This window comes from Coleofasciculus sp. F4-SAH-05 (genome assembly GCF_040222985.1).
In the GTDB taxonomy this organism is placed as follows: Bacteria; Cyanobacteriota; Cyanobacteriia; order Cyanobacteriales; family Coleofasciculaceae; genus Coleofasciculus; species Coleofasciculus chthonoplastes.
Genome location: NZ_JAVKBY010000098.1, coordinates 1 through 57,671, shown reverse-complemented (window position 1 = coordinate 57,671; position 57,671 = coordinate 1). Strand labels below are relative to the sequence as shown.

General features: G+C 45.4%; 56 protein-coding genes and 3 pseudogenes (1 of these 59 running past the window's edge). 23 read left to right on the top strand and 36 right to left on the bottom strand.

What is annotated here, in order from left to right; translation table 11 throughout:
• From RIG27_RS12940 to RIG27_RS12920, 5 genes are all read right to left on the bottom strand, one after another.
• Window positions 1-2,143, bottom strand: partial view of a GAF domain-containing protein gene (locus RIG27_RS12940; protein WP_446343475.1) — the 5' portion only. 722 nt of this gene lie to the left of the window's left edge; 2,143 of the gene's 2,865 nt are visible here — the first part of the coding sequence; its start codon is at window positions 2,141-2,143; its stop codon lies off the left edge, out of view.
• Between the two features lie 322 nt (window positions 2,144-2,465).
• On the bottom strand, window positions 2,466-3,410 hold the full coding sequence (locus tag RIG27_RS12935) for a glutathione S-transferase family protein (protein ID WP_446345681.1): 945 nt from the start codon (window positions 3,408-3,410) through the stop codon (window positions 2,466-2,468).
• A 412-nt stretch (window positions 3,411-3,822) separates the two neighbouring features.
• On the bottom strand, window positions 3,823-4,116 hold the full coding sequence (gene gatC, locus RIG27_RS12930) for an Asp-tRNA(Asn)/Glu-tRNA(Gln) amidotransferase subunit GatC (RefSeq protein WP_446343471.1): 294 nt from the start codon (window positions 4,114-4,116) through the stop codon (window positions 3,823-3,825).
• A gap of 66 nt (window positions 4,117-4,182) precedes the next feature.
• A complete protein-coding gene (locus tag RIG27_RS12925; RefSeq protein ID WP_446345679.1) occupies window positions 4,183-4,704 on the bottom strand; it encodes a photosystem I assembly protein Ycf3 in 522 nt (173 codons plus the stop codon).
• A gap of 642 nt (window positions 4,705-5,346) precedes the next feature.
• Window positions 5,347-6,183: a pentapeptide repeat-containing protein gene (locus RIG27_RS12920; protein ID WP_446345677.1), complete on the bottom strand. Its 837-nt coding sequence runs from the start codon at window positions 6,181-6,183 to the stop codon at window positions 5,347-5,349.
• Window positions 6,184-6,577: 394 nt separating this feature from the next.
• Between RIG27_RS12920 and RIG27_RS12915 the strand changes: the two genes are divergently transcribed.
• Window positions 6,578-7,219, top strand: a complete 642-nt coding sequence (locus tag RIG27_RS12915; protein WP_446345675.1) for a type I restriction endonuclease subunit R — start codon at window positions 6,578-6,580, stop codon at window positions 7,217-7,219.
• Window positions 7,219-7,347: a hypothetical protein gene (locus RIG27_RS12910; protein ID WP_446345673.1), complete on the top strand. Its 129-nt coding sequence runs from the start codon at window positions 7,219-7,221 to the stop codon at window positions 7,345-7,347. The genes RIG27_RS12915 and RIG27_RS12910 overlap by 1 nt, the downstream gene beginning before the upstream one ends.
• 202 nt (window positions 7,348-7,549) lie before the next feature.
• Here the strand turns inward: RIG27_RS12910 and RIG27_RS12905 are convergent, their stop codons facing one another.
• Complete coding sequence (locus tag RIG27_RS12905) at window positions 7,550-8,191, bottom strand: hypothetical protein (protein ID WP_446345671.1); 642 nt, start codon at window positions 8,189-8,191, stop codon at window positions 7,550-7,552.
• Between the two features lie 331 nt (window positions 8,192-8,522).
• On the opposite strand from RIG27_RS12905, the gene RIG27_RS12900 reads away from it, so the two are divergent.
• The 3 genes from RIG27_RS12900 to RIG27_RS12890 all read left to right on the top strand — a co-directional run bounded on the left by RIG27_RS12900 (window position 8,523) and on the right by RIG27_RS12890 (window position 11,903).
• Entirely contained in the window at window positions 8,523-9,461 is a 939-nt protein-coding gene (locus RIG27_RS12900) for a type II secretion system F family protein (protein WP_446345669.1), read from the top strand.
• A gap of 163 nt (window positions 9,462-9,624) precedes the next feature.
• Window positions 9,625-10,899, top strand: coding sequence for an AAA family ATPase (locus RIG27_RS12895; protein WP_446345667.1), 1,275 nt, complete (start codon window positions 9,625-9,627; stop codon window positions 10,897-10,899).
• A 194-nt stretch (window positions 10,900-11,093) separates the two neighbouring features.
• Complete coding sequence (locus tag RIG27_RS12890) at window positions 11,094-11,903, top strand: hypothetical protein (protein WP_446345665.1); 810 nt, start codon at window positions 11,094-11,096, stop codon at window positions 11,901-11,903.
• A gap of 107 nt (window positions 11,904-12,010) precedes the next feature.
• Here the strand turns inward: RIG27_RS12890 and RIG27_RS12885 are convergent, their stop codons facing one another.
• The gene (locus tag RIG27_RS12885; RefSeq protein WP_446345663.1) at window positions 12,011-12,307 is read right to left on the bottom strand and encodes a tetratricopeptide repeat protein; all 297 of its coding nucleotides are present in this window, start codon (window positions 12,305-12,307) and stop codon (window positions 12,011-12,013) included.
• Between the two features lie 322 nt (window positions 12,308-12,629).
• Here RIG27_RS12885 and RIG27_RS12880 point away from each other — a divergent pair, with 322 nt between their 5' ends.
• Entirely contained in the window at window positions 12,630-14,171 is a 1,542-nt protein-coding gene (locus RIG27_RS12880) for a DUF3084 domain-containing protein (RefSeq protein WP_446345661.1), read from the top strand.
• Window positions 14,172-14,292: 121 nt separating this feature from the next.
• Here the strand turns inward: RIG27_RS12880 and RIG27_RS12875 are convergent, their stop codons facing one another.
• From RIG27_RS12875 to RIG27_RS12855, 5 genes are all read right to left on the bottom strand, one after another.
• Window positions 14,293-14,922, bottom strand: a complete 630-nt coding sequence (locus RIG27_RS12875) for a pentapeptide repeat-containing protein (RefSeq protein ID WP_446343451.1) — start codon at window positions 14,920-14,922, stop codon at window positions 14,293-14,295.
• A gap of 199 nt (window positions 14,923-15,121) precedes the next feature.
• Entirely contained in the window at window positions 15,122-16,414 is a 1,293-nt protein-coding gene (locus tag RIG27_RS12870) for a recombinase family protein (RefSeq protein WP_446345690.1), read from the bottom strand.
• 105 nt (window positions 16,415-16,519) lie between these two features.
• Complete coding sequence (locus RIG27_RS12865) at window positions 16,520-16,882, bottom strand: VOC family protein (RefSeq protein WP_446343449.1); 363 nt, start codon at window positions 16,880-16,882, stop codon at window positions 16,520-16,522.
• A 21-nt stretch (window positions 16,883-16,903) separates the two neighbouring features.
• On the bottom strand, window positions 16,904-18,199 hold the full coding sequence (locus tag RIG27_RS12860; RefSeq protein ID WP_446345658.1) for a serine/threonine protein kinase: 1,296 nt from the start codon (window positions 18,197-18,199) through the stop codon (window positions 16,904-16,906).
• Window positions 18,200-18,509: 310 nt separating this feature from the next.
• Window positions 18,510-20,204: a vWA domain-containing protein gene (locus tag RIG27_RS12855; protein ID WP_446345656.1), complete on the bottom strand. Its 1,695-nt coding sequence runs from the start codon at window positions 20,202-20,204 to the stop codon at window positions 18,510-18,512.
• 339 nt (window positions 20,205-20,543) lie between these two features.
• On the opposite strand from RIG27_RS12855, the gene RIG27_RS12850 reads away from it, so the two are divergent.
• Together RIG27_RS12850 and RIG27_RS12845 are read left to right on the top strand one after the other, a co-directional pair.
• Entirely contained in the window at window positions 20,544-20,726 is a 183-nt protein-coding gene (locus tag RIG27_RS12850) for a hypothetical protein (RefSeq protein WP_446345654.1), read from the top strand.
• 69 nt (window positions 20,727-20,795) lie between these two features.
• Entirely contained in the window at window positions 20,796-21,023 is a 228-nt protein-coding gene (locus tag RIG27_RS12845) for a hypothetical protein (RefSeq protein WP_446345652.1), read from the top strand.
• Between the two features lie 192 nt (window positions 21,024-21,215).
• Here RIG27_RS12845 and RIG27_RS12840 read toward each other — a convergent pair whose 3' ends face one another.
• From RIG27_RS12840 to queC, 6 genes are all read right to left on the bottom strand, one after another.
• A complete protein-coding gene (locus RIG27_RS12840) occupies window positions 21,216-22,160 on the bottom strand; it encodes an SDR family oxidoreductase (protein WP_446345651.1) in 945 nt (314 codons plus the stop codon).
• 114 nt (window positions 22,161-22,274) lie between these two features.
• Window positions 22,275-22,841: a cytosine deaminase gene (locus tag RIG27_RS12835; RefSeq protein WP_446343477.1), complete on the bottom strand. Its 567-nt coding sequence runs from the start codon at window positions 22,839-22,841 to the stop codon at window positions 22,275-22,277.
• A gap of 274 nt (window positions 22,842-23,115) precedes the next feature.
• Entirely contained in the window at window positions 23,116-23,505 is a 390-nt protein-coding gene (locus RIG27_RS12830) for a nuclear transport factor 2 family protein (protein ID WP_446345649.1), read from the bottom strand.
• A 274-nt stretch (window positions 23,506-23,779) separates the two neighbouring features.
• Entirely contained in the window at window positions 23,780-24,145 is a 366-nt protein-coding gene (locus RIG27_RS12825) for a Lin0512 family protein (RefSeq protein WP_446345647.1), read from the bottom strand.
• An 18-nt stretch (window positions 24,146-24,163) separates the two neighbouring features.
• Entirely contained in the window at window positions 24,164-25,507 is a 1,344-nt protein-coding gene (locus tag RIG27_RS12820) for an extracellular solute-binding protein (protein ID WP_446345645.1), read from the bottom strand.
• A gap of 160 nt (window positions 25,508-25,667) precedes the next feature.
• Window positions 25,668-26,366: a 7-cyano-7-deazaguanine synthase QueC gene (gene queC, locus RIG27_RS12815; protein WP_446345643.1), complete on the bottom strand. Its 699-nt coding sequence runs from the start codon at window positions 26,364-26,366 to the stop codon at window positions 25,668-25,670.
• A 389-nt stretch (window positions 26,367-26,755) separates the two neighbouring features.
• On the opposite strand from queC, the gene RIG27_RS12810 reads away from it, so the two are divergent.
• A complete protein-coding gene (locus RIG27_RS12810; protein ID WP_446345688.1) occupies window positions 26,756-27,826 on the top strand; it encodes a Gfo/Idh/MocA family oxidoreductase in 1,071 nt (356 codons plus the stop codon).
• Window positions 27,827-27,950: 124 nt separating this feature from the next.
• On the opposite strand, the gene RIG27_RS12805 is transcribed toward RIG27_RS12810, so the two are convergent.
• Window positions 27,951-28,916: an SGNH/GDSL hydrolase family protein gene (locus RIG27_RS12805; RefSeq protein ID WP_446345641.1), complete on the bottom strand. Its 966-nt coding sequence runs from the start codon at window positions 28,914-28,916 to the stop codon at window positions 27,951-27,953.
• Between the two features lie 264 nt (window positions 28,917-29,180).
• Here RIG27_RS12805 and RIG27_RS12800 point away from each other — a divergent pair, with 264 nt between their 5' ends.
• From RIG27_RS12800 to RIG27_RS12785, 4 genes and pseudogenes are all read left to right on the top strand, one after another.
• Window positions 29,181-29,321, top strand: coding sequence for a hypothetical protein (locus RIG27_RS12800; protein ID WP_044209156.1), 141 nt, complete (start codon window positions 29,181-29,183; stop codon window positions 29,319-29,321).
• Window positions 29,322-29,613: 292 nt separating this feature from the next.
• The gene (locus RIG27_RS12795) at window positions 29,614-30,702 is read left to right on the top strand and encodes a hemolysin family protein (protein WP_446345639.1); all 1,089 of its coding nucleotides are present in this window, start codon (window positions 29,614-29,616) and stop codon (window positions 30,700-30,702) included.
• 157 nt (window positions 30,703-30,859) lie between these two features.
• Window positions 30,860-31,246, top strand: a pseudogene (locus RIG27_RS12790) (element excision factor XisH family protein); the annotation flags it as partial.
• On the top strand, window positions 31,234-31,569 hold the full coding sequence (locus RIG27_RS12785; RefSeq protein WP_446345637.1) for an element excision factor XisI family protein: 336 nt from the start codon (window positions 31,234-31,236) through the stop codon (window positions 31,567-31,569). The pseudogene RIG27_RS12790 and the gene RIG27_RS12785, both read left to right, overlap by 13 nt.
• A gap of 270 nt (window positions 31,570-31,839) precedes the next feature.
• Here RIG27_RS12785 and RIG27_RS12780 read toward each other — a convergent pair whose 3' ends face one another.
• From RIG27_RS12780 to RIG27_RS12760, 5 genes and pseudogenes are all read right to left on the bottom strand, one after another.
• Window positions 31,840-32,079, bottom strand: a complete 240-nt coding sequence (locus RIG27_RS12780; RefSeq protein ID WP_446345686.1) for a CHAT domain-containing protein — start codon at window positions 32,077-32,079, stop codon at window positions 31,840-31,842.
• Window positions 32,079-33,221, bottom strand: a complete 1,143-nt coding sequence (locus RIG27_RS12775) for a tetratricopeptide repeat protein (protein ID WP_446345635.1) — start codon at window positions 33,219-33,221, stop codon at window positions 32,079-32,081. Before RIG27_RS12775 ends, RIG27_RS12780 begins: the two co-directional genes overlap by 1 nt.
• Before the next feature lie 375 nt (window positions 33,222-33,596).
• Window positions 33,597-34,949, bottom strand: coding sequence for an MFS transporter (locus RIG27_RS12770; RefSeq protein ID WP_446345633.1), 1,353 nt, complete (start codon window positions 34,947-34,949; stop codon window positions 33,597-33,599).
• An 89-nt stretch (window positions 34,950-35,038) separates the two neighbouring features.
• A complete protein-coding gene (locus RIG27_RS12765) occupies window positions 35,039-35,419 on the bottom strand; it encodes a Crp/Fnr family transcriptional regulator (RefSeq protein ID WP_446345684.1) in 381 nt (126 codons plus the stop codon).
• Window positions 35,416-35,628: pseudogene (locus RIG27_RS12760) on the bottom strand (RNA-guided endonuclease InsQ/TnpB family protein); the annotation flags it as partial. The pseudogene RIG27_RS12760 and the gene RIG27_RS12765, both read right to left, overlap by 4 nt.
• Before the next feature lie 126 nt (window positions 35,629-35,754).
• Here RIG27_RS12760 and RIG27_RS12755 point away from each other — a divergent pair.
• Both RIG27_RS12755 and RIG27_RS12750 read left to right on the top strand, forming a co-directional pair.
• Window positions 35,755-36,306: a hypothetical protein gene (locus RIG27_RS12755; protein WP_446345631.1), complete on the top strand. Its 552-nt coding sequence runs from the start codon at window positions 35,755-35,757 to the stop codon at window positions 36,304-36,306.
• A 106-nt stretch (window positions 36,307-36,412) separates the two neighbouring features.
• Window positions 36,413-37,282 carry a sugar kinase gene (locus RIG27_RS12750; RefSeq protein WP_446343407.1) on the top strand — a complete coding sequence of 290 codons (870 nt, stop codon included), beginning with the start codon at window positions 36,413-36,415 and terminating at the stop codon, window positions 37,280-37,282.
• On the opposite strand, the gene RIG27_RS12745 is transcribed toward RIG27_RS12750, so the two are convergent.
• Both RIG27_RS12745 and RIG27_RS12740 read right to left on the bottom strand, forming a co-directional pair.
• On the bottom strand, window positions 37,266-37,538 hold the full coding sequence (locus tag RIG27_RS12745) for a hypothetical protein (RefSeq protein WP_446343405.1): 273 nt from the start codon (window positions 37,536-37,538) through the stop codon (window positions 37,266-37,268). The two genes, RIG27_RS12750 and RIG27_RS12745, sit on opposite strands and share 17 nt — an antisense overlap.
• 353 nt (window positions 37,539-37,891) lie before the next feature.
• Window positions 37,892-38,188, bottom strand: coding sequence for a hypothetical protein (locus RIG27_RS12740; RefSeq protein WP_446345629.1), 297 nt, complete (start codon window positions 38,186-38,188; stop codon window positions 37,892-37,894).
• Between the two features lie 34 nt (window positions 38,189-38,222).
• Between RIG27_RS12740 and lhgO the strand changes: the two genes are divergently transcribed.
• A complete protein-coding gene (lhgO, locus tag RIG27_RS12735) occupies window positions 38,223-39,413 on the top strand; it encodes an L-2-hydroxyglutarate oxidase (RefSeq protein WP_446345627.1) in 1,191 nt (396 codons plus the stop codon).
• Between the two features lie 807 nt (window positions 39,414-40,220).
• Here lhgO and RIG27_RS12730 read toward each other — a convergent pair.
• The gene (locus RIG27_RS12730) at window positions 40,221-41,096 is read right to left on the bottom strand and encodes an SDR family oxidoreductase (RefSeq protein WP_446345625.1); all 876 of its coding nucleotides are present in this window, start codon (window positions 41,094-41,096) and stop codon (window positions 40,221-40,223) included.
• A 199-nt stretch (window positions 41,097-41,295) separates the two neighbouring features.
• Window positions 41,296-42,090: an exodeoxyribonuclease III gene (gene xth / locus RIG27_RS12725; RefSeq protein ID WP_446345623.1), complete on the bottom strand. Its 795-nt coding sequence runs from the start codon at window positions 42,088-42,090 to the stop codon at window positions 41,296-41,298.
• 77 nt (window positions 42,091-42,167) lie between these two features.
• Here xth and RIG27_RS12720 point away from each other — a divergent pair, with 77 nt between their 5' ends.
• Window positions 42,168-42,311 carry a hypothetical protein gene (locus tag RIG27_RS12720; RefSeq protein WP_446345621.1) on the top strand — a complete coding sequence of 48 codons (144 nt, stop codon included), beginning with the start codon at window positions 42,168-42,170 and terminating at the stop codon, window positions 42,309-42,311.
• Window positions 42,312-42,349: 38 nt separating this feature from the next.
• On the opposite strand, the pseudogene RIG27_RS12715 reads toward RIG27_RS12720, so the two are convergent.
• The 7 genes and pseudogenes from RIG27_RS12715 to RIG27_RS12685 form a co-directional block, all read right to left on the bottom strand.
• Window positions 42,350-43,270 (bottom strand): annotated as a pseudogene (locus RIG27_RS12715) (tetratricopeptide repeat protein); the annotation flags it as partial.
• A 109-nt stretch (window positions 43,271-43,379) separates the two neighbouring features.
• Window positions 43,380-44,012 (bottom strand): cytochrome c oxidase subunit 3, encoded by a 633-nt coding sequence (locus tag RIG27_RS12710; RefSeq protein ID WP_446345619.1) that lies wholly within the window; start codon window positions 44,010-44,012, stop codon window positions 43,380-43,382.
• Window positions 44,013-44,076: 64 nt separating this feature from the next.
• Window positions 44,077-45,762, bottom strand: a complete 1,686-nt coding sequence (gene ctaD / locus RIG27_RS12705; RefSeq protein ID WP_446345617.1) for a cytochrome c oxidase subunit I — start codon at window positions 45,760-45,762, stop codon at window positions 44,077-44,079.
• 66 nt (window positions 45,763-45,828) lie between these two features.
• Window positions 45,829-46,854 carry a cytochrome c oxidase subunit II gene (locus RIG27_RS12700; RefSeq protein WP_446345615.1) on the bottom strand — a complete coding sequence of 342 codons (1,026 nt, stop codon included), beginning with the start codon at window positions 46,852-46,854 and terminating at the stop codon, window positions 45,829-45,831.
• Window positions 46,855-47,117: 263 nt separating this feature from the next.
• Window positions 47,118-47,315 carry a hypothetical protein gene (locus RIG27_RS12695; protein WP_446345614.1) on the bottom strand — a complete coding sequence of 66 codons (198 nt, stop codon included), beginning with the start codon at window positions 47,313-47,315 and terminating at the stop codon, window positions 47,118-47,120.
• A gap of 44 nt (window positions 47,316-47,359) precedes the next feature.
• Window positions 47,360-51,160, bottom strand: a complete 3,801-nt coding sequence (locus RIG27_RS12690; protein WP_446345612.1) for a hydantoinase B/oxoprolinase family protein — start codon at window positions 51,158-51,160, stop codon at window positions 47,360-47,362.
• 139 nt (window positions 51,161-51,299) lie between these two features.
• Window positions 51,300-51,710: a hypothetical protein gene (locus tag RIG27_RS12685; protein ID WP_446345610.1), complete on the bottom strand. Its 411-nt coding sequence runs from the start codon at window positions 51,708-51,710 to the stop codon at window positions 51,300-51,302.
• Between the two features lie 247 nt (window positions 51,711-51,957).
• On the opposite strand from RIG27_RS12685, the gene RIG27_RS12680 reads away from it, so the two are divergent.
• From RIG27_RS12680 to RIG27_RS12655, 6 genes are all read left to right on the top strand, one after another.
• Complete coding sequence (locus tag RIG27_RS12680; protein ID WP_446345608.1) at window positions 51,958-52,194, top strand: helix-turn-helix transcriptional regulator; 237 nt, start codon at window positions 51,958-51,960, stop codon at window positions 52,192-52,194.
• A gap of 220 nt (window positions 52,195-52,414) precedes the next feature.
• Window positions 52,415-52,609, top strand: a complete 195-nt coding sequence (locus RIG27_RS12675; protein WP_446342746.1) for a hypothetical protein — start codon at window positions 52,415-52,417, stop codon at window positions 52,607-52,609.
• Between the two features lie 330 nt (window positions 52,610-52,939).
• Window positions 52,940-53,152: a hypothetical protein gene (locus RIG27_RS12670; RefSeq protein ID WP_446345606.1), complete on the top strand. Its 213-nt coding sequence runs from the start codon at window positions 52,940-52,942 to the stop codon at window positions 53,150-53,152.
• 12 nt (window positions 53,153-53,164) lie between these two features.
• Entirely contained in the window at window positions 53,165-53,776 is a 612-nt protein-coding gene (locus RIG27_RS12665; RefSeq protein WP_446345604.1) for a hypothetical protein, read from the top strand.
• A 342-nt stretch (window positions 53,777-54,118) separates the two neighbouring features.
• Window positions 54,119-56,800 (top strand): AAA-like domain-containing protein, encoded by a 2,682-nt coding sequence (locus RIG27_RS12660; protein ID WP_446345602.1) that lies wholly within the window; start codon window positions 54,119-54,121, stop codon window positions 56,798-56,800.
• A gap of 266 nt (window positions 56,801-57,066) precedes the next feature.
• Complete coding sequence (locus RIG27_RS12655; protein ID WP_446342754.1) at window positions 57,067-57,330, top strand: ParB N-terminal domain-containing protein; 264 nt, start codon at window positions 57,067-57,069, stop codon at window positions 57,328-57,330.
• A 156-nt stretch (window positions 57,331-57,486) separates the two neighbouring features.
• Here the strand turns inward: RIG27_RS12655 and RIG27_RS12650 are convergent.
• A partial coding sequence (locus RIG27_RS12650; protein WP_446345600.1) for a hypothetical protein occupies window positions 57,487-57,671 on the bottom strand: 185 nt, incomplete at its 5' end.

The following is a 57,671-nucleotide window of genomic DNA, read 5'->3' as shown; positions in this document are numbered from 1 at the left end:
GGAATTTGTTAAATGACCGAATAATGGCAATTACTTTCCCTTTGGAGTCTACAACCGGGAATAACAACATATTTTCCACAGTGTTGATCGCGTCGGGTTCTAACCCCATATGGACTAACAGATCATTCAGTTTACTGGGGTTTTTGCTAGCTTTGACTGAACGCGATTCAACCATTTTACTGGCGATTCCTAGAGTGGCGGACACTCGAATTTCTTGAGCATTTAGGGTTCTGGGATTCCAGACTAATGACCAAAAGATGCTTTGTTCGGCATCCAGGAGAAAAATTGTGGTCTGTTCCGCGCCCAAGAGTTTGTTAATCGAGTTGGTGACAAAGCTCAACGTATAATACAGGGCATTGTAGAGCGCTTCATCACTCTGATCAGCAACGGAATTACTGAGAATTGCTAGGGTATTATAAACGGATTCTTTTGGCTCAATTTGAGCAAGCTGTTTGAGTGTCTCATGAGTCTTGACGAATTGCAGGATTACACCCACTCGTTCGTTAAAGACTTGCATGGATTGGCGGTCATTTTTATCAAAACTCGCTTTAAAGTAGCTGGGAACATGGGGCCACTCGTCTCGGTTATACTCTGGATGATCGCCAGGTTTCCGCTTGTTGATTAGTTGGGTTACGCCCAATAATTCCCCATCGGGACTGACGACGGGCATACAGAGGAGGCTACAGGTGCGGTAGCGGGTTTGTTCGTCGGTTTTCTTGGCATTTTCCGCACTGGGATGGTCATAGATATCGAAGGGGATAATCATCGGTTTGCGGGTTTGCGCCACTTGACCCGCAAAGCCAACCCCAACATCACAACGCACCTCTCCTTTCCCTGGAAGTTCCGTCCACAAGTCGCCGCGATCGCGATCCACTAACCACAAGGTACTGCGATCGGCATTCAGCAGCTTCTTGGCGGTATTCATTACCCGTTGCAGAATTGCCTTAGTATCTAAGTTAATCTGATCGAGCGATCGCGTGGCTTCGGCTAAGGCGGCTGTCGCCCGTAGCTTCTTCATTACCTTGTAGCAGGATTGGCAACTTTCCAGAATCCGCCGCACCGGAACCACGCATTTTGCCAATCGTTCTAAGTCGAGGGTGGTGAATCCTTTGGGTCGTTTGTCGGATTGCTCATCAGCGGGTAATTTATTTAGTAACTGAATTACCGCAATCACCTCTTTGTTTTCACTTAAGATGGGAAATGCCAAGATGTTTTCGGTGCGGTAATTATATTTTTTGTCAAATTCCTTAACCAGCGCGGCGCGGGGATCTTCATAAACGTTGTCGGGAATATGGATGACTTTTTTATCCTGAGCCACATGACCCGCAATCCCTTCCCCGACTCGCACCTGAATATCCAGGAATTCACCTTCTTCATTCTCCGCCACCAATGACCAGAGTTCTGTTTTCTCGTCATTGAGTAAGAAAATGGTGGCGCGATCCGCACCCAGTAATTCGCCGACTTTCGAGGTAACATCGCGTAGCACCTCATACAAGGCTTGTGCTGAACCTTCATCCTCTGATTCCGTATCGGCTTTGGATAAGATTTCCACCTGGGAAACCAAGAGTTTGCGTTCTAATTCGGCTAAGGTTTTGAGAAATTCCGAGTCGCCTGGTTCTAAATCCGCTTGGATGGTTTTTAAAGCCTTATTGACCCACTCTTGGTTAAATACCGATTCATAGATGCGATTGTGAATCCGAACTTTCCCTTGATGCTTGAGGATTAACCCCATCATCCGCAGTTCCTTCTGTTCGGAACTGTCATTGGCGATCGCTTCTCCCTGTTGGAGGATACGATGATACAGTTGCAATAGCTTCAGACTGCGGTGCTTACGTCTGAGCAAGCGATCGCGGATCGTCTGCAAATGCATCAGTTCCGGTTGCTGTTCCCAATTCTCAATCCAGTGCGATCGCACTAAGTTTTCCACCCATTCCGCTTCCGTTCCTTTCGATGGTGCATCAGGTGCTTGGGCAATTAATCGACAAAGCTGCTGGGTAAGGAATGGTTGTCCGCCTGTCCATTTCAACACCTCAACCAGCAATCGTTTATAGTTTTGTGATTTAGCTTTTAATCCTCTGGCAATTTGTAATCCGCTACTCGCACTTTCTGGATAATGGGACTGTTCAGATAAATTTGAAATCATAGTGCAACCTGGTGTAAACGCCTTGACAGCTTGCCAACTCTGGCTAGTCGGGTGGTGATTAGGGTTCAGGAGCTGTGATCAATCTCTATGGACTATCTCAGATGCTACCTTACCGATGGCTCAAATTAGACTCTACCGATCTCAAGATCCTAAGATAAATAGTATTGACAATAATACTAAATTATGGTTGCTTCTGAATATACTTTACTCTATTGGTAGGAATTGGGGGAGCTGGGGGAGTTAGTTCAGGGCGGGTTTTGTACAAACGTGATCATCAACAGCGAACAGAAAATCCCATTACCCGCCCCTACACAGTCAAAATTTACCCCGCCACCCAATCAATCACAGGACCTTTGGGTACAATGCGAGTGGGATTAATGTGGGGATGACTCTTGTAATAATGTTGCTTGATCTGCTCAAGGTTGCAGGTATCGCTAACACCCGGTTGCTGATAGAGATTTTTGAGATACTTTCCCAGATGGGGATAATCACTAATTCTACGCAAATTGCACTTAAAATGGACGTAGTAAACGGGGTCAAAGCGAAACAGGGTAGTGAACATACACCAATCAGCTTCTGTGATCCGATCGCCACACAGATAAGCTTGCTGGGATAGAACCCTTTCCCAGTAGTCTAGTGCTTCAAAAAGTTCTGTTACTGCCTCGTCATAAGCTGTCTGAGTCGTGGCGAACCCAGCGCGGTAGACACCATTGTTGATCGGTTGGTAAATTCTGTCAATCGCGCGATCGATTTCGTCTTGCAGATGATCGGGATAGAAGCTAACTTGAGATTTCGCGATCGCCTCAAACTCGGTATCGAACATACGGATAATTTCACGGGACTCATTATTCGCGATCGTATTCTTTTGTTTATCCCAAAGCACAGGGACTGTCACTCGTCCCGTACAGTTTTGGTCAGCTTTTAGATAAACCTCTCGCAGATAACGACTTCCATGAACTGTATCCGGGATACAACCGGGAGCCTCGGAAAATTCCCATCCATCTTCATCCATAAACGGGTCAACAATGGACAGGTTAATCGCCTCCTCCAACCCCTTCAACTTCCGCATAATCAGCGTGCGGTGCGCCCACGGACAAGCCAGAGAGACATAGAGATGGTAGCGTCCCGACTCAGCTTTAAACCCTGTCGAACCGTCAGCACTCACCCAGTTACGAAATTTGGTCGGATTTCGCTTAAATCGCCCCTCAGGGTCTTGCTGGTAAGGTTCCTTCGTCCATTGTCCATTCACCAGCATTCCAGTTGCCATATTTTCTCCCTATTCCCAATGCCTTTAGTTGTCAATTATCCCTATTTTCGGTTTCTCAATTCTCTATATTGATCATTTTATTTATATTCTTCAAAAAAATTAATATTTATTCATTCATGGAAACCGCCTTCGTCCTTGGTTATTCTCAAAAAAACCTGCAAATGACCAAAGACGAAGGATAAATTCAGCGTTACTCTCGGAGCCTGTCACCGTTGTAGTGGCGTGGCACAGCTAAAATGGTGGAATAGGTTGTAGGTTGGGTGGAGGAAAGTAGGCTCTCGCCTTCTCGTTCGCCTTTGGCGTTCCCGAAGGGTAGAGTAACCCAACGCCAGCGAGTTAGCCTGTTGGATGGGAGCGATCGCAAGTACCCAACCTACTTGAACGTTTTGTGCAGTTATGCTCCAGACTCCCGTTACTCTTCCGTACTGAGGATTTGCGGCACTTTAAAAAAGTCCCCATCTTGGTCAGGAGATTCTGCCAATAAAGCATCCCGCTCCGGATACCGTTGAAGTTGATCGGATCGGGTCACATTACTAACATCAATGGCTCGTGTCGTTGGCGGAACATTTTCCGTATCTAATTCACTAAGCTGTTGAAAGTATTCCAAAATGCTATTAAGCTGCGGCAAAAATTGCTCTTCTTCTTCAGGAGTTAACTCCAAACGCGCCAGATTAGCGACTTTGCGAACTTGTTCTAGGTCAATCATGATTGATTGTTGATTGTTGATTGTTGATTGTTGATTCTTTCCTAGTCAGTGACAAATGACAAATGACTAAAAATAGATATCAATAGCTGAACGTCCACTGGTTTTTAGCCAGTTTTGGGCTTCCAAATAGTTATTAGGAGCCAAACGAATCGCTCGTTTCCAATAGTCAGCCGCTTGATCAAACAACTTTTCTGCGGCTTCATCATTTCCCGCTTCCTTTTCCTTCTCCGCTTGGAAATGGTAAATAACAGCAACATTATTCAGCGCTTGGGGAAGACGGGGATTAGAGTCGAGAGCTTTATGGTAATACTCCAATGCCGTCTCATGTTCACCATTGCTGGTGTAAATTAACCCCATATTGTACAGAATCAGGCTGCGGTCATAGGAATCTTCTTCTAACTCCAACGCTTGCTTGTAATTATCCAACGCTTCCGCATATTCGCCATCTCCCTGAGCCGACATCCCATCGCGGTAATAGACGAACGCTTCTTTCGCTCTCTTATTGGTTGGCAAAACCTTAAGAATGAGATCTGCCATTACCGTGAAGGTTTTGTCAACAAAGTTATCGTTACGCTGTGTTCGTGGCATAGTAGGTTCCCAATTATCCCGGTTTTGACACTCCCCGCCCTATAAGTGCGGGGATTCTTGGGCTGACTCTGCCTCTGGCTACCTGTTCAACAAGTGAATTGGTTTACCTTTGGTCTTACAAGGCATACTTGAGTCTTTCAACTCACTCCTCAAGCTTAAATTCCTGTGTGTCCCACAGTATTTTAATATATCGAGATTTATCGAATTCTCGCTTTAACGTCTCTCGCTTTACAAGATTTAGGATTTTTGCTTCCAGGGTTCCGGATATCAAGAGATGACAATCCGCTCGACCAACTTCGCTTTTTATGTGCGCTTTACCGCTGATATTATTCTACTACAAACATAGCAATATATCAGAATATATTTTATCACAAAGCCGTTTTAAAAGGTGTTCCTGAGCTTGTCGAAGGACGGGGTTTGAAACCCATTTTTTCGGTCAATTATCGTAACGTGTCTGGGATGCACTCGATCAGACAAATATAGCGCTACGCGCTAGGCAATATGCAATAGGCAACACCTCGGCTTACCTCGGCTTCGCTCGGTAGTGCTTTTCTAATCTTGGACAGGGTATATCACATCGAGTCTGAAAACGCTGTATAAGGGTTAACCTTGGGGGCGCTCGATGTGACTGCGTAACCTCCCCTATCCATGAATCGTCCCATCGGGCAAAATTGTCCCTTGGAAACTAACCCCCTCTAGGCTAAAATCCTCTAAAATTGCCCCAGTCAAGTTAGCTTTGTCCAGATGAGCGCCTTCCAATCTAGCACCTTTGAGATTAGCGGCTTGGAGATTTGCGCCTGTAAGATTTGTCCATCTCAAATCTGTTCCGTCTAAATCAGCTGCACCCAGATTTGCCCCAAACAGATACGCTCCCCCCAGATGAGCCTGACTCAGATTTGCCCGTTCCAAGTCAGCTTGGTAGAGGTAAGCGCCAATCAATTCTGCTTCATGGAGATTCGCATCAGCAAGATTGGCTTGGTTAAGGTGAGCATGAATCAGGCTGGCGTCACTGAGGTTGCTGCGTCTCAAATTGGCTTCATTGAGCATTGCGCCTTTTAAGTTTGCCTCTCTGAAGTCAGTGCCAATCAGATTAGCATGACTCAGATTAACGTTTATCAACTTAGCGCCTCTGAGGTCAGCCCCGATTAAGTTAGCATGGCTTAAATCAGCATAGCTGAGTTCCGCTTGCATCAGATGAGCGCTGACTAAGGAGGCTTCGATGAGATTGGCGTCAATCAGATGCGCCAGACTCAGATAAGCAAGGCTCAGGTTTGCTTTTGTCAGATTTGCCGTGATTAAATTAGCGGATTCTAACTGTGCCCCTTTCAGGTTAACCTGCTTCAGGTTAGCGCCTCTCAGGTTAGCGCCTTCGAGGTTAGCCTCGCTCAAATCGGGTTCTATGGTGTGATGTTGATTTCTCCATTTAATCCAGCCTACTGCACCTTGTTGAAGTAATTTCAGATGCTCTAAATTTGCCATTCGCGTCTCCCGCTTTACCGTTCACTCTTGTCTATTGCTTCTTTCTATATGAAAATTTCCTGTCTGATGCGAAACCTTGGTAAGGGCGCAAGGATGGTGCCCCTACATCCCCTACATTTAGGTGTATGTCATCCACTTAAGAACCGCTCTATCCTGAATTTTTGGACATTCACCTATTGTTCAATGGAAATGGGCGGATGGCAAGGTAGCGGATACTGTTTCGGCTCGACAAGGCGGGTGATTAGGTTAGAGAGTTTATACCAAATCCGATGACAGGAACCCCCTTTTACAATGGCGATTGAAATCGCGGCTACACAAACAAAGTCCGCCTACGCGGACTAAACTATAAAAAATTGACAATTTTGTCAAATATACTTTGAAGGTTTGAATTAATATGAGTCAATCTCTAGCCATTTCTCAAACGATTACTAATATGGCTCAACTTCAGGAGCGGTTTACACTGATACCCGCCGATAGTGATCTCTTTTTTCCGGAGTGGCACGATAATTTACCAGAGTTAACCGAAACAGAACGGGCATTTCTGGATAAGATTAAACGCCGCTTTGTGCGTCATCGAATGCAGGGTGAGTTGGCGGAAGCAACAGTTAATATGCTGATTATTGCTCACCTGCTGGAGTTGGCAGGATTGTATGATGAACCATTTTTTATCACGAATGAGTATTCCGTAGACGTTGTGCTTGAGGATCGAGATGAAAAGCTACGGGGTCGAATTGATACATTAGTGTTTCAACGACAGTTTTGGAGTGCGGTAGTCGAATCAAAGAAGTCGATTTCCTTTGAAGCAGGAATTCCTCAAGCATTGGCTTATATGATGACAACTCCTCAGAGTGATAAACCGCTTTATGGGATGATAACGGATGGAGGGTTGTATATGTTTATTAAGCTGGTGAACCAAGACCCAGCCATCTATGATTTTTCTGATGTCTTCTCCCTGTTGTTATTGCGACAGAATAAGCTTTATGATGTGCTACAGGTGTTAAAGCGATTGGCAAGTGTGCTGCAAGAGGAGTCGTAATGAATAACAAACGCCAACAAGCTTATCTAACGCTGATTCAAAAGCTGCTAGCTTGTTCCCATGACCAAGAGTTAGAGATTCTGATGGGAAATATCAATCTGCTCGATATGCTTTTTGGAAACGATTGAACAAATAACATCAACTATGGCTCATCTCTAGATGTATCCCAATACTGTTCGGATAAGCTCTAATTGAATTTTTTCTTCCCCTGCTCCCTCTGCTTCCCCTGCTCCCCCTGCTCCCCCTGCTCCCCCTGCTCCCCCTGCTCCCTCTGCTTCCCCTGCTCCCCCTGCTCCCCCTGCTCCCCCTGCTCCCCCTGCTCCCCCTACTCTACTCCTTCCCGCCTGCCCCTGGATGTTCTCGCCCAGGAACGTTCTCCAGTGCTGTCAGCGCCGCTTGCGAACCTGCCAGAATATCCCGTTCTTCACCGCCCAAATAGAGGCGTCCAAAACTGCCAACAGCGGAAATTTGCAAGATATTAATTAAGGCGGCTTTCTCGGCTTCATTAGCGGCTAAAGCAGCATAAGCGGCTGGTGCGACTTCTAAAACATAGAGGGTTTGCCCTGCCAAAATCATCTGTCCCCGTCGGGTGCGATTAATCAGTTGAGTTTGGTGAGGGTCAATATTGCGAATAATTTGGCTAGAGACAACTCGCGGTTTAAGACGTTCTCGTTCACCGACGCCTAGGGCGGCTAAAATCGCTTTCCCCGCTGCCCTGGTTTCACCTTGTTTATTCGCATGGACTTCCAGAACCCCATAGAGTCGTTCCACCATCTGCACGGCGGGACGTACAGAGGTCGATTTCAGCGCCACATCGGTAATCCGGTTAATTTCGATACCGGGTGAGATTTCAATCCATAGCGACGTATCCCCAGGTAATGGCAAGAATCCTAGCGCCACGGTTCCCATATATGCTGCGTGCTGCGGCTGTAAGCTATCTATATAGACGTAGGATCGCAATTCTATAGCCAAGGTTATTTCTCCGTAGATTGGGGGTCATAAGGCTGGAATAAGCAACATTTGAGTTTACCTGAAAACGAAGTGCGATCGCGATTTTTCCTGGCAAGTCGCCAAACCTAGTGCAAGAAGGCAGAAGTTTTCCAGCAGTATCCGGCAAGGGAAGGAGGAGTATGAAAGCCCCTCCAAGAAAAAATATATTCCGCTTCCCTCTCCTTGTAGGAGAGGCGTCGGGAGAGGTTCGCTCCAGGGGTGTGGGAAGGGGTCTGATATCAAATCCGGTTAAACTAATCTCACTAAAAGCGGACTGGATTATAAAGGGGGTAGTAAACCTAGATAAGGACAAATGACAAATCGCCAAAATGCTAAAATATTCTCCCAGCTTGCTAAATTACTCGATTCGGGTATAAATCTACAGCAAAGCTTAACCCTGGTGGGAAATGATTTAAACCCAGCCATTAAACGCTATTTACAAAAAGTCAGTCTCGCCGTAGGTTCGGGTCAAGATTTCGCCACCGCATTAACCTGTGAACGCCGTTATTTTAATCGTTGGACGATTAGCTTAATTCGTTTAGCTGAATATAGCGGTTCTCTCCCCCAAACCTGTCAAATGCTAGCCGAAGACGCTGAAACGCAAGCGAGACAGGAACGATTATATGGGTCGGTAAAACGTTCAGCTATAGCGATAATTTGGGGATTTTTGGTGTTAACGGCGGCTATTTTTAACCCCAATGCAACAGGAATTATTAAACCAGAGTTTTGGTTAAGAGGGTTGGCGATCGCGCTACTATTATGGGCGATGATCGTCCTAGTGTCTCGCTTTTCTAGTCCCTTGTGGCTGCAACTGGTGAGACGATTACCTATTTTCGGGCAAATCGTGCAGGCGCGATCGCTCCTCTATCTGGCTAAGTTACGATTACCGTTAAGTTGTGGGGTTTCCATCCTCACCGCCTTGGATTTACTGCGAGAACATATCCCAGATACGGTAATGAAAGGTAAACTCTCTTGGGCTAGACGGCGCGTTCGTATGGGTCAACCATTGAGTCAAAGTCTCCAGGGTAAATTACCCGCCACAGCGCTACAGATGATTAGCATGGGGGAAGAAAGCGGAACATTAGATAGAACCTTGGAAACCTTAGCCCAACACTATGTCAGTGAGTTGGAACAACGACTGCGATCGCTACAGGTTAGTTTACGAGTTTTAAGCCTGGTGGTGATGGGCTGTTTGGTGGCGGTGGTGGGTGTGCGAGGGATATCTGTGCTGATGGATTCATTCCCAGAGTGAATTCAACGCAGAGGTTCGCAGAGGGAAGCGCAGAGGTTCGCAGAGGGTTTCGGGGGATTGGTGCAAAGGCGCGATCGCATAGTTTGAGGTCAAGAACTGTATAGTCCTAGAATAGTCAGGTGTTGTTGAGTTTTTTTATTCTTAATTTTACAATGAGGGGATTATGTATATTAACAAAATCGAAATACATAATATTCGTTCAATCCAGTCTTTGTCTTGGGATATCCGTAATTTCAAACTTGCAGGATGGCATATCATTATTGGTGATAACGGTTCTGGTAAGTCATCCTTATTACGTTCTATTGCTTTAGCACTTGTCGGACCGACTGAAGCCGTTGCCCTGCGGCAAAACTGGAATGATTGGTTGACTCAAGAGAAAAAATTAGGAGTTATCCGGCTTGACTTATCCTATGACATTAATTTTGATAAATTTTCTGGAAAAGGTAGACGTATGGAAAATTACTTATTGCCAATTTTATTAATGATAAAACAACCAAAAAATGATGTCATTATACAGTCTGACAAGGTAAATAAATTTGATCCAACGCGATGTATATGGGGTGGTAAGTCCGGCTGGTTTTCGGCTGGGTTTGGTCCCTTTCGACGCTTCAGGGGTGGGGATAAAGATTATGATAAGCTTTTCTACTCTAATCCTAAATTAGCTGCACACTTATCGTTGTTTGGTGAAGATGTGGCTCTAACTGAATGTTTACAGTGGCTGCAAGATTTACAATTCAAGAAACTAGAAGGTGATCCAGAAGGAAACCTAATTGATTCAGTGAAAGAGTTTGTGAATCAAAGCGAATTTCTGCCGCATCAAGCGCGTCTGGAACACGTTTCTTCTAAAGGTGTTGAATTTGTTGATGGCAACGGTTGTCGATTGCCCGTTGAGGAATTGAGTGATGGGTATCGCTCAATTTTAAGCCTAACCTTTGAACTGATTCGCCAACTTACTCGAGTTTACGGCTATGAATCTATTTTTGATTCCAATGATAAAACAAAAATTATTCCTCCTGGTGTTATCCTCATCGATGAAATTGATGCTCATCTTCATCCTACCTGGCAACGACGAGTCGGGATTTGGTTTCGAGAACATTTTCCCAATCTTCAATTTATTGTCACAACCCATAGTCCATTAATTTGCCAAGCTGCAACCGTGGGAACAGTCTGGCGTTTACCTAAACCAGGTAGTAACGAATCAGGGGGTATGGTAACAGGAAAAGATTTAGACCGCTTACTTTATGGTAATGTCTTAGATGCTTATGGTACAGAAGCATTTGGTGCAGATGTGACCCGATCAGACGAATCCAAAAATCGGTTAAAACGGTTGGCTGAATTGAATCGGAAGGAACTACACGAACAACTGAGTGAAGATGAGCGAAATGAGCAAGAAAAACTGCGGGCAATGATGCCAACTTCACCCCATAAAGTCGGTTAATGAGATGTTCATTATTTATATAGAATAAAGTAGACAAAACTTTAGTATCTATGGCGGGTTTTCCTACCAGATGGGCATAGCACACCTAAATTTGATAGATCACACTCACACCAAAAAACCGTAGGGGCGCACCGATGTGCGCCCATCAAATCCGCTTTCTAATCCTAAATGTCACAACATAGTATAAATAAAGGATGATACGACTTCCCCAGCAAAATTTACCTAAAAATGCTCAAAATCAATTAAATACCTGGCAAAATGAAATTAACGGTCTAAAAGATTACGCCGCAAGAGTTGCTCAGGCAAAAAAAGCATTTGCCCAACGTAACAAACCAAAAAACTCCACCTTTCGCCAAGTGCGTCAAACTTTAACCCAAATGTGCTGTGCCGCTCGTCGCTGTGGCTACTGTGAAGATTCTGTCGCTGATGAAGTAGAGCATATTAAACCAAAGGATCTATATCCTGAAGCTGTTTTTGTCTGGGAAAATTATTTATATGCTTGCGGTCAATGTAATGGCGGCAAAAATAATAAGTACGCTGTTTTTTCGGATAAAACGGGTCAACTGAGGGAAGTTGCGCGAAGACGGGGCGCTCCGGTAGTGGAGCCAGAACAGGGAGAGCCAGTCCTTATCGATCCGCGAAAGGAAGATCCGATGGATTTTCTGGAAATTGACTTAATTGATACGTTCTATTTTTTGCCTAGATATTCTCTAGATTCAAAAGGTTATCAACGAGCAGACTATACGATTGATGTATTACGCTTAAATGACCGAGACTATCTAGTTGAAGCCAGAAAAGAAGCGTTCTATAACTATCGGGCTAGATTGGGTGAATATATTAAGAAAAAGGAAACAGACACCCCTTCAGAGCAACTCAATCCTATGATTACAGCATTACAAAGAATGCAACATCCCACAATTTGGAAAGAAATGCAGCGTCAGCAACAGTTGCTCCCAGAGTTGAAAAAGTTATTTGAGTTAGCGCCAGAAGCACTCACTTGGTAGAAATGAAAAAGGTTAATATGGCTTGCCAAATAACTACAAGTATAATAAGGTTATTTGGCAAGATAGAAAGGCTATTGGACAAATGACAAATGACAAATGACAAATGACTATCTGATCGCGTCTTGGGGTTGCTGCTGTACCAGTTCCTGCAATTTGTCGCGATGTTCCTTCGCCTCTGTATTGTTTGGGTTAAGGCGTAGGGCTTCATCAAAGGATGCGATCGCGTCCCGATACCGTTCCAGCAGGGCGAGGGCGATTCCTCGGTTGTACCAGCCCGCCTCACTATCAGGCTCAAGTTCTAACATCCGATCATAAGAATTCAAGGCGTCTGCGTAGCGATCTAAACGCAATAAAGCATTCCCTCGCTTAAACCAGCCATCCACATCATCCGGCATCAGTTGCACTACTCGGTCATAAGTGGCAAAAATTTCCCAATCATCCCCGTCGTGGAGACACTTGCTAAGAGGGTAACAACGGCTGTCAGCCCAATGTGCTTGAGTTGCATGGTAAATATCCTTGGTGTATCGCTTTCAATGGCATCTATCTCTGAAGACTGAGAGCTTATGCACAATTTGAGCAAAGATGCGGACGAGCAGGGGGTAGAGGAGATGAGGAAGAATTTCCCCAATCCTAATGAACCATGAACAATGAACAATGAACCATCAAAAAATATATAATCCGCCTCAGCCATAAGATAGGCTGTATCTGGACAGACGTAGCACCGTGATGACCAGCGCTTACATCCTGATCGTGGCAATATTACTGTTGGGAGGAGTCCTCGCAACTTTAGGCGATCGCATTGGTACGAAAGTCGGCAAGGCGCGGCTGAGTTTATTTAACTTACGTCCTCGTAAAACGGCGACGGTGGTCACGATTATGACGGGATGTTTGATTTCTGCCTCAACTTTGGGTATTCTCTTCGGTCTGAGTGAATCCCTGCGGGAAGGGGTGTTTCAACTGGATAACATTCTGCGACAACTTAGACATGCGCGTCGGGATGTGGCAGTTGTTAATGCCCAGAAACAAAAAGTAGAGGGCGAACTGGCTCAAACTAGAGCCGAGCAAGCCAAAGTGCAACAGCGTCTGGATGAAATGAACAGCAATTTCCAGAAGGCTCAAGCTCAACTGCGAGATATATCAAAACAGGCAAGTAATCTACGTTCAGAAATTCAGTCACTCTTGGCTGAACGTGAGCAGTTAATTGAGCAACGAAATCAACTTAATGCAGACATTAGCCAGCTTAAAGAGTTAGTGGCTCAACGGGATCAGGAACTGGAGGAAACCAGCCAGCAACTGGCGCTAAAAAACCAGCAACTCCAGCAGAGAAATGAGCAATTGAGGGAAAAAGAGCAGGAACTCGGCCAAAAAGATAACGTGATTGAAACCATGGCTGAACGGGAAGCCAGTCTCCAGGAAGCGATCGCACAACGAGAAGCCCGTCTTCAAGAACTGCAAGCCGAACTCAAACAGGCGATCGCTCAACGGGAAGTTCGCTTGGCTCAACTGGAAGAGGAACTTGCCCAACGGGAACTCCTCATCGCCCAACGCAACCAAAAACTACAAGATCAACAACAACAACTGGCGTTTTTAGAACGGCAAGTCGATATTCTGGAGCAGTATTATCAGAACTATCAAGCCTTGCGTCAGGGCAATGTGGCAATTTTGCGGGGTCAAGTGCTGGCATTTGGTGTGGTGCGTATTATTGAACCATCAGCCGCATCTGAGGCGGTTGATCAACTCCTGCGGGAAGCCAATCGAACCGCCACGGAAATTGTTTTGCCCGGATTTAAGGAACCGAAGGAACCCCTAGTTCAAATTACTCAAGCCCAAGCCGAACAGTTAATCGAACAAATTCAAGATAGTGAAGACTATGTGGTGCGAATTCTCTCCGCTGGAAACTATGTGGTTGGCGAAAAACCGATTCAAGCCTTTGCCGATGCAGCACTGAATCAAGTGGTGTTTGACGCTGGGGAAGTGTTAGCTGCTGTTTCTATCAATGCTTCAACCTTGACAAATAAGGCTCTGCAACAACGCATTGACCAGTTACTCGCCGCCTCTCAGTTTCGCGCCCGTCGCGCTGGAGTCCTCGGTCCGATTCAAGTTGCAGATGGTGATCCTTCTACTATAATTCGCTTTATCGAACAGTTAGCGGAATCTGAGCAACCTCTGGCGGTGAGAGCGATCGCCCAAGACCAAACCTCTACAGCCGGACCATTGAAAATGCAGTTAGTCGCGATTCAGAATGGACAAATTGTTTTTAGCACTTAAGTTGAATGGTTCTGGCTCAAGGCGGGTGGGCAATGCCCACCCTACGACTACGACTCTGCTAAAAGCCTTATATGATCTGTATTTCTCCCCCCTATTGCCTATTGCCCAGCGCGAAGCGCTATTACTGATGCATCTTGCCATCTGGCAAAACCGCGCCTGTGAGTATGGCGGCTTTAAAATTAGCTCCCATAACAATTGCCCCCCGCAGATCAGCAACCATCAAAATTGCCTTGGATACATCAGCGCGAATCAAACAAGCTTGACTGAGATCAGCGCCCCTCATATCCGCCCCTTGTAGGATTGCCCCAATTAAATCTGCATTCTTTAAGCTTGCCCAATGTAAAATAGCCTGGTGTAACATCGCGCCGTGTAAATCCGCTTGATAAAGACAGGCTTGGGCAAGATTGGCAAACATCAAGCTCGCTTCCCGCAGGTGCGCTCCAGTTAAATTCGCACGTTTTAAGTTACATTCAATCAACGTGGCTCTGACTAATTCAGCCGCCGTTAAATTGGCATCGTTGAGTTCAGCTTTGCTTAAATTAGCTACGCTTAAGTTGGCTTGACTCAGATTGGCTTCGCTCAGGTTCGCTCCTTTTAAACTAGCGCCACTGAGATTAGCACCACTCAAGTCGCTACGCCTAAGATTCGCTCCATTGAGAATTGCTTCAGTCAGATAGGCTCTCCGGAGTTCAACTCCCTCAAAATCTCGCTCTCCGGCAGCATAACCCTTTAGCAATTCAGCAGCATCCATAAAAATTCCCAGGTCTTAGCCTCTCGCTAACGTCCTAATTCATCAGTGATTTGAGGCAGTTGCACCTGGTTGGGATGGGATTATCTTGGATATACGCCTTATGAAGGGAATAATCAGGATAACTCACATTAATAACGATACGCACCCAAACTAGATACTATACTCTATTTGGACTCCTGTATAATACCGTTTTTGTCAACTAGAAGATAAAAACAAGTTGCAGCTGCCACTGTTGACCCTGACGAATGAGTTTGACTTGCCGAATAAATTCTCGAAAGTAAAATCGGCGCTCAGATTCCGATAAATCTGACCAGAATTGGGGAATGGATACGGTTTGCGCGATCGCGCCTAAATTTACAGGGGGCAGGGAGGAAAGCTGGGAAAGGAGTTGAGACAGTTCGGTGCGGAGTTTATAGGCGCGAAGCTGGGCTGTTTCGGTATCCAAGATACCTGTGGCGGTTAAGTGGTTAAGCTGGTCTAATACGGCTTTTTGCTCAGTAACCTGGCTGATCAGAGATTGTTTGACCTCATCTAAGTTGGGCAGGTTCATCCCAGCTACGGCACGAGGCAACTCTTGACAAATGGTTTGTATTGTGCAGTCTAAAACCTGCTGGTAGGGAATCACACGGCATTTAGGGCGCTTGGGACAGTTAACGGGGCGCAGGTAAAGATATTCCCAGGTTTGACGGGGGCGAGTGACACGGGTAACACTCATCTGAGATTGACAGTCACCACAAACGACTAAACCCGCTAAGGAACGCGGGGCACTGGCGGTTCGAGACGGGAGGCGACGGTTGCGACGCAGCAAACGGTCAATTTGGGCGGCTTCTTCGCGGTTGAGAATCGGGCTATGAGTGTCACAGATAACTTCTCCGTTGCGATAGGCGAGATCACCCCGATAGACGGGGCTGGTTAGCCAACGCTTACCTGTTGCCACGGAGATTTTTTTACTATACTTTTTTTCCAGATACCGCACCGCACCGCGTAATGAGCCATACAGCAGAAATTGGTCAAAAAAATCTTTGACTAAGGGGGCGGTACTGCGATCCAGAATATAGCGGTCTTTGCCTCGTCGGTAGCCGTAGGGGGCTTTCCCGGGTGGGGGTAGGGCGTTGAGGCGATTACGGGCATGTCCTTGACGTAGGCGGCGAGAACTGGCTTCTTGCTGGACTTCACTGAGGAGTTGGAGTAAGTTGGTCTGGGAGTTGGTGTCATGGGAGGAGTAGGATTGTTCAGTCGCCATGACAATAACGCCTAGGGCTTGGATTTGAGTGAGGCGATCGCTCACTTGGGTAATAGAGTCGCCCAGTTCCTCTAAACGGCGGATCAGCAGATAATCAGTTGGTTCAGTTTGACAATCAGCAATGAGTTGTCCCCACTGTTGACGCCCACCCAAATCTTGATAGACATGATCGACTTCCCAACCCCAGATCACCGGATCAGGAGGAGATTCTAAGAGGGGATCGCTGTAGAGGTAGGCGACGATTCGCATTTTTGACCCTTCGCAACGCTTTTCGGACATGGTTTGTAGGGGCGGGTTTGACTACTATCGTTTCTGACCTAGCCCAGATGTAACTAAACCCGCCCTGACTGAGGGCTAAACTTGATTGAGTTCAATAATGTTACCATCGGGATCTTGGGTGAACAAAGCCGCACGACCCGACGCGCTCATTTGGATCGGGCAGTTATGTTCCAATAGCTTGGTTTTGGCATCATCTAAGTTAGCAATCGAGAAGGCGACGTGAGGATTGCGCCCCCATTTTTCCGGGTTTTGCAGGTGAGTTGAGAGTGTGGTGTCAACGATGAGGTGGAGTTGAACATCGCCAATCTGATACCAGACACCAGCATATTTTAGCGATCGCTCGACTTTCGATAACCCTAAGATGTTGCCATAAAAGTGTTCGGCGTTCTCCAGGTTAGAGACGAGAATAGCTGTATGGAGACATTGGGTAATTTGCATGGCGAGATCGGGGCTTCTTTTCTATCGCCTAAAATTATCAGGCATAATCGCACCCCTGAGATCCGTACTGTCAAGGTTAGCCCCTGTCAGCTTTGCCGCCGTTAAGTCAGCATTTCTTAAGTAAGCGCCCCTAAGATCTGCATCAATTAAATTCGCCCCTTGCAGGTTGGCATTTTCTAAATTAGCACTTTGCAAATCCGCCCCCTGCAGGTTAGCTTCACTGAGATTAGCCTCTCTCAAATCAACGGTTGTCAAATTCTGTCCTCTCAAATCAGCGCCACTCAAATTACATCCAGCACATTCTCCTGTTTGCTGCAAGTGCTGTACTGCAGCGGGAGCATTTTCTACGGGTACAGGATTAGTGATTCGGGATGCGATTCCTAAACCTGTACCAATCACCGCCAATACCCCAACTTTCAATACCAACATCGGCGTAATTCCAGACTGGAGTCGCTGAAACTGATCCGAAGTTGGCGAATTTCCCACCACATCAATCGGTAACAACTCCGCCAGCGCCGTCGCCGCATTGGGGAAGCGATCGCGCAATTTAGGCGCGACCATTTTATCCAGCCAAGTGATAAACTGAGGATTCAGAACCGATACCAGAGATTTATAGTCAATTCGACAATCCTCATCCATTAAATTACCAATATCAGCGGATTTAGTCTGAGTGAGTAAACAAATCAGCGTTACCCCTAAACCATATAAATCAGACGCTTCCGTGAGTTGACGATTAAACATCTGTTCCGGTGGCATAAATCCTAGCGTTCCCTTCACTACACTACTCGCCGCCAAATCATCCCCAAACGCACGGGCTAAACCAAAATCGACTAAATACACCTTAATCTGGGGGGAACGTTCAACTAAAATATTTTCCGGCTTAATATCTCGATGAATAATTGGCGGAACTTGCTGCTGTAGGTAAACCAGCACATCCAAGAGTGCGATCGCAATTTGTTTAACGTCTTCTGGGGTAAAGGATTGATAAACGGCTAAAGAGGGCGCTTGCTTGTATTCCTGAATTAAGCAAAAGCCATCAGGGGTTTCAAATGCATCCAAGTATTTAGGAATACTTGGAGAATCCAGTTGTTGCAGCAGAGTAATTTCCCGTTCATGGGCGTCAAAATCTGACCAATTTGCACCCGTTTTAGCAAATTGAAATTGTTTAATCACCACAGGTTGTGCGGTGGATTCATGGGTAGCTAAGTAGGTTACTCGTCCACTACTCCGGTTATGTCCCAGTTCCCGCTGAATCTGATAACCTTGCGGGGAAAATTCTGGGAGGTTATTATTTGAGTTTTGAATCATAGAATTCATGATAATAATCACCGAATACGTTTGTAGGGGCGACCCGCTTGCACAAATAAACAACTGTATTTACTCAATTGTATCGGGTCGCCCTTTACTTAGGGTTTACTGCACTTAATTTTGCTTTGCCGCGAGTAGAACAAATGACAAATGACGATACCCGCCATTAACCTTAATTTGAATGTCACTGATTTAAGGTGGGTGGGCATTGCCCACCCTACTTAGGGCTTACTGCACTTAATTTTGCTTTGCCGCGAGTAGAACAAATGACAAATGACAAATGACCTCCTCACTATTAACTTTAATTTTACCCGCCGAATCATAGCGATTTTGCCCGCTTTACTAACCGAATAAACTCGGCTCGGTATCCATCTAAATCTGCCCCCTGAGATTGACTGGCAAGCTGTAAAACCTGATCAAGATTACCATTACCTTTGTACTGCGATTCTCTCAATACCATACCAAATTCAGCAACAGATGCCGAAAATTTAAAGTTATTCGAGGCTTGGGCTAAAGTTAATCCTTTATCCACCACGGGTGCGGTAATCAGTTGAGATGTATCCTGATCCGGTTGCTTATATCGTAATTTTACCTGCATTAACTCATTCCCCGAAAACGTCATCGATTCATCGGTTTTCTGTTGAGAGTCTACAATATCAACATCCGATAACGAGACATCACTTTCCACTCCCACAGGAATAATTTCATAGAGGGCGGTAACGGAATGACCTGCACCTAACTCACCCGCGTCTTTTTTATCATCCGCAAACGCTTCATTTTGCAGTCGCCGATTTTCATAACCAATTAGCCGATAGCCTTGCACTTTTTCCGGGTTAAATCCGATTTGAATTTTCACATCCTTGGCGATGGTGAATAAGGTTCCACCAATTTCATTGACCAAGACTTTATTTGCTTCTAGGATATTGTCAATATATGCATAATTGCCATTGCCTTTATTGGCGATTTTTTCCATCTTGGCATCTTGGAGATTCCCTGTGCCAAATCCTAGCACGGTAAGGAAAATGTCTTGCTCTCGTTTCTCTTCAATCAGGCTAACTAATTGCTCATCGCTAGAGATGCCGACATTGAAATCTCCATCAGTGGCGAGAATCACGCGATTATTACCGGATTCGATAAAATTATCTTGAGCTAATTTATATGCCAGTTTAATTCCCTGACCTCCAGCCGTTGATCCTCCAGCTTCGAGTTGATCAATTGCTGCTAATATAGTGTTTTTTTTGTTTCCAGGTGTTGGCGGTAGCACTGTCCCCGCCGCACCTGCATAGACAACAATACTAACCCGATCTTCGTCTCGCAATTGGTCTACGAGTAACCGGAATGCTTCTTTGAGTAAGGGGAGTTTATTGGCGTCCGACATGGAACCGGAAACATCTAACAAAAAGACTAAATTACTGGGCGGTAAATTTTCTGTGGAAATGCTTTTTCCTTGTAACCCAATGTGAACTAATTTGTGTTTCTGATTCCATGGTGCTTCGGCAACTTCTGTGGTGATAGAAAAAGGTTTATCTGCTTCTGGTTGGGGATAATCGTAAGTAAAATAATTAATTAATTCCTCAACTCGCACCGCATCAGGAGGTGGAAGCTGATTCTCATTGATAAAGCGCCGCACATTACTATAAGAAGCCGCATCAACATCGATGGAAAATGTAGAAAGGGGATTGCTGTTAGCGCTTAAAAAAGGATTTTCGGGGATAGTGCTGTAGGTTTCGCGGTTAGATTCTTCCGGAATTTGGCGATTAAGAGAATTAGAACCGGGTGACGGTTGTGCGGTTAGTGGTAGTTGAGCCGCAGAAGGAGCTTGTTTTATTTGGGCTTGAATTTGTGAATCAGGTTGCGGCGTTGTACTTTCCGCTTGTTGCGTAGCTGCTTGTTCTGTAGTCGGTGCAACGCCTGATCTTGATTCACCCGTTCCCTCACTTTCGCACGCTATGGTAAACTGTGCCAACATAGCGGCTAGTCCTAACGTCGCGATCGCTCTATACATGGTTTTCATGATTCCCCCTTCAGACTGAGGCTCAGTCTGTTCTATACAAAAGTTTAACAGCTAACCATTTGTGGTTGTAACGTCTCCGTTTTACTATTAAGGCTTAGAATTCGATCCCATGGTTGCCAAAACTGTAACATAGGTGATTAGCCCAGAAGTTTCCGGGGTTCCAAACGGGTGACACGCTTCAATGATATAGCGTATACACTTATCTCTCACGGCTTCGGGACTTATGCAATTTGGAATTAGTGTTTTGTAACGGTAACTTCCTCATGTTATTATTAAACTTCACAGAAAAGGATATCGAGATTGTAGAGTGAAAATATGAACGGCGTAGAGTTATTTCAAATGTCACTGGGAAAGTGGGAAGGTCGTCGTTGGTATATTTATGATAACGGGTATAAGGTAATCCGTTACACCCAGTTTATCAATGAGATAATATCAAAAGACAAATTCCTCTTTCCTCACGGTATTTCTGTCTACCATAAATTTCAGGTTTGGAATGTTACTGAAGGTAAGTTTGAGCATTAAATGGATACAATTTTACATGCTTGTCCAGAATATATTGTACGTGCAGTGGGCTACTTAGGAGAAGAAAGTATGGAGTGTCCGATTACATCTGTTGGTAGTGATATGTGCCGTATGATTACGGAATACAAGAATGGTTGGACACACATGGAATTTTTCCATTTTCTGGCGGCTGATGTCAGGACAAGAAATATTCGGTACGATGGCATAGATTGTAGTGGCACTTTCCTTGAAAATCGAGTTGATGAGTTTCCCTCGGTAACCCCTGACTATCTGGTTAAGTATTTGCTTGAGCAATAGAGCCTAAGCTCAGAAACGACCAGATACCGAGATAATTTATTGTCCAGATAAAGTAAGTTTTGACATCCCCTTTATTCTTGATTCTAGCCGCTCTATCAACTAATTGGCTGGTGATACCTTCCCAACTGCAACAGTTAATCGCCAAATATGGCAGTCTGGCTCTTCTTTGACACTTATTCTTGTAATGTTTATTCAAACAATTGTCTCTGGATGAATCAACTGATAACCAGCGGCTTTAATCTTCTGATTATTGATCCGTGCATTCAGAGCGCGAAAACTGGGTTTGGTAGCATCCCAAATAACTCTTTCTAAACCTTGGTTATCGCAAACATAATCGCACAATTCTCGGCTAGTCCAGCGTAAATCATTCACCAGATTATAAATGCCATTGAGTTTATTTTGATAGGCAAAATCCACCGCTGTCACAATATCCTCCAAATGAATCCAACAAGCAAAGCTTTCACCACTTCCAGGTAGAGTTTTCCCAGCCAGACGGCTTAACCGTTTGATTAACTCTCTACCCGAACCATAAATTCCGCCCAATCGCAGGATACAAACGCTTAAGTCTTCAGGGGCTGAATTTAACAGAATCTGCTCGGCTTCATACAGCACTTGATTATATTCATTATCTGTATCTACCCCAGACGTTTCATCAACCCACTCGCCATTCTTGTTTCCGTATACTGAGCAGCTACTTAGGTAAATTAACTGCTTAAACGTGGGAGTTTCCATCAAGGCGGCGACCAAGTTTTTCACGGTAGGAATGTATGTTTCTCGATAGACTTCTGCTTCCACCTGACGAGTGCTGATTGGAGCAACACTTAGTAGACAGATATCCTGGTTTTGTACCAGAGAATGAACAGCTTTGGCGTCGTTTCCTTGCATAATTACAACCTGATCAGCTACTTCCTCAAGTTCGGCAACGCGCTCTTCCCGCGTAGTCGTTACTGTGACGAAGTGACCCTGTTTTTGCCAATGGCAAGCTACATCCGTTCCCACGTAGCCACAACCGATAATTGCCACCTTCTTAACAACATCGCCGTGCGGCTGCTCTGAGCCAAGAGACTCTGCACCGTGCGTTGCCATTTCATGAGCATCATTGCTAAGGATGGTTTTTCCATTAGTTGTGGTATGCATAGCTGCCTTTAGATTGATAAATTTATTAAAATCAATGTAACTATCCTTTTGTGTAATCGCAAATATTTTAGATAATGGACGGCAATTTTGTGTTAGTGTTGACCAAAAGAGAACTTAAGTCTGCCAATCGACAAACAGAGCATAGAGATAGGCGATCGCTTCCCCAATCATGGTTCGTACTCCTTCGCTAGATTGCCACCATTGTTGCGGATCATACTCTTGAGGTTCAGCCGCAATCACACCAACTCGGATTTTTGGTTCTAATACAGCTTTAAATATAATCCAGCTTCGACGGGCATGAGGTCCTAACGAATAGAGATTAATCGATTTTACCTCTAATTCGGATGTCGATAACCATTCCCGTAGGGCGATGGCGCTAGCTTGAGTCCGATGTTTAATCACATTGGGGGCGGGAACAGCCACTAATTGTTCTGGGTTAAACCCCAAGGTGATGAATGTGGCGGCGGTGAGTTCGGCAAAATTATTGTATTCGGCTAAATAATATCCCTTGGAGACAGGCAAACCCGTGGTAATCAGATAATTATAAGAACCGCGTTGGAAAAGTGCGATCGCGTCTTTAATGGCGTAATCAGGTATCCAGCCTTCCACCACCATGACATCAGCCGCCACGGGGGAGTTAACTGCCAGGAATGGATAGATAGTGTTGAGGGTGAATAGCATTAGAGAAAGTATACAAATTAGTGTCACTATCCATCCCTGAATAGTCAGAGTCCACTGGGTTTTGCGATGGATTAAAAGAATTTTTATTTTAGCAGTTAACCTTCTGAACTGCTGTAATTTTTTTTTACCCTGTTAGATTTAACCACTTCCATTAGTTGCTAGATTGCCAAATAACTTATCCCAGTGCCGTTCTTGTAAATTCATGATTTGTGTTCTGTCAATAGAGTTGCTTATTACCAACAATATCCATGACAGCCGTAACCATTCCCCCAATTCACCCTCCCTTAAGTTGTGCTATCATATCAGCGGGATTCCAGTAAGCACGAGTGCTTTGGATTTTACCCGCTTCATTCACCTCAAAAATGGTGATTCCTTCAAACGTTATAGTTTTGTCACTCTTACTGAGTCCCTGCATTGTCCACTTAACGGCAGCTTCATTACCCGCCACAAAAATATGCTCGATTGTTGCTTCAAGTTGTTTAAATACTCCCTGTAGCTGGGCGAAAAATTCCTGAAATCCTTCATGAACTTTCGTGGGAGGTTGTCCTACCGGATCATGACTAATAGCATCTTCGGCAAAGTCGTCTAGCCAACCATCGGGGTTCATCGCTGCCACTTTGGTAAAATAGGTTCTGACCAGTGCTTCAATAGCTGCTTTTGACATTGTTTTATTCTCCATTGCTGAATACATCTAGAGTATAATTGGTATTATTGGACTGTTTATACTCAGGGATAATTGATCAAGTCAATTTTAATACACAATTATAGTTTTTATTGGTGGGTTACGGCGGATATCTCAATTAAGGGGTTATTTACCCAGATTAAACTTCCGCCTAACCCACCCTACAGAGAATTAATATTGTCTTTATGAATGACTCTAAATTGAGTTGGCAAGTCGTGGAGATATTCACTCCCTAATTTTGATTGGGTTAACTCAACTATTCAGTTTCCACGAAAACGGTAACGGCGGCAACAGCAATTAGCATTTCGTCATTTTTATCATTGAGTTCAGGAATGGCTCGACCTTGAACCACCATTCCCCCGGATTGTACGGTGAGTGATTTCTGCCCAAAGGGTAACACGGCGAGAACCTCTTCCTGTCGCACTTGTTCCGGGTAAGGTACGGCGATTTGCACCTCTACAATCATTTGATTGGGATCGCTCAAACCTGCAACTTCCCAGACACCGGGTAAGGCGTTGTGCGCGATCGCGTTCCGCACAGCCCTAGATGCAGCTACAGTGGGTTCCTGTCCATGTTGGTCTACCCCCATACCCATTTCAATAATTAAGCGTTTGCGAGTCATAGTGCTTTCTTGATTACCTTAACGTTGAACCGCGATCGCATCTAAATTTAACAGTTGGCGCGTTTCATCGGCGGCTTCCTGCATCAACCGGGTTATCTCGTTATTATCAACTCGTTGAGCAAGGGCGGTTCTGGTAATTAATTTACTCAGATATTTCTGTAAGATAAAAGAGGCTTGATCATACTGAGGAATGGTAGGGCGCAATATTGAATTTTTTACTGCCTCTTTCAACGACGGTAAATAGGGATATTTAGCTGTAATTTCTGGGTCATCAAATAATGCTTCTCGACTGGGTAAATATCCTTTCTCTAAAATTAACCTTTTCTGAGCCGCTTGACTGGTAAAATATTGAATCGCTTTCCAGGCTTTATCTTGATGTTTTGAATTATTCGCTATGCCTAAGCCCCAACTCCCATTACAGGCACTTGGACGTAAACTATTATTAGTTGGATTGCTTGAAAGATTCAAGACTTGTACCCCAATATTAGCGGGATCAGCCAATTGGTTCCATACATAGGGCCACTGCCGCAGGAATAGCGTATTTTGCTCTTGGTTAAAGGTTTCCAATGATTCCTGTTCACTGTATAAGATAACTTCTGGCGGCGAAATATTATCTCGAATTGTATTGAGTAAAAACTGGACAGCTTGTTCAGCCGCAGGTTGATCCAATCCCACCTCTAAACTTTCCGGCTTAATCCAGAATCCACCATAGCTTTCTAATACTTCGACAAAGGTAGCAACCAATCCTTCATACCGCCATCCCTGCCATAAATAAACGCCTTGAGAGTTCCCTTGATTTTTCCAACTTTTAGCAAGGGCTGTCAATTGTTGTAAGGTGGCAGGTGGCTGAGTATTCCCCAGTAAGTTTTTGCGGTAGTAGAGGAGACCAATATCTGAACGCAAAGGCATCCGATAGAGCTTACCCTTATATTCTCCTGCATCAATCGCACTGGGTAAAAATCCTTCGTTTATGAGGGTATCTTTAGCCGTCCATTCATATAGATTAACCAGACACCCATTGGCGGCAAACTCCGGCATCCAGATAATATCTGTATAGACTAAATCATAAAGTGAATTTCCCGCTTGACACTCTCTAACAAAATCTTCCTTCAGCCGATAGGTTATGTCACCTGCTAGGTTAGTTCTCGTTCTCAAGTTAATCCGGATTTTGGGATATTGTTGGTGGAAATCCGTGATTAACGACTGCCAAGCTGAGGCTTCGTCAGCCGGAACAAATAAGGTTAAATGTGTGGGAGACCAAGTTAAATAGATCAGTAATAATAGTAAAACTTGGATAACGGCAACGAATACCCAGATGGAACGGGAATTAAGTCGTCGGATAAATTCCCCCAGTCTTTTCACAAGCTGCCTAGTTTTCATAATAATTCCCCTAAGACATTCATAATTTAATTGTCGGGGCGGGCGCGAGCCATTTAGGTAAGCTTATTACCAATAACTGAAGGTCAAAACAAACCCTTATTCATAGGTAATTACTCGCCATGCCCTCGAGCAAAGTGAAGGGTCAAAAGTTTTCATAAGATAAGGGATCGTTGAGTCCAAGTTCAGCAAAAGCAGCAAGCCGTAAGCGACAAGAATCACAGACACCACAAGCTAACTCATCTCCAGCATAGCAAGACCAAGTTTCGTGCCAAGGCACTCCCAGTTTATTGCCTAACTCGATGATTTCTGTTTTTTTTAGCTGAATTAGCGGGGTGATAATTTGAATCGGTTCTCCTTCGCGCCCCTGTTTTGTGCCTAGACGAAAGACTTCCTGCATGGCTTGGATATAATCAGGACGGCAATCGGGGTAACCGGAATAATCTAACGCATTAACACCCAGATAGAGGGCTGTAGCACCGATCGCTTCCGCGTAGGATAGCCCAAAACTGAGAAAAATGCTATTGCGTGCGGGGACGTAGGTAATGGGGATACTCTGGGACATCTGCTGGAGCGATCGCGTCTGGGGCAAATCGAGGGTATCATCCGTTAAGGCTGAACCTCCCCACTGGCTTAAGTCAAAGCGTACCACCTGATGGTCTTTGACACCTGCACCTTTAGCAATTGCGATCGCGGATTCGAGTTCCCGTCGATGTCGCTGTTGATAATTAAAGGATATGGCATAACACTCATAGCCCTCTGCCTTTGCTTGATAGAGGACTGTAGACGAATCTAATCCACCCGACAATAAAACTATAGCTTTCGACATCTTTACCCTCGTCATTTGTCTTATGTCATTTGTCTTATGTCATTTGTCATTCGTCAAAACCCTTGATATATCGTAGGGTGGGCAATGCCCACCAGCATACCAGTCAGTGCCATTGATCTTAGGGTGAAAACAAACGTTAATGCTAAAACCCGCCCCAGCTCCCCCAGCCCAAAATGGACAACCCAAAAACTGACACATTTACCTACACCTAAAGTAACCGTAAACCCACAATGAAAACAGAATAGCCGTCCGAAAGAGTTCCGTTATCTGGCAAATTGGGGCAATCTTTGGAATTCTTTACATTTAAAGGTGCTGTGGTACTATCTGGATGGTTTAAGGCGGCTCAACATAAGTAAAGTGACTTAGTTCCCGTGGTGGAGGAGCATACAAGAGTGCAAGATAGCATGTATCAAAGACATCTGGATACTCATGTCCAACGTAGCCTGCCGCAGCCAATCCGAATTGGCGTGATTGGCGTTGGTAACATGGGACAGCATCATGCCCGCGTTTTGAGTCTTTTGAAAGACGTGGAAATGGTAGGCGTGGCAGACATTAACGTAGAACGGGGTTTGGACACGGCGAGTAAATACCGTGTCCGCTTCTTTGAGGATTATCGCGATTTACTCCCTTATGTGGATGCGGTTTGTATTGCCGTACCCACCCGACTGCATTATGAAGTGGGAATGACCTGTTTGCGATCAGGGGTTCATGCCTTAATCGAAAAACCCATTGCTGCCAGTATCGCTGAGGCAGAATCCCTAGTCAACGCCGCTGCTGAGTATCAATGTATTCTGCAAGTGGGTCACATTGAACGGTTTAATCCCGCCTTTCAAGAACTCAGCAAAGTCCTGAAGACGGAGAAATTGCTGGCACTAGAGGCGCATCGCATGAGTCCCTATTCCCACAGAGCCAATGATGTATCTGTGGTTCTGGATTTAATGATCCACGATATTGACCTGCTGATGGAATTAGCGGATGCGCCCGTTATCCAATTGACGGCTAGTGGTAGCCATGCCTCGGAGTCGGGGTATTTAGATTATGTCACGGCTAATTTAGTCTTTGCCAATGGCATTGTGGCAACACTTACTTCAAGTAAAGTGACCCATCGTAAAATCCGTCGCATTGCTGCCCATTGTAAAAATTCCCTCACAGAAGCCGATTTTCTCAATAACGAAATTCTGATTCATCGGCAGACAACGGCAAATTGCCAGACGGATTATGGTCAGGTTCTCTATCGCCAGGATGGGTTAATTGAAAAGGTTTACACCAGTAATATCGAACCGCTTTACGCCGAGTTAGAACATTTTGTCAACTGCGTGCGGGGTGGCAATCAACCCTCTGTCGGCGGTGAACAGGCGCTGAAAGCCCTCCGTTTAGCCAGTTTGGTTGAGCAGATGGCTTTGGATGGTCAAGTTTGGCATCATTTAGACCGAGAGACTCATGAATTCAAGTCTCCAATGATTGCGGTGTCTTAAGTGGAATGGTACTGAAATGTTGGCTGGTGGGTTGAGCGAAGCCGAAACCCACCCTACGGTATAAAAAGGGTTTCGGCGATTTCAAATGGCTTATTTTAGTGCCATTTGTCTTAATTGAGCATTGTCATTTGTCCGTTGTTTTGACCAATGACAAATGACGCTCAAGCGATCGCGCAATGACTTCACTTACCTGCTGATTACCCTGGGGACTTAAATGGATGTGATCCCGATACCAGGTTTCTGGGGTTGGCGCGTTGTTGAACAGGGGTAAACCGTCGATATAGGGAATTTGCTGGTCTTCGGTAAACCCTTTCAGGCGATTTCGGGCTTTGATTTCATAATCACGGGGTCCGGGTTCGCCAATTTCCCGTAATAGGGGGGTCATGACTAGCAGAAACTCCGCCCCTGCCTCCTGAGAGAGCCTGTAAGCGTGACCAATGGCATCTAAGTTAAACCCCACGCGATCGCCTTTTTCCGCCCGGACAGCCGCCATTTCGGGGGGAGATTCGTAGGGCAAAAAACGGTTCATTGCCTCAATCAGGGCTAACGGGGGTCGATGACTGGGGTAATTGCGATCGCGTCCCACGGGGATCGAGGTGGGGGCGGTGGCAAAGAGGTCATCGGTATTAATTACCAAGACGACAGCTTGAGCGTTGAACGTGCCAAACTTTTGCAGATATGCCAATTCATTCCGAGGTCCCCAGGAGTTGGCGGAGGCGTTGAGAACTTCGATTTGCTCAAACGCATTCTGGGACTTGAACGGTGTCAATTGAGTGGCAAGCTGCGCTGAAAGGGTTTCGTCTTGGTCGGTCCACCAGCCGCCATTCACGATAGAATCACCTAGTAGTAAAACCCGCAGCGTAGAGGGCGATCGCTCTGGTGTCATCGCATCACTCCGCATGGAATAGGCGTTAATGGCAATCCGATTACCCATGCGAGTCGTCTTTTGGTTGGGGGCTAATAAATAGCCAATTTGCTCATCGGCGATATAAATGGGTGGTTTCCCCAAGCCAAAGAGTAAACGCAAGCCGACTTCCACTATCACCACCAATCCCAGCAAGACTCCGAGAATGATTAATAACGCTTTCACCCAATCCTCTCCTTTTCTGATCGCCCATGATTAACAATGACCAGTATTGACCCTAATGTAGCCTGAGTGTGCCAGAAGCCCCTTGCAATTGTAGATTCTTCCTTCGCCAGGAAGTTAAATCTGTTGCCTGTTGCCTGTTCCCTCGCCTCACCACAACACTCCCTGCAGCAACCCCTAAATGGAATTTTGTGATCAAAACCGTCAAGGCAGGATATATTCAAGTTGGGAAATCCCTTCAATCAGAATAGGAGTGTGTAGCAGGCTATGTCAGACCTAAATCGTGGCATCATGAAGTTTAAGGGAGCAGATAGTCCTCTGGCGATCGTGATTTCGACGGTGTTAGTTCTGGGGGGTATTGCGTTCTTACTGTGGTGGGCATTACAGACGGCTTACAATGTGGGTTAAGTGTCAATCCTTTGACAGCAGGAGTAGGACAGGAATCACGTCACGTTCTACTCTTGATCGTCATTTGTCATTCGTCATTTGTAATGGTTTGAGGCTTGTTTACACAACAGAGTGGGCGTGCTGTTTTCTTTTGTCCGACTATTTAGCGATCGCGAATACGCATCAATCAATTTGGGTATGTCAAACTGTTCCAGGACTAAAACTCTCTGCCTTCTACCTTGTCCCATTCCTCCGTCCCGATTTTTCCTAAGGGTTTGGTAAGATACCTTCGCCAAAGTTTCGCCATTTTAGCATGATTGCCTTACCAATCCCAATTTATCTACTTGCGGCGTCCGACATCGGTCCTCTGTTGGGCAATGTTTGGCTGGATGTTGCTGTATTGATTGTGATGTTCGTGCTGTCGGGTATGTTTTCGGGTTCAGAGACGGCAATCACGGCATTAGATAATCTGAAACTCAGGGCGTTGATTAAAGACCAAGGTGATCCCAGTGGTATATTTCGCCTGGTTTTAGAGAAGCGATCGCGCTTTATTACAACGCTGCTGGTGGGCAATAATTTAGTCAATAATTTTTCGGCAATTCTCACCAGTAATCTGTTTGCCTTGTGGCTGGGGAATGCGGGGTTAGGAATTGCCACAGCCATTGTCACGTTTATCGTCTTGATTTTTGGCGAAATTACGCCCAAATCTTTGGCAATTAATAATATCTTGCCTGTGTTCCAGACTGTGGTTCGCCCGATCTATTTGCTATCGCGATTTTTATCCTTTTTTGGCATTATTTATTTTTTGGAAACCATTGCCCAGACAGCGATTCGCTTTTTCCAGGGCGGGATTGTCCAGGAGGGCGAATCCGTCAGGGATCTTAAGTTAATGATTGAGGTGTTAGGGGGGAAAGGAATTCTCGATCTGGATAAGCATCAACTGCTGAGTAAAGCGTTAATGTTAGATAATTTAAGCGCTCGCGATGTAGTCAAGCCACGGATTGAAATGCGGACAATTTCCCACGAGGAAACCTTGCAAAATTTAGTAAATTTTTGTTTAGAAACTGGATATTCTCGGATTCCGGTTCAGGAAGAATCAAAAGATGAAATTGTCGGCATTGTTCACATGAAGAAAGCGCTTCAGTATTTAAGAGTTGCCTCACCAGAAGAAGGGGATATTTCAGTGACGGCTGCTATGGACCCACCGATTTATGTCCCAGAAACGAATCGGGTAGCGAATTTACTCAAGGATATGTTACGACAGCGTTTTCATATTGCCATCATTGTGGATGAATACGGCGGTACGGTGGGATTGGTGACATTAGAAGACATTTTAGAAGAATTGGTGGGTGAAATTTATGATGAGAGCGATCGCCAGGTCCCGAATCGTTCTAGAACTTAAATTGTCATTTGTCATTTGTCATTTGTCCTTGGTCATTTGTCAAGATTCGAGGACTATTGACAGAATTTAAATGGACGCGATCGCACAATAAAAAGGATACAATGTGTTGAGCGTCTATCATCGTTCTATGTCTGCCAAGGATTGATTTCACCAAGCTGTCAAGACTGGATTGATTAAGGACGGATGGACGATTACCCACGATCCACTATCCTTAGACTTTGATAATGCTCGTATCCAGATTTATTTAGGGGGTGAACGTCTGCTAGCAGCGGAGCGAAGTTCTGAAAAAATTGCGGTTGAGGTGAAAAGCTTTTTAGCACCGTCCACAATTTACGAATTTCATCTAGCCGTCGGACAATGCTTTAGCTACCAAATTGCGCTGCGCTCACAACAGCCAGAACGCCAGCTTTATCTAGCTGTACCATTGTTCATCTATGACGAGTTTTTTCGTCGCCCCTTTGCCCAACAAACTATTCAAGAAGCACAAATCAGGTTGTTGGTGTATGAACCCATTCAAGAGGTGATTGTGCAATGGATAAGTTAATTCAATATCGTGATTGGATTCAACAAGTTTTAGAGAAATATAGTCAAGTTAAACCTGCAAATGGAGAAATTGAGGTCTATAAATTCTTTGATCATCAAGATGACCACTATCAGGTTTTTCATGCAGGCTGGAATCAATATCGTCGAGTGTTTGGTCTACTGATTCATATTGACATTATTGATGACAAGATTTGGATTCAGTATGATGGGACAGAGGTGGGTGTGGCGAATGAATTAGTGGACTTCGGTGTACCTAAGCACGATATTGTACTCGCTTATCATGCTCCCATAATGCGCCAATATGATGGGTTTGCTGTTGGGTAAATTGTTAGAACAAAGTAGGTTGAGGCTCAATATCTACAAGCTAAAATAGTTCATTAAGCTGTCATGCATTTAAATTGGGTATTAGTAGCGAGCAAGATGCTCGCACTACCATCCTTTCGCCATTATTGACATTAAGGTTTAAATGCCAAACAGCTTATCGTAGGTTGGGTTGAGGTACGAAACCCAACATGACCTATTTTTAGGATGATCCCGCCAGTGGTGCTATACCCGCTTTGCTGTGCTTATCTCTGATTTGATGAGCATTGTACGTTAGTGACTCGCTGCTGGGAATTCCATCGGACGCCAATTACCGGAAAAGATGAAACTTGCCCAATAATAAGGATGCTGATACCTGGAATCCGCCAACATCTGCCGTTTAATTTGCTGTAAGGCTATTGAACGTCCTTCCTGGTTATTTTTTAAGCGTTGGTAATAGTCTATCATTAGGTCTTTGGTCGCTAAATCATTCACCTTCCATAAACTAATTAGTTGACTTTCCGCCCCCGCAATTACAAACGCCCGACGTAATCCATAGATTCCTTCCCCGGACGAAAGACATAAAGTGTGGATTCAATCTGCTCCACTTCACCCAAATCTACGGCTTGAATATCTCCCTGAGCTGGTAAAATGTAAGCCGCATACCTGGGCTTCCCCCAGCTATCTTCTGATTGGGGATTGTATGCTTTGTACTGTACCAATTCCACTAACGCGGCGTTATCTGGAATTAGCTTCTGGATAGCTTCAATCGTAGTCGGTTGAGTGGCTTGGCGAAACGGCTGGCTGCGACGATAAAGTCGGTCTTCTAGGTTGTTCGCCTTGTCAGATAAACGGCTGAGTTGATTACGATAATCTTGAGCAGAAAGGTTGGGGGGTTGGTGGTAGATAAGGTTGGCGAGTTGACTGCGAGTGGTTGATAATTCAGAGAGTAATGTTTGACTCTCTGAGTACAGATTCTGGCGCAACAGTTGTTGATTGTTGGCAAAGAAATCCAAGATGCGACCTTTGCGGCGTAGGATAGTGGTTAAAGCTAGATGTGCTGCTTGTTGATTCTTCGGTAACTCGTTCAGGTGAAGTGAAATCGCCCAGTCAGTGGTTTTAGAAATAGTGGCGATATACTTTTGTTTGTCTTGGTCTGAACCAGCAATCAGATTACTTTCCAGACCTGTTTCTTCAACCTGTAAACCTTCTTCAAGCCAGTTAAGAGCATCGGTGGTATTGTTCTGCGTCCAGTATAAAATAGCTAAATTATTCAGACTGGTAGCTACATCAGGATGTTCATCGCCCAACAGCTTCTTTTTCATCTGCAAAGCTTGTTGGTATAAAGGTTCGGCTTCTGAATACCTTTCCTGACTTTCGTAAAGAAAAGCTAAATTATTCAGACTGGTAGCTACATCAGGATGTTCATCGCCCAACAGCTTCTTTCTCATCTGCAAAGCTTGTTGGTATAAAGGTTCGGCTTCTGAATACCTTCCCTGACGACTGTATAGCAAGGCTAAATTATTCAGACTGAAAACCACTAGAGGATGTTCATCACCTAACAGCTTCTTTCTCATCTGCAAAGCTTGTTGGTATAAAGGTTCGGCTTCTGAATACCTTCCCTGACGACTGTATAGCAAAGCTAAATTGGTATTTGATGGCGTTTTGGAGGGCATTTCTGGCGTTTAACACCGCTAAAACCGGTTCAAGGGATGGAGAACCCTGAACCTCTGTTAGCTTAGAGAGGGCTGTGTCATAGGATTGAATCGCCGTATCTAGGTGAGAGGGTGTCATCGATAGCCTTCAAACGAGATAGCTAAAAGACGAGCCGAATTGACTGATTAAAGCCAAAGGACTCTCATTCTTGTAGTGCGAGCATCTTGCTCGCTACTAATACCCAATTTAAACAGGACTTACACAGGTACATTATATCTGGTGGCAAGGGTGCATTACGCTACGCTAAAATGGTGCGTTACGCTACGCTAACGCACCCTACAGATAGAGGCTTTGCGTAAGACCAAACTAGGGGCTTGGTCACCAAGCCCCTACGGTTAAACGGCTGTTTCTTCTGACAACTGAACCTCTGGTTTCGGTAAATCTTGTGCGGGAATCGTTTCTACCCGTTGGGTCAAAAATGCCGCAATCACCATAAACACACCGCCAATGACTACGGCTAAGAGGCGATTATTATCCAGAAAGTTATCCATCACCCAACCAAATCCCAGAGATACAGCAATCTGAGGGAGGACAATAAAGAAGTTAAAAATGCCCATGAAAATGCCCGTGCGCTTCGGGGGTAAACCACCAATTAACATCGAATACGGCAGGGTCAAAATACTTGCCCAGGCAATACCAACTCCCACCATTGATAGGAATAGCCAATATTGATTGTCAATCACCATTAATGACAGAAATCCTGCACCACCGCAGAGGAGACAAAAACTATGGGTGATTTGACGATTGGTGATTTGTGCCATTCTCGGTAATAACAACGAGACACCAAAACAAACAGCATTATAGAAGGCAATGCAAATTCCTGCCCATTCAATCCCATCGTTATAAAGTAATGATTGCTGGTTCGTCGCACCGAAAATATTCCAGGCGACGGCGGGTGGAAAGTATAGGAAGAAACAGAACATACCTAACCAAGTAAAGCATTGTACCCAAGCTAATTGTTTCATCACCGGCGGTATCTCTTGCAGTGCGATCCAGGCTTCGCGAATACTGTTGATTACACCGCCTTTTTTCTCTTGCTGTTTCTCAAAGGCTTCTAGGTTTTTCGGTGGATATTCTTCGGTGGAAAGAACCGTCCACAGTACCGTACCGAAGAAAAAGGCAGCCCCAATGTAAAAGGAGAGTTCCACGGTTAAGGGAATTGCCCCTTTATTGCTACTGAGAGAGGGAATGTGAAAGATGTTATTTAAAATCCAGGGTAATGCCGACGCACTCACCGCGCCCAAGCCAATAAACAGACTCTGCATGGCAAATCCCATCGTCCGTTGGCTTCTCGGCACTAAATCCCCAACAAATGCCCGAAACGGCTCCATGCTAATGTTGACTGAGGTATCTAGAATCCAGAGTAATCCCGCTGCCATCCACAATGCCGATGAGAGAGGCATGGCAATCAGCGCCAGCGTACTCAGAATTGCCCCAACTAAAAAATATGGTCGTCGCCTACCCAGAGGTCCCCAGGTATTATCACTCATATTGCCAATAATTGGCTGCACGATTAATCCCGTCAGGGGGGCGGCTAACCAGAGAATCGGGATTTGATGGGCATTAGCACCCAGATACTCGAAAATGGCGCTCATATTTGCCATTTGGAGTCCCCAGCCAAATTGAATGCCGAAGAATCCAACGCTCATATTCCAGAGCTGCCAAAAATTTAACGGTTGTTTTTTCATTCTGAATCTTTTGTCTGACGACACCCGGCGATCGCTCATCATCACTTGTTCAGGTTAATCCTCCTGCATAGCCCGATCGCCTTTGATAATTATCGGCTTTCTACAGGAACATCGAATGATGAGGGTAATTTTCTAGCCAGCCGATACTTATCGGTTTCTCGCAGGCGCTGACTCAAAAATCGACAAATCTCTAATACAATATGAGGACGTTGGGTGATCAAACTAATAAAACGGTTTTTCTCTAACTTAAGTAACGTACAATCCTTCACCGCGATCGCACCGTCCCAGTGCGGGGCATTATCAAATAGCGTCACCTCCCCAAAATGCTGCCCTGCTGATAAGTATTTCAGATCACATTGCACCTCGTCCATATCCTTGACCAAACGGACACTTCCTTCACCAATAATATAGAAATAAACTACCCAGGTTTGCCTAACGGCTGAAACCAGGGTTTTCAGTAGCCCGCTCAGTCATCAAACAAGCTAAGACTTCGGCGTGAGCGCTCAGTCGAACGCTGAACCCATTCAACGGTTCGGTTTAACTTGCACGATAACACCGTGCCTCCAGGCTGGTTTATAGACAGCCCCACAAGTGCCATGTTGTTGGCTCCGTTAAAATCGGCATCCCTATGCCAACCACAATGCCCACACTTGAAAGTCTTGCCACTGCGGTAAGACTTTACTTTTACTTAACGTAACATAATTGGGGAAACAAACGCTTACTTAAGTTTCTAGCGAAGACAGCGCAACTACGAACCAGCCAACACTATTTTGTCTGCCATGCTACAGTTCAAGTATAGGGTTCTGTGAAGAGTGTCAAAGCTATGTTCAGTCAATTAGGGGTATTTAAAATTTGCTTTATCGGGATTTCTCCACTTCTGTTCATTACACCAACAGCAACGGCTCAACGCAATTCTGCACCAATACCGTCCTTAGTTCCTCTAGAAACAGAATTATTAGAACCCGATACTATCCTACCCCCCAACATAGTTACAGCCAATACAATATCCCAGCAAAACATTACAATTCCTAGCCTTTGGTGGGCAGAAGAGCAGTTTGATGAATTTGGCGGTAAATTGCTCGTGAACTGGCTCGCTTACCAAGATAAACAACGGGTTGATTTGGTGGTTAGCCGTCAACCTTGGACACTGCTCAACTATTTAGAACGATACAGCTTTATTAATCATTTCGGAACGGTTGCTAGAGACTATAACTACAATGTCAGAGTCTTCAATGACCGAGCCGAACCCTTAGCTACCTATACTTGTGATTATATGACTTCAGGGCTACCCTCTTGTGAGGTTTTGATATTTGAGGGTTTGGGACCTGCGGGTTTACCTGTGCAACGAATTCCCTGAATGGGAAATTAGGAAGATGAGGGAGATAGGGGAGATCAGCATTGATGCGATATCGAGTCAAGCCTTATGATTATCGGGTTACCCGATAGTTCTCAAAAGATAGTCAATGGCAAACAATGGGCTTTTTGTTGGCATGGTAACATTAGATCTGGTTTACCTTAGCCCTAAGCTACCTGGTCAAAATGAAAAAATTGCCGCTTGTGACTATACCGTGGCGGCTGGAGGTCCAGCGACAAACGCAGCGGTCACGTTTAGTTATTTAGGCGATCGCGCGACAATCTTAGGGGTAGTGGGAACTCACCCGATTACACCCCTGATCCGTTCTGATTTGCACGATCAGGGAGTAACGCTGGCTGATTTAGATCCGACAGCCACGAGTCCCCCTCCGATTTCTTCAATTATTGTTACTCAAGGGAGTGGCGATCGCGCGGTGGTTTCGATTAATGCGGCGAAGATTCAAGCAGGAGTTGAGCAAGTACCGCCGCATATTGACAGGGATATTACGATTGTGATGATTGATGGTCATCAAATGGCAGTGAGTCATGCGATCGCACAATCGGCAAAATCCCGTCAGATTCCAGTTGTCCTCGATGGAGGGAGTTGGAAACCTGGATTAGAAAATCTTTTGCCCTTTGTCGATTATGCCGTTTGCTCGGCGAATTTTTATCCCCCAGACTGTGAAACTCACCAAGACGCGATCGCTTATCTTCGCGCCGCTGGAATTCCCCACATTGCAATTACCCATGGGGAAAAACCAATTGAGTATTTCTCCAGTGGAACATCGGGTCAATTATCAGTACCTTGTGTTGATGCGGTTGATACATTGGGAGCTGGTGATGTTTTTCATGGGGCATTCTGTCACTCTATCCTTAAGCATACCTTTACTGACGCCCTAGCCGCTTCAGCAAACGTTGCTGCCCACTCTTGTCAATTTTTTGGCACTCGCCAGTGGATGGCGTCTAATGGTTCAGCATGAAGTTAGCGATTTGTAAAGGTGACTCTGAACAAGAACAACACGGCTGTGCTGAAATCTCATTAACCATTTGCATTCGTCCCTTGCGAAACGCCCGCAGCAGTCTATCAATGGATTCTCTCTCTTCCTCCGTGATCGAGTCTTCTAAGATGGCTGCCATGAGTCCATATCGATCAGCTAGTGTAATTTTGCCTGAACAACTGACTTGAGCAAATAAATCCGCGATCGCACCCGGTATAAGTTGGACTTGAAGTTTCATGTTACTCCGCATAAATTCAACCCTTATACTATGAGATAGTTACTCTCGATCTAAAGTGATTGAGATTTTATCTGATTAGTGATTAACGTCAAATATTAAAGTAATTCAAGTCTACTTAGTAACGTGACCACGTTCGGATTTTAGTGTAACCAAAACGCTATTAATTTGTGATTAAAATTAGTTTAATTGAGTGAGATATATCACAAAATTATCAATGGTAACTGTAAAACTAAATTCGGCTTGACTGCCAACACGAACCTATAAATTAAGAGACGTTCCTTAACATTAAGAAACGTCTCCACGGGTGAGGCAACCATTTTAAATTTTCTAAGATATGTATCTTAGTGAGACAATTAAGTGAGAGTAAGCTGTTCGGCATTCAAACCTTTAGGTAAAGTTAGCCCCTGACCAATGACGAATGACCAATGACGAATGACCAATGACGAATGACCAATGACCAATGACCAATGACCAATGACCAATGACCAATGACCAATGACCAATGACCAATGACCAATGACCAATGACCAATGACCAATGACGAATGACCAATGACCAATGACCAATGACCAATGACGAATGACCAATGACGAATGACCAATGACCAATGACCAATGACCAATGACGAATGACCAATGACCAATGACCAATGACCAATGACCAATGACCAATGACCAATGACCAATGACTCAATATAATTTTACAATTATCGGTGGCGGAATAGTTGGCTTGTCTACGGCCTTAGCAATCGGACAACGCTACCCTGACTGTAAGATTTTAGTCCTGGAAAAAGAGAACTCTTGGGCATATCACCAGACGGGCAATAATAGCGGTGTCATTCATTCGGGGATTTATTATAAACCGGGCAGTTTTAAAGCAAAATTTGCCCGTGAAGGGAACCTGTCTATGGTCAGATTTTGTCAGGAACATGGGATTCCTCATGATGTCTGTGGCAAAGTGATTGTGGCGACAGAATCTGAGGAATTACCGTTGCTGGATAATCTCTATCAACGGGGATTAGAGAATGGGTTAACGGTGAAGCGAATTAGTCCGGAAGAGGTGGCAGAAATTGAACCTCATATCCGTTCTGTTGGTGGAATTCGGGTTGCGGCGACGGGGATTGTCGATTATCGGCAAGTGTGTGAGAAATATGTGGAATTAATTACCGCCCAAGGGGGAGAACTGCGATTAAATACCACGGTGCAAAATCTGCGGGAAACGTCTGACGGTTTAGTTGTAGAAACCAATCAAGGTGAATTTGAGACGCGGATGGCGATTAACTGTGCTGGATTGCAGAGCGATCGCGTGGTGAAATTGGGTCAGATGCAGCCTCCAGCTAAGATTATACCGTTTCGGGGGGAGTATTACGAACTGAAGCCGGAAAAGCGATATCTGGTAAACCATCTAATTTATCCGGTTCCTAATCCTAATTTTCCCTTTTTAGGCGTGCATTTTACCCGGATGATTGATGGTGGGATTCATGCGGGTCCAAATGCGGTGCTGAGTTTTAAGCGAGAAGGGTATAAAAAGACGGATTTTGACTGGGGAGATTTTGTCGAGATTATCACGTTTCCGGGGTGTTGGAAATTGGCACAAAGTTATTGGAAAATCGGTGTGGAAGAAATTATTCGTTCCTTTAGTAAAGCTGCATTTGTTCGCAGTTTGCAACGGCTGATTCCGGAGATTCAATCTGATGATTTAATGCCCACTCATGCAGGCGTTCGCGCCCAAGCGTTGATGGAGAATGGTCAATTAGTGGATGATTTTCTGATTGTCGAAGGACATAAAACGCTGCATGTCTGTAATGCGCCCTCTCCAGCGGCTACCGCTTCCCTGGAAATTGGACGTGCGATCGCGGATCGGGTTAAGTTTTGAGTGTAGTGAGTGGCGTGGCAATTTGATGAATTAGAACCGTAGGGGCGCACTGACGTGCATCCGTGTCAACTTAAGGTAGAAAATCAATGCTGGTAAGGTTTAAAGCTGTGTCTATCTACTTCTCGACATTTCCCCCTCATCCCCTAACCCCAACTCCGGACCCCCCTCGTTCCCCCCTGCTGCTACAAGAGGGGGGAGGACTAAGGATGCTTCGCTTTTTTTGCACGGGAGAAGGGGTTGAGCTTAAGTTGACACCAATGACTAACGTGCGCCCTATTCCATGGTCAAATCTAGGTAGGGGCGACCCGCCGTATTCAATTCACATCACCAAACCCTTAATTCTATCGGGTCGCCCTGTATCAAGTATCAAGAATTATCTGACACCACCTACCTTTGGACAAGGGCGAGTCGAGATAGGTTAATTCTCACACCGCCTAAGATGTGCAGCGAGGAGCCCCTACCACGGCGATAATCCCCAAAATGGCGATAATCCCGACAATTCCAGGGAAACACCGCCCGGTATCGGTAATTATCGGTCAACGGAGAACCCACCCCTGATATTCACACCCCTGTAGGGGCGACCCGCCGCATACAATTAACAACACCCAACCCTGAATCGACTCGGGTCGCCCCCCGCTAGGTATTGGGAATTACATATTTGACACTGCTTACCTTTGGACAAGGGCGAGTCGAGATAGGTTAATTCTCACAGCGCATACGATGTGCAGCGACTCGCCCCTACAGAAGAAAACCTAAGACAATCTAGGGCTAAAGCCCTTACTACGAACGAAGGAATGAAATGAATCCTTATGTTACTAAATACCGCTTAATAAAATGTTCTAGAGATTCCATTTGCAAATTGTAGACTGATTCAATCTCAGTAATTTGTTCTGTCGTACAGAAGAACTCATTTGTGATTAAGGTTCGTAGCGTATTTAACCCACTACTGACACTGGGATTAACAAATTCTAATGCCGTTTTTACCCCATCAAAGACAAATAAGGGCGGATTAATAATAATCGGTTCCCGATTAAACACACGACCAAAAATATGAGGAATCTCTTCCCGTTGCAGAATATCGGGTCCCCCTACCGGAAATATTTGATTGTGGGCGGCTTCCAGGCTAATTGAATCAACTGCAATTTTGGCTAAATCATCGGTACTGACAATTGATGAACGATGCTTGGGATTCCCGTTGAGCAAATAAACCCCCGTTTCACGAAATCGCTCCGCTAATGGTAAAAGATTAGAGGTAAAACCTGAAGGGCGAAGAATCGTATAGGTGATATCACTCCTTTGTAAATACTTTTCCGTGGCTCGTTTTGCCTTAAACACAGGCGCATTTTCATACTCTCGTTCTGCACCTAACACTGAAATATAGACAAATTGCTTAATTCCCAGCAGTTTTGCCTGATCAATCAACTCTCGATTAGCCCGATAATCGATTGCTTGAGCATCACCTGCGGAACCATGGGCGCTAATAATATAATCCACTCCCTGACAGGCTTTTTCGATGTCTTTATCATCGCGCAAATCCCCAATAAATATCTCCGCACCTCGGTTTTCTAATTCCTTGTAATTCGAGGATAACCGAACAAATGCCCGCACAGGTAATTCCTGTTCCCGTAACACCCGAACAATCCGGCGTCCTAATCCTCCAGTAGCACCTGTGACTAAATACATAAAAACCTCCTTTACCTATTTTATGGGTTAATATAAAGGGCGACCCCTCACCCCCAGCCCCTCTCCCACGCCGGGGAGAGGGGAGTAAGAGAATCCTTACTTTTGTCCTTAAGTTAACACTAAGAGCAAGCGGGTCACCTCTACAGATTTTTTATTACCAAATGTCGCTTTTACAGATTTTCTATGTTTGCCATTCATCTTAACTCTTAAACTCAACAATCACTGGCGCATGATCGCTGGGTTTCTCCAGTTTTCTAGGTTCTACGTCAATCCTACAACTTGTTGCGGATTCATACAGCTTTGGCGTCAGATAATGATGGTCAATCCGCCACCCTCGATTGCGGCTAAACCCACCATGGCGATAATCCCACCAGCTAAAATGACCCCCGTCTTGAGTAAACTTACGAAATGCATCCCCTAAGCCTAGCGCCAACACCTCCTCTAAGGCTTGGCGTTCTGCTGGAGATGCCATAATATGCTTGTCTTTATTCTTGGGATTATGAATATCTCGGTCATCGGGAGCAATGTTAAAATCTCCACAGATACAGAGTTCATGAGATTGAGTCTCTAAGAGCGATCGCACATATTCCCGTAACAGTTTCAACCAGCGCAATTTATACTCATACTTCTCACTTCCCACCTCAGAACCATTGGGAACATAGAGATTAATAATCCGAACGCCATCCAGGATACCTGTAATCACCCGCTTTTGCCCGTCCAATTCTCCCACCTCTTCCGGCGTCAACACTCCCGTAAACCCCATACTCACTGCATCTAAAGGTTTACGGCTAAACAGTGCCACTCCGTTATAGGATTTTTGCCCCGACACATAGAGATGATAGCCTAAGTCTTCAAAGCGCGATCGCGGAAATTGATCATCAACGACTTTGGTTTCTTGCAAACACAGCACATCTACAGGATTGGTGGTTAACCACTGACAGACATGATCTTGGCGGGTGCGAATTGAGTTAACATTCCAGGTAGCGATTTTCATAATATTGTCTATATTTATTTAACTCGCGAGGGGGTTGGGGGTCTCCACCTTTATGACAGCGATGCTGTTGTCAGACTTTGCTCTGGCTGGGTTTCGTCTATGTCATTGCCGTTTTAATCGCCCTGTTGAAACTGGTGCAATATCTCAGTAAACTCCTTTTACCCGTGGTGCTGTTGACATTTGGTCAATGTAGAACTGATAGTAATCTTGGACTGTGGTGAAGTAAGAGGTACGCAGGTTGGGATTAGTCACCTGAATGTTTTTCTCCCAACGAGTCGTAGACAGCTTCAATATTATAGAGAATCCTGGCTTCTCCCCCTCTATCTCCCACCGCCCGAAATATGGGCAGGGCTTGGTTGTAGAATTCCAATGCCTGCTGAAATTCTCCCAATGAGTAGTAGACAGCCCCAATATTATTGAGAGTCCTGGCTTCTCCCCCTTTATCTCCCACCGCCTGAAATAGGGGCAGGGCTTGGTTGTAGAATTCCAATGCCTGTTGCTGTTCTCCCAATGAGGAGTAGACAGCCCCAATAGTATTGAGAGTGTCAGCTTCCCCCCCTCTATCTCCCACCGCCTGAAATAGGGGCAGAGCTTGGTTGTAGTATTCCAATGCCTGCTCAAATTCTCCCAATGAGGAGTAGACAGCCCCAATATTATTGAGAGTGATAGCTTCCCACCATCTATTTCCCACCGCCCGATATAGGGACAGGACTTGGTTGTAGAATTTCAATGCTTGCTGAAATTCTCCCAATGATTTGTAGGCTGTGCCGATACTATAGAGAGTGATGGCTTCCCCCCCTCTATCTCCCACCGCCCTTCTTAGAGACAGGGCTTGGTTGTAGTATTCCAATGCTTGCTGAAATTCTCCCAATGATTCGTAGGCTGTGCCAATGAAAAAGAGAGATACAGCTTCTAAACGTTGATCACCCGCTTGACGATAAAGTATGACTGCTTGTTCAAATTTAGGAATTGCCTGTCGCCGTGATTCGGCTGTTCCTTGTTGCGAAAGTTCAACGGCTTCGTTAAAAATTTGTTCAGCCGCATCAGAGTTAGCCGTCTGTTGGGCTATCCTCGGAGATATTGGCTCAACAGTTGTGGCTAAGGATTGTGTGCCTAAGAGTAGACTGGTTATCCCTGATAGTAAAATGATTGGAATTAACCCTAAACATCTGTGTTTCACAATAGAACTTTATCTAGATTAATTAAGTATTTTTACGGTTAAATAAATAAGTTGTTCGGCTTTAACGGCGTTTTAGTAGAGACGCGCCATGGCGCGTCTCTACATAGGCTTAAAACAGCGTCAGGATGTAAAGCAGGGTAAACAGAATAATCCAGATAATATCGACAAAATGCCAATAAATTTCTGCCATTTCAATGCCAACATGCTTGGTTTCACCGTAATGTCCGGGACGACGCGATCGCCACAAGACGCCGAGAATCAGTAAAACCCCGATAGTGACGTGCAATCCGTGGAATCCAGTCATCAAATAAAAGCAGTTAGCAAACACATTAGTAGTCAGACCATATCCCAATGTGAGATATTCATACACCTGACCGCCTAAGAAAATGACACCCATAATCGCGGTAATGATATACCACAATCGCATCCCGGAGAGATTATTCTTTTTAATCGCCACATCTCCGTTATGGATGACAAAACTACTCGACACCAGAATAATTGTGTTAATCGTCGGCAACAAGAGTTCCACCTCTGTGCCTTCGGGAGGCCAGGTTGCGGATACGCCTCGATAGATTAAGTACGAGGCAAACATCCCACCAAACATCAAGGATTCAGAGGCGAGAAAGACGATTAGCCCCAAAACCCGATAATCGGGATGTTCCTCATGTGCCGCCACCGCCCCTTCAGCTGAGGCTTCTGAGGTAGAGGAGACTTGATATTCGTCGATGGTTGAACCTTGCATACTATTTTCCTAACTATCGCCATCTACACGTAGAGACGCGCCATGGCGCGTCTCTACATTAACCTTACTTCGCTTCTACAACCGGTTCCCCCGATGTCGGCGCATTGGGATTGAGTCCTTTACCATTGCGACCATTCATGCCATAAGCATAAGGACCATGGGTTAATACAGGTAAGACTTCCCAATTTTCAATTTCTGGTGGCGAACTGGTTGTCCATTCCAGGGTCAAGGCATCCCAGGGATTATCACCCACCTTGGGTCCTGCAATCCAACTCCAGACCATATTAATCGCGAAGGGAACCACCGAGAATCCCAACAGAATCGCACCGAAGGTACACAGTTGATTAATGGCAGTGAATTGGGGGTCATACATTGCCACCCGTCGGGGCATTCCTTGTAATCCCAATTGATGCATCGGTAAAAAGGTAAGATTCGCACCAATAAAGGTAAGAACAAAGTGAACTTGTCCCCAGGTTTCGTTGTACATCCGACCGGTAATTTTGGGGAACCAGTGATACAGTCCAGCATAAATGCCAAACACGGAACCACCAAAGAGAACATAGTGGAAATGCGCCACGATGTAATAGGTATCGTGAACGTGAATATCAAAGGGTGCAGTTCCCAGAGTGACACCACTGAGTCCACCCAAGACAAACATCCCTAACAACCCGATCGCAAATAACATCGCTGAAGTGTAGCGGATTTTTCCCCGCCAGAGTGTCGCCACCCAGCTAAAGATTTTCACCCCCGTCGGGACTGCCACAATCAGCGTGGAGATGGTGAAAAACATCCGCATCCAGGGCGGTGTACCACTGGTAAACATGTGGTGTACCCAAACGAATAGACCGACGATACAGATGGCTAGGGATGAATACGCGATCGCTTTATAGCCAAAAATCGGTTTACGGGCGTGAACCGGCACCACTTCTGACATAATCCCGAAAATCGGCAGAATCATCAGATACACAGCCGGGTGGGAATAGAACCAGAATAGGTGCTGATACACCACTACATTCCCCCCAGACTCCGGGCGGAAAAAACTGGTACCGAAGTTGATATCAAATAGCAGCAGGGTCAATCCCGCCGCCAACACGGGCGTGGAAAACAGGGCTAATAGGGATGTGGCTAAAATCGCCCAACAGAACAACGGCATCTGATCCCAGCGCATACTGGGGACGCGCATTTTGAAGATGGTGATGATAAAGTTCACCGAACCCAAAATTGAGGAGGTTCCCACCAAGACGATGCTGAGAATCCACATGGATTGAGCGGTATTGGCAGTAATCAGGCTCAAGGGGGGGTAGGATGTCCACCCCGATTGAGCGCCGCCGAAAAAGAAACTACCCAATAGCAGCGCCCCTGCTGGGGGAACCAACCAAAACGCGATCGCATTCAGTTTCGGGAATGCCATATCTCTGGCACCAATCATCAGCGGAATCAGGTAGTTACCAAACCCGCCAATTGCTGCCGGAACGACCCAGAAAAAGATCATGATCGTGCCGTGATTGGTCAGAAAAGCGTTATACAGATTGGGATCAAGTAAATCAGAATCAGGGGTATACAGTTCAGCACGCATAGCGACTGCCATTAATCCCCCGATCAAATAAAACATGAACGAGGTAACCAGGTATTGAATCCCAATCACCTTATGGTCAACATTGAACGTGAAATAGTCATACCACTTCCATGCCGTTGGATGGGAGCTATGGGAAGAGGCTTGAGGTTGAGGTGCAGTTTCGGTTTGGGTCATCAGAATTTCTTGTGACAACTAAAGCAGCCTGTCCAGATGGACAACTGGAGTGTGATGGGCTTCTGTTTAGGATTCATGCATTGAGTGTAACTGGGTTAACGTTTTTTCATCAACGCCCAACTTAGTCATGTAGGGTTCCAGAAACTCGGACTCGGATAAATCAGCCGGGTTCACCGCCACGGTTTGATTCGGGTTTTGCTGCTGGGCAATCTGATGTTCCTCGAACCAAGCGTCATACTCTTCTTGGGTATGAACAATAAGCTGGGTTCGCATCGCGCCGTGGTAACCGCCGCAGAGTTCAGCACAAACCACCGGATAGGTTCCAGGTTTTGTGGCAACAAACCGCAGTTCCGTTGGTTGACCCGGAATCGCATCTTGTTTCAGGCGGAACTGAGGCACCCAGAAGGAGTGAATCACATCTTGGGCGGAGAGATTCAGTTGCACGTCTTTACCCACGGGAACATGGAGTTCACCAGCAACCACACCACTATCGGCATAGTTAAAGATCCAAGCAAACTGCAACCCAGTGACATTCACCACCAAGTCAGCCGCTTGTCCTTCCCGTTGTGGGGCTGCGCCAAAGCCGTATTTAGCGCCCTTGGATGCTGCTGCTTCATTGGACTCCATCCCCTCCGCATCAGCCACTAAAGGGGCTGCGATCGCACTTCCGGGCATACTTGCAATATGGGCTGGGGTATCAGCTTTAGCCACCAAGTGATGCGCGGGTTCAAAACCGCCCATATCTCGATAGACTTCGACGCTATAGATCCCCAGTCCAATCACGATAATGGCAGGAATGGCTGTCCAAAAGGCTTCTAAGGGCAAATTACCGATGATGGGTTCAGCATCTGTATCATCCCCCTCGCGTCGCCGAAAGCGAATCATGGCAACCACAATCGCGCCTTCAACGACCAAAAATAGGGCAGTGCCAATCGTCATCATCACGTCAAAAAAGTCATCGACTAACGGCGCTTGCTCTGATGCCTGTTCTGGCATCAAGCCGTGGTTTTGACCCACCCACAGACTGACTAGGGTGACAACCACACCAATCGTCAGCGTGACAATGGCAGTGGGTACTTTTTCTTTTTCCATCGCTTCTCTCCTTGCCAGCAGCTACTCTCCACCCAGGTTAGGTGAAGTCGCTGCCTGATTCTAGCTTGACTAGATCGATCCTAATTCACATTTCTTTATAGCGCTTGTTTTGGAGAAGGCAAGGGGTGAGGGGGTTCCGGGTGCAGGAGTGCTCCGGGTTTAGGGAATCAATTCAGCTAGTCACAGATAACCATCAAACAAAACCCGCCCTCCTCACAGATAACCATCGAAAAAAACCCGCCCACTCCTCCAGCGCAAGGCAATCAATTAATCCAAAACCGGACAACAAAACCGATTATATTTCTAACCGCGATCGCACTATCTAAACGGCATAAATAGGTGGGTGTCCAGCGTGCGCCAGGAACGAAATAATCAACAATTAATCGTTGCTGGGAAACCGTCACTTCTGGCGGATAACTTAAGCTGATAATCACCGTTTTTCGCAAGTCGTGCGGTTTCACCTGTTGGGCTGTTGACGCAGACGTGATCCCCTACGGTTTCCGGTTCATTCAGAACCACCAAATCCTCCACCCCCAGGCGTCTCAATCACAAACACATCTCCCGTATCCATTTCCACAACCGCCGTATTTCCTAATTCCTCAACCGTTCCATCCTGACGTTCCACATAATTTTTCCCCACAGCACCCGCTTTACCCCCCTGTAATCCAAAGGGTGCAACAACTCGATGTCCCGATAAAATTGCGGCTGTCATCGGTTGCAAAAACCGCATCCGTCGAATTACACCATTACCCCCACACTGTTTCCCCTTTCCACCACTATTTCCGCGAATGCCAAACTGTTCTAATACCACCGGAAACCGCCATTCTAAAACTTCTGGATCGGTTAAACGAGAATTGGTCATGTGGGTATGCACCGCATCCGCCCCATCAAACTCTATTCCAGCACCGGAACCGCCACAAATGGTTTCATAATATTGATAATTTTCATTGCCAAACGTAAAATTATTCATTGTTCCTTGAGATGCAGCCATTACCCCTAAAGCCCCATATAGCGCATCCGTAATCACCTGGGATGTTTCCACATTCCCCGCCACAACCGCCGCCGGATAACAAGGATTTAATAGACATCCTTCGGGAATAATAATATCTAGAGGTTTGAGACATCCAGCGTTCAATGGAATATCATCATCCACTAATGTACGGAAGACATAGAGAACCGCCGCTTTACACACCGCAGCTGGGGCATTAAAGTTATTGGATAACTGTGCCGATGTCCCAGTAAAATCAATCGTAGCGCGGCGACTTTTTCGGTCAATATCAATGGCAACTTGAATCTGTCCACCTGTATCTAAATTATAGGTAAAATTGCCATTTTTCAGCACATCAATCACCCGTCGCACAGACTCTTCGGCATTATTCTGGACGTGTCCCATATAAGCTTGTACGGTATCTAATCCCGACTGTTTCACCATCCGCCGCAACTCTTGCACGCCTTTTTCATTGGCAGCAATTTGGGCTTGTAAGTCGGCGATATTTTGAGTAATATTTCGCACTGGATACGTGCCAGATAGGAGTAATTCGGATAATTCTTTTTCGCGAAAACGTCCGGATTCTACTACCTTAAAATTATCGATTAATACCCCTTCTTCGTCTACGGTTGTACTATCCGGTGGCATGGAACCGGGGGTAATTCCACCAATATCCCCATGGTGTCCCCGTGAAGCGACGTAGAATAATGGCGACGGATTTTTATCCCCCCTTGCCCTGCTTTCAAAGGGGGGTTTATTTAAGTCAAGGGATGATGTCGTTGTAGATTTTGTCGAAGATTTGCTTGTTTGATCAATCGTATCGGTAATCCCGCTTTCGTCCAGAAAAACTGGGGTAATCACCGTGACATCAGGCAAGTGTGTCCCACCATTATAGGGATTATTAATCGCATAAACATCTCCCGGTTGGAGACTATCGCCATACGCCTCAATTAAACTGCGAACGCTTTCACTCATTGAACCCAAATGTACGGGAATATGAGGGGCATTAGCAACGAGTTGTCCTTGTCCGTCAAAAATAGCACAGGAAAAATCTAACCGTTCTTTAATATTAACCGAGTAACTGGTATTTTGCAGTGTGGTTCCCATTTGTTCGGCAATGGAACGGAATAAATTATTAAAGATTTCCAGAGTAACCGGATCAGGGTAGGAAAGTTCTGACTGTTGACTGTTGACTGTTGACTTTTTACTGTTGACTTTTGATTGCTGCGTTTTCTTTAAAATTAAATGATTCCGTTCGGTTACTTCGGCTTGCCAACCCGGTTCAATGACATTCGTTCCCGTTGTTTCAATAATTAATGCAGGCGCGGGAATAGAGTCTCCCGGTTGTAAATCGTCTCGTTTAAATACAGGGGTTTCGTGCCATGCATCGGCAGTATACATCTGCACCTTAGCGACAGGTTGCGGCGGTTCTGATCGGTGACGCTGAATCATGGGTTCTTCTGGCACATCCATTGGCTGGATCACTTCCACCGATACCGAGTCCACAATTAGGGCTTTTTCTTCCACAATAAACCCATATCGTTGCCGATGCGCTTCCTCAAATTGCTGCCGCATTTCAGCTACGCTACCGAAATCGAGAATTAATGGTGAGTCTGTCCCCTGATATTTCAAATGCACTTTGCAGATGACTTGACTATCAATTGGCGTGGATTCTCCTATATTTGTCGTCTCAATTTCCTCTTTTCCGCTGGCTATTAACTCGGTGAATATTTCCTCCAATGGGGCAATATCTGGTGTCCCTATAGACAGTAATTCCTCCGTTAATTTGGCTTCTACCGAACGTTCCCTCAAGGTTCGCACATCTGCCAATCCCATCCCGTAAGCCGATAATACGCCCGCATACGGATGAAGAAATACTTGTTTCATCCCCAAGGCATCAGCAATTAAGCAGGCGTGTTGTCCGCCAGCGCCGCCAAAGCAACATAAGGTATAGTTGGATACGTCATAACCTCGTTGTAAGGAGATTTTTTTGATTGCATTTGCCATTTTTTCAACGGCAATGGCTAAAAATCCGGCGGCGACGGCTTCGGGTGCGCGGTTATCGCCAATATCTGCCGCCAATTGACTAAATTTTTCTCGCACCACCTGGTCATTTAAGGGTAAATTGCCATCAAGTCCAAAGACTTTAGGAAAGAACTCTGGCTGCAATTTTCCTACCATGACATTGCAATCCGTTACTGTTAACGGACCTCCCTTGGAATACGAAGCGGGACCCGGATTTGCCCCCGCCGATTCGGGTCCCACGCGATACCGCGCCCCATCAAATTTCACGATTGAACCGCCGCCTGCTGCTACGGTATGAATGGACATCATGGGGGTGCGTAATCGGACTCCCGCAATCTCGGTTTCAAAGGTGCGTTCGTATTCCCCGTTGTAATGGGCGACATCGGTAGAAGTTCCGCCCATATCGAAACTGATAATCTGATTAAATCCGGCTAATTGACTGGTTTGTACTGCCCCGACAATACCTCCTGCTGGACCCGATAAAATACTGTCTTTTCCCTGAAATGTGCGGGCGTCTGTGAGTCCACCATTGGATTGCATGAACATTAATCGGATCGATTGTTGATTGTTGATTGATTGACTACTAATATCTCCGGCTAATTGACTAGAAACTTGGTTAACATACCGCCGCAGAATCGGGGATAAATAGGCATCGACAACAGTAGTGTCACCCCGACTAACTATTTTCATCAATGGTGTGACATCATGGGAAACTGAGATTTGAGTAAACCCGATCGCACTCGCTAGGTTGGCAAGTTCTTGTTCATGACTGGGATAGCGATAGCCATGCATTAAGACGATCGCACAACTGCGAATTCCGCGATCGTAAGCGGCTTGTAACTGCTGACGGGTGGCGTCTATCTGCACCGGAATTAATTCCTCGCCGTGGGCGCTGTAGCGTTCCTCGACTTCAATCACCCGTTCGTAAAGCATTTCTGGCAAGATAATCTCACGGGCAAATATATCGGGGCGGTTTTGATAGCCGATGCGGAGGGCATCGCGGAAGCCTTTGGTGATCATTAAAACAGTGCGATCGCCTTTTCTCTCTAGTAAGGCATTTGTGGCGACGGTTGTCCCCATTTTCACGGCGTCAATCTGTTCGGTGGGAATCGCTGCATCGGCGGAAAGTCCCATCACTTCGCGGATTCCCTGTACTGGCGCATCGGTGTAGCGATCGGGGTTTTCCGAGAGTAACTTGTGAATTACCAATTGCCCATCGGGGCGACGCGCCACAATGTCGGTAAATGTGCCGCCGCGATCAATCCAAAATTGCCAGCCGTTATTAGATGTCATCGGTCTATCCTTGATTAGATGTCATCGGTCTATTACTGATGCCCTACTGATAAGTAGTCGGACATAAATAAACCGAATTATATTAAGGAATGTAAAAAAATCTAAAGGTAGGGTGGTAGGTGGTAGGTGGTAGGGTGTGTTAGCGCAGCGTAACGCACCTTAACGCTACTTCTAAAGGTGGCGTGGTGAGGATGTCAATACTGAGTGTATACCAGCACCGCGTCCAAAAATTGGATAATAACGCGGCATCCTGGTGATTGTATTGCTTGTTATGGATTTTGCGATCGCGCTCAATCGCCAGCCACAATTGCTGTAGTTGTTGGCAGGTGGTGCAGTGTTGAATTTGACAGGCGATGGCGTTGAACCATTGGCGTAATTGGCGATAGCTGATGAATTGTCCACCTTTGTCGCGGCGATGGACAAAAACAATATATGCCCAAGATTCCACACGCACAATCAGATGTCTGGGGATTTTCAGGAGTCGGGCGATACTGCTGGGGCTGATCCGGAATTTCTGGGCGGGTTGGAGGCGGCGAAATAAAGGTGTCATGATGGCTTACCCTGTTGATTGATGGCAGCAATATCCGTGGCGACGCGATGAATTTCGGTCACTTGGGATTTTTTCGGCGAATCTTTGATTAAGATGAGACACTGAGAAGGAAAGACCAGCCAGCCACGCCCTATCTTGACGCAACTGTTTCAATCGTCTGGTCTTTTCTGTTGTCATCACATGTTATCGTGTCACGTTTACATGGCTTTTGTCAAGATGACATGTTGGCGTGACAAAAAGCAACGCTATGACCAAAAAACAGTCAAAAGAAGCTGAATCTCCATTAAAGATACTCAGAGAACGACTCAATTTAACTCAAGAGGAGTTAGCTAGACAGTGTCGCATTCCGTTGCGAACCTATGTGCGCTGGGAGACAGGTGAGGCGACTCCTCGACCGACGATTCCCCAAGTCAAAGCGTTATGTCGGGAGTTGGGCGTCTCGATTGAGGAATTGCCAGATGAATTTGGTCCGGTGCGAGAATGAAGCCCTGAAAGCCCTGAACTAAAGTACTCGAAGAGAAGCCGCTCCGCGTCTACGGGTTCAAAGATTTACCTATTCCTTGAAAACACGACTATTTGCCTTGAACTTAAATCTACTTAAATGCGCTTAAGCGTGTCAAGCCTTGCTTAAACAGAAGAGGCAACTGTAACGAATCTTGAAATGTTACCATTTAGGCGAAGTCGTTAATCATTCGTGAACTTGAGTGCCTAGAGCCAGCACTGCTATAGGGGTTAGTCCCGTTATTAAGGAACAAGTACAGAAACAGGCGCAATCAACCCGATTGACCCTGAAAGAGGTTATATATATGGGAATGCTGGCGATTGATGAACTCAGCGAACAGCGCCGCCAGGAATTAGCTGATAAAGTCCATCAGATGCAAATCAACGACGAAATTTGAGCTTTAGCGACACAGAGGTGAGAATTTCGCCAGGTATTGCTGTGGAGGATTCAGGATTAACTTAGCACGAGTGCGATCGCAAGCCACGAAAAGACCCCGATTAAACGACCGAGATCACTTTTCCCTCCACATCCAATTATGAGAGGTACGTGATATTACACAATAATTGCTCCAGCATCTCCTGTACAAGTGAAGGTGTAAACAGTCCCTAGGTAGGAGATAACAGGATACGAACACGCAATTGTTATATTAACAGATAATAGAAGAGTTCTGATTAATATGGGTTCTTACCAAGGAGGAGAGCTACCACCTAACACTAAAATACTACTAATGCACTCACACCCTGATGATCATCGCACGGGAATGGCAAAGTTTATCTCTGAGGATGATGTAAACGCTTTAGTGTACTTGAATCAACGTTACAGCTATATGGTCACAGTCGATGGAACAGTCTACTGTTTTACCAGGGATACAATTCCATGTAGTGTGGCAAGGATTGTCAGGGAACTTAAATACAGTGGATGGGTAAAACCAGAAACTTAAGAGGATGGAACTATGCCATTTTTTATTCAAAATGTAACAAAATGTGCTATCTGTAATCAGGTAATTGATAATTGTTATGATGCAGCACAACTCCCTTATATTCATCCAAAGGTCTCAAGCTCCCTGGCACAGTTAGCGAGAAGGTTTGTACATCGCTCATGTTGGCGAGAATGGAAAGACGTGAACTTATTTTCAACGGCAGCATTTAATCTAGCCAAACAGGTAAATTCTCACGACACCGCCCTCCAAATTGAGTTTGCCAGCGATGGATTAATTGTATTTTGGGTCGCGGCTATGAATAGCTATCGATTGCACGATTTCAAGTTACTTGTGACGATAGATATTCCTGTATCAGAAGCATTCAGAATGGGGAATCATATTGTTTCGGCGTTTTTGAAAAAGGATTTTCCCAGTATATTTTTAATTGGGGATTGTATCTGGAAAGCCAGACGCGATGATTCGGGAAATCTTGAATTCACTATAAAGGAAGGAGGGCAAATTGCCGATAAATTTATCGTTTCTATAGACAGACAGAGTTGCTGGGTAAATGCGATGAAAGAAATCATAGCGCAAGGAACTCAGAAGGTAGGCGAAATTCCGACAGTGAGTACATCGGGTTACTAGGATATCGGTCAAGAAACCAGGTTTCTTTGGGTCAAAGGTTGATATTGTATTGTCATTCTCACTCTTAACCAGGTTTCTAGGAATACTTGACCGGGGAAGCGGGGGAAGCAGGGGGAGGAAAAATTTAATTCAAGCTTATCCGAACAGTATTGAGGGGTACAATATGTCGTGTCCTTCCAGATGGTGGTTCAAGTGCATCTAGCATGGAATATTGTCGGCAAGACTTGGAAAAAGCTATTATAGCCCCTTAAAAATAGTTTACGCTGAGGGGTGTAACCCCTTTTTTTATTACTTCGCTCTACCCGGTTTCTACCGATGCAGCGTTTCGTCAGGGCATTGAATATGACTACCACCTTAGCCTATAACTACCAATTTGGCGGATGCCTACCCGCCGATTCCCCCACTTATGTGTGGCGACAGGCAGATGTTGAACTCTACAATGGGTTAAGGGCGGGGGATTTCTGCTATGTCCTCAACTCCCGACAGATGGGGAAATCTAGCTTGCGGGTGCAAACCATGCGCCGCTTACAAGGGGAAGGATTTGCTTGTGCGGCGATTGACCTGACTAAGATTGGTTGCCAACATCTCACCCCAGAGCAATGGTATGCTGGCTTAGTCCGTCGCTTGGTAATTAGTTTCAATCTGACCCAACAATTTAACTTGCGTCGATGGTGGCGCGATCGCGATTTACTTTCGCCCGTACAACGCTTCAGTGAGTTTATTGAACGCATCCTCCTCCCGGCGATTCCGCAACCGATTGTTATTTTTATTGATGAAATTGATACGGTTCTCAATTTAAACTTTCGCGTCGATGACTTTTTAGCGGCGATTCGCGCTTGTTATGATAGTCGTGCCGATCATCTCGCCTACCAACGCCTCACATTTGCCCTGTTAGGTGTCGCGACTCCCTCAGAGTTAATTCAAGATAAACATAGCACCCCGTTTAATATTGGTCGGGCAATTGAACTGACAGGCTTTGAATTAAATGAATGTTTACCCTTAGCCCAGGGATTAGCCACCCACGTTAACTATTCTCCCGCCATTATCCAGGAAATATTAACTTGGACAGGGGGTAAACCCTTTCTCACCCAAAAGCTGTGTCAGATTGTCCTGCACCAAGCCGAACTTTGGTTACCCACGAAGATTCCCCAAGATAAATCCCAAATTAGCGTGTGGATTGAACAGTTGGTGCGATCGCACATCATTGATAACTGGGAAGCCAACGATGAACCCGAACACCTAAAAACCATTCGCGATCGCCTATTACCCAACCGTGCCAGTACCCGTCAACTTTTAACACTCTACCAGCAAATTCTCGATCAGGGAGAAATCCCCGCCGATAATAGTCCAGAACAATGGGAATTGCGCCTATCAGGATTGGTAGTGAAACAGTCAATTGGGGAAAACTACGCCCAGCCTGTTCTGAGAGTCTATAACCGCATTTATTCCTCTATCTTTAATCAGAATTGGGTAACCAACGTCCTGAATAATCTGCCCCCGTATCACTCGGCGATGATGGCTTGGTTTGCCAGTGGGGGTCAGGATTCGTCTTATTTGTTGAACCGAAACCAATTACAACAAGCCTCAGTTTGGGCAAAAGGGAAACCCTTAAATCAAAAGGACTACCAATTCCTGAATGCGAGTCGTCAGCAGATTATCGCTAGTTCTGATCAAGGAAACTGCAACCCCCAGAAACAATTAGATACAACATCGACAAGAAAACCCTCTGCCCAACCTACCCCTCCAGACTTCTTACCAACGTCTCCGCCGCGTTCCTTGAGTGCCGACGAGCAGATATTATATGATCATTTACTCTATTGGGTACAACGAGAATCCCCCCAGCAACTCATCGAACGATTTGAACAACTATTTATTACCGCGAAAAACTACGCCGAACCCGACATTATCACTGCCTTCCACCGAATTATCCTCGCTAATCCCCGCCATCAAGACTTTACCCATATTCTCAATCGGTGCTGCCATATCCTGATCAACCGATGGCAAATGCAAGGCAACCAAGATTATGCGATCGCGCAATTGGTGGCATTATTTGAAAAAACCTTTCAACCGGGGACAATTAAAGCGACGTCGGGACTATCAAAGCGATTGCGACAACTCTTGCAAGTATTTACTCAAAGTGAAGACTTTCAAAGCCTAAAACGCTTGGTCAAAGTTGTTGATCACACCGCTGATGTCGATCGCCAAGACTCCAATCCCGCGTTAGGACAATTAATTTGTCGATACCCTTATTTATACACCCACGCCTTACTAAGTTCCGATAGTTCCTACGAACACCAGCAAACTATCCGCCACATTCAAACTCAACGTCAGTGGCAATTAGAAATGAACCTCTCTCAATATGTCACTTATCTAATCCGGCGAGTGCGACTGGCGTCCAGTAAAACACCCACCCCAGACACCACTTTGGTTCAACCTGTACCCAATCCGACTCTGTTAAGCGATCGCGAACTCTACTTCGCCCTGAAGCAATTTATGGGTAAAGTTGAAGGAGCTTACACTTACCGAGACTTAGCCCAACGTTTTCTCAAGCAAAGTAATCAAACGCGCTCTTATCGTGCTTTTAAAGCCGATTTATATGAATACCTAATAGCGGCAATTGAACCCACCTATGGTAAACATCAATTCAATCAGCGTTTAGCGCAACATCTCAAAAACACCTTACCGGATAGCGATCCTAAAAAAATAAACGACTTTTTATTGCTGAGAACCTGTAGTCAATTACTGAGTTTCTTAGTCAGCAGTCCTCAGCATCCCAATCACTATGTCTTTATTGATTTAATTTCTAATATGGGGTCAATCCGCACAACGGGATTATTGCTGAAAATTATTCTGCTGTGTGGCAAAGTTAAACCGGATTTAGAAAAGCGATTTTCAATTTTATTCAATCACTACGAATGTCAAACAATTAATGATATTTTTTGGTTGGTTCAATCTCTAGAAAATCTTAATGTTGCCTTTTTTGTCAATTTTGGCAATATGGATCTGTCTCGGATTCAAAAGTAATGGTCATTTGTCCTTTGTCCTTTGTCCTTTGTCGAAGAATTATGGTACTCCGTAGGGGCGGGTTTAGTCACATCTGGGTGAAAACCGTCCCGTTAATGGTAAAACCCGTCCCTACACACAGACGCGCCATGGCACGTCTCTACTCCCTCATCTCCCCCAGCTAGCTTCACTGCACCCCCCATACTCCATCTCTAAGTTGCAAGTCAAACTCGTAACGATTATGATTTAGTGGTAAACATTATAAGAGCAGAGGTGTTATTGGCACGATGGTAGAGGTTCGAGAAATTCCGCTACAGCAAATCCGCCGTCCCCTTCCCCGAGAAAACGACGCCAATAAGGTGCTGGAGTTGATGAAATCCATCCAGGAAGAAGGATTAAGAGAACCCATTGATGTACTCGAAGTTGATGGAGAGTATTACGGCTTCTCTGGGTGTCATAGATTTGAGGCACATCAGCGCCTAGGGAAAGAAACGATTAAATGCCGGGTTCGCCGCGCCCCTCGCGCCGTCTTGATGCGACATTTAGCCTGAGAAGCATCATTTTTATTTATTAGCCGAAAACAGTTCATACTTTAGGACGATTTGTAAGCGATCGCTAATTGTTTAAGATTGACATTGATTGTGCGAAAATAAAAGTAGTTCCAGATACCTTGGGCAACGGGATAAAGGGTGTAAGCTGTTCGGCATTTAAACCTTAATATCAAGAATTGGGAAATCCTTTTCGTATTTCGTAGTGTGAGCATCTTGCTCACTACATTGAGCATCTTGCTCACTACATTGAGCATCTTGCTCACTACATTGAGCATCTTGCTCACTACATTGAGCATCTTGCTCACTACATTGAGCATCTTGCTCACTACATTGAGCATCTT

Excerpts from the sequence above, each read along its gene's own strand:
- RIG27_RS12870 (WP_446345690.1), bottom strand. The coding sequence starts at position 16,414 with ATGCGAATCGTCGCCTACCTCTACAGCGATCCCCTCTTAGAATCTCCT.
- queC (WP_446345643.1), bottom strand. The coding sequence starts at position 26,366 with ATGACGAGGGTAAAGATGTCGAAAGCTATAGTTTTATTGTCGGGTGGA.
- gatC (WP_446343471.1), bottom strand. The coding sequence starts at position 4,116 with ATGATTGACCTAGAACAAGTTCGCAAAGTCGCTAATCTGGCGCGTTTG.
- RIG27_RS12745 (WP_446343405.1), bottom strand. The coding sequence starts at position 37,538 with ATGAAACTTCAAGTCCAACTTATACCGGGTGCGATCGCGGATTTATTT.
- RIG27_RS12845 (WP_446345652.1), top strand. The coding sequence starts at position 20,796 with ATGGAGTGTCCGATTACATCTGTTGGTAGTGATATGTGCCGTATGATT.
- RIG27_RS12770 (WP_446345633.1), bottom strand. The coding sequence starts at position 34,949 with ATGAAAAAACAACCGTTAAATTTTTGGCAGCTCTGGAATATGAGCGTT.
- RIG27_RS12925 (WP_446345679.1), bottom strand. The coding sequence starts at position 4,704 with ATGCCACGAACACAGCGTAACGATAACTTTGTTGACAAAACCTTCACG.
- RIG27_RS12690 (WP_446345612.1), bottom strand. The coding sequence starts at position 51,160 with ATGACATCTAATAACGGCTGGCAATTTTGGATTGATCGCGGCGGCACA.
- RIG27_RS12935 (WP_446345681.1), bottom strand. The coding sequence starts at position 3,410 with ATGGCAACTGGAATGCTGGTGAATGGACAATGGACGAAGGAACCTTAC.
- RIG27_RS12875 (WP_446343451.1), bottom strand. The coding sequence starts at position 14,922 with ATGGATGCTGCTGAATTGCTAAAGGGTTATGCTGCCGGAGAGCGAGAT.
- RIG27_RS12915 (WP_446345675.1), top strand. The coding sequence starts at position 6,578 with ATGAGTCAATCTCTAGCCATTTCTCAAACGATTACTAATATGGCTCAA.
- RIG27_RS12900 (WP_446345669.1), top strand. The coding sequence starts at position 8,523 with ATGACAAATCGCCAAAATGCTAAAATATTCTCCCAGCTTGCTAAATTA.
- lhgO (WP_446345627.1), top strand. The coding sequence starts at position 38,223 with ATGACTCAATATAATTTTACAATTATCGGTGGCGGAATAGTTGGCTTG.
- RIG27_RS12685 (WP_446345610.1), bottom strand. The coding sequence starts at position 51,710 with ATGACACCTTTATTTCGCCGCCTCCAACCCGCCCAGAAATTCCGGATC.
- RIG27_RS12700 (WP_446345615.1), bottom strand. The coding sequence starts at position 46,854 with ATGGAAAAAGAAAAAGTACCCACTGCCATTGTCACGCTGACGATTGGT.
- RIG27_RS12825 (WP_446345647.1), bottom strand. The coding sequence starts at position 24,145 with ATGACTCGCAAACGCTTAATTATTGAAATGGGTATGGGGGTAGACCAA.
- RIG27_RS12670 (WP_446345606.1), top strand. The coding sequence starts at position 52,940 with ATGCACTCACACCCTGATGATCATCGCACGGGAATGGCAAAGTTTATC.
- RIG27_RS12835 (WP_446343477.1), bottom strand. The coding sequence starts at position 22,841 with ATGCTATTCACCCTCAACACTATCTATCCATTCCTGGCAGTTAACTCC.
- RIG27_RS12710 (WP_446345619.1), bottom strand. The coding sequence starts at position 44,012 with ATGCAAGGTTCAACCATCGACGAATATCAAGTCTCCTCTACCTCAGAA.
- RIG27_RS12860 (WP_446345658.1), bottom strand. The coding sequence starts at position 18,199 with ATGAATTCTATGATTCAAAACTCAAATAATAACCTCCCAGAATTTTCC.
- RIG27_RS12895 (WP_446345667.1), top strand. The coding sequence starts at position 9,625 with ATGTATATTAACAAAATCGAAATACATAATATTCGTTCAATCCAGTCT.
- RIG27_RS12880 (WP_446345661.1), top strand. The coding sequence starts at position 12,630 with ATGACCAGCGCTTACATCCTGATCGTGGCAATATTACTGTTGGGAGGA.
- RIG27_RS12775 (WP_446345635.1), bottom strand. The coding sequence starts at position 33,221 with ATGCCCTCCAAAACGCCATCAAATACCAATTTAGCTTTGCTATACAGT.
- RIG27_RS12750 (WP_446343407.1), top strand. The coding sequence starts at position 36,413 with ATGGCAAACAATGGGCTTTTTGTTGGCATGGTAACATTAGATCTGGTT.
- RIG27_RS12865 (WP_446343449.1), bottom strand. The coding sequence starts at position 16,882 with ATGCAAATTACCCAATGTCTCCATACAGCTATTCTCGTCTCTAACCTG.
- RIG27_RS12665 (WP_446345604.1), top strand. The coding sequence starts at position 53,165 with ATGCCATTTTTTATTCAAAATGTAACAAAATGTGCTATCTGTAATCAG.
- RIG27_RS12810 (WP_446345688.1), top strand. The coding sequence starts at position 26,756 with ATGTATCAAAGACATCTGGATACTCATGTCCAACGTAGCCTGCCGCAG.
- RIG27_RS12785 (WP_446345637.1), top strand. The coding sequence starts at position 31,234 with ATGGATAAGTTAATTCAATATCGTGATTGGATTCAACAAGTTTTAGAG.
- RIG27_RS12920 (WP_446345677.1), bottom strand. The coding sequence starts at position 6,183 with ATGGCAAATTTAGAGCATCTGAAATTACTTCAACAAGGTGCAGTAGGC.
- RIG27_RS12890 (WP_446345665.1), top strand. The coding sequence starts at position 11,094 with ATGATACGACTTCCCCAGCAAAATTTACCTAAAAATGCTCAAAATCAA.
- RIG27_RS12660 (WP_446345602.1), top strand. The coding sequence starts at position 54,119 with ATGACTACCACCTTAGCCTATAACTACCAATTTGGCGGATGCCTACCC.
- RIG27_RS12730 (WP_446345625.1), bottom strand. The coding sequence starts at position 41,096 with ATGTATTTAGTCACAGGTGCTACTGGAGGATTAGGACGCCGGATTGTT.
- RIG27_RS12830 (WP_446345649.1), bottom strand. The coding sequence starts at position 23,505 with ATGTCAAAAGCAGCTATTGAAGCACTGGTCAGAACCTATTTTACCAAA.
- ctaD (WP_446345617.1), bottom strand. The coding sequence starts at position 45,762 with ATGACCCAAACCGAAACTGCACCTCAACCTCAAGCCTCTTCCCATAGC.
- xth (WP_446345623.1), bottom strand. The coding sequence starts at position 42,090 with ATGAAAATCGCTACCTGGAATGTTAACTCAATTCGCACCCGCCAAGAT.
- RIG27_RS12840 (WP_446345651.1), bottom strand. The coding sequence starts at position 22,160 with ATGCATACCACAACTAATGGAAAAACCATCCTTAGCAATGATGCTCAT.
- RIG27_RS12850 (WP_446345654.1), top strand. The coding sequence starts at position 20,544 with ATGTCACTGGGAAAGTGGGAAGGTCGTCGTTGGTATATTTATGATAAC.
- RIG27_RS12655 (WP_446342754.1), top strand. The coding sequence starts at position 57,067 with ATGGTAGAGGTTCGAGAAATTCCGCTACAGCAAATCCGCCGTCCCCTT.
- RIG27_RS12910 (WP_446345673.1), top strand. The coding sequence starts at position 7,219 with ATGAATAACAAACGCCAACAAGCTTATCTAACGCTGATTCAAAAGCTG.
- RIG27_RS12680 (WP_446345608.1), top strand. The coding sequence starts at position 51,958 with ATGACCAAAAAACAGTCAAAAGAAGCTGAATCTCCATTAAAGATACTC.
- RIG27_RS12855 (WP_446345656.1), bottom strand. The coding sequence starts at position 20,204 with ATGAAAACCATGTATAGAGCGATCGCGACGTTAGGACTAGCCGCTATG.
- RIG27_RS12800 (WP_044209156.1), top strand. The coding sequence starts at position 29,181 with ATGTCAGACCTAAATCGTGGCATCATGAAGTTTAAGGGAGCAGATAGT.
- RIG27_RS12795 (WP_446345639.1), top strand. The coding sequence starts at position 29,614 with ATGATTGCCTTACCAATCCCAATTTATCTACTTGCGGCGTCCGACATC.